The sequence below is a fragment of the Paenibacillus sp. NRS-1760 genome, assembly GCF_050467785.1.
Classification (GTDB): domain Bacteria; phylum Bacillota; class Bacilli; order Paenibacillales; family Paenibacillaceae; genus Pristimantibacillus.
On the sequence record NZ_JBITPK010000009.1, the window covers coordinates 230,687 to 288,357 of the forward strand.

Consider the following 57,671-nt stretch of genomic DNA (forward strand, 5'->3'; position numbering starts at 1 on the left):
TTATACCTTTGGCCATCTCCGTCAAAAATAGTAATTCTTGAGATATTGATTCCACTTGCATTCACTCTCCACTTTCTTAAAGCCTCATTGCCCACATGGTACTACGACTTACTCGAAAAATCAAACAAAAAATCTGTTAACCTAAAAAAAAGTGTGATAGGATGTTTTTAAACTTTTTATTGCTACGAGAAAAGGAGAGTGGGGATGAGAGATGCGCTGGATTAGTAGCTCATTAAAGCGTAAGTTATCCTTTTTGCTGCTGCTATCGGTTCTCATTCCGCTGCTCGCGCTGGGCTTATTTGCCTACAACATGGCAGCGACAGCTACGGAAGAGAAGGCAAAGCAATCGGGCAAGAGCCTATTGCGTCAGACGGGTACGAATCTCGAATTTATCGTTCAAGATATCGAGAATATGTCATTATTTTTGATTGGGCAAAAGGATGTACAGCAATATTTGAGCAGTACAGGAGAAAATGCGGTTAAACAAACGCAAATGATTGAGTTTCTATCTAATCTGGTGTTCTCCAAATCGTATATTTCGGACATCACGATTTATCCGCAAAGCCAGTCCCATCCCGTTTCAAATACAACGATTTTTGAGACGGAATTATCCGAGCTGACTGGAGAAGATATTGAGCATTATCAATCTAGTGCAAAATGGTGGACAAGCCGTTACGAGACGGATACAGCAGCCGGGGTGAAGCAGGTGATCTCACTCGTCAGGCCGATACGAAGTCTGAACAGCTTCAAACAAATTGGAACGTTGGTCATAAGCCTTAACGAAGAAGCTGTTTCCAAGCTGATGAATCAGGCGGGCATTTCAGCGGGGGGCTACGTCGTTCTGTCCAATGAGAAGGGACAAATCTTGTCCGGCAGTGATCAAAGCAGGTCAATGATGACAATGGAAGCTCTGCTGCCAGGCTTGACGATAAGAGGGAATTCGGGAACGCTCAACTACGGCCATGGTGAAAGTAAACAGACCATACTCTATGATACGGTTGCTGATGTAGGCTGGCGGCTGACGGGCGTCATGCCCTTCACGGAATACAAAGCTCAAAATAATTACGTCCTGCAGCTGATGGCGATTGTCATTATTTTTTCGATGCTGCTCGTGGCCGTACTCGTTCTATACTTCGTTCAACGAGTGACCAATCCGCTTATTATGCTGACGCAGTTTCTAAAGCACTCGAACCCGGAAGAGCCGATGCAAACGTATCCGGTGGAAACGATGGATGAGGTAGGACAGCTCGTGCGAAGCTACAATAAGCTAAGCGAGCGAATTGAAGGTTTGACGGAGCAGGTAAAGCTGGAGGAATCATCAAAAAAAGAAGCGGATATGCATGCGCTGCAAGCGCAAATCAATCCTCATTTCTTGTACAATACTCTATCCTCTATCCACTGGATGGCGCTCATGAATCAAGATGAGAAGACGGCCGATATGGTAGGCAGCTTAAGTGATTTTATGCGATTCAGCTTAAACAATGGCGAGGAGTTTTGCTCGGTTGAGCAGGAGGTGGCGCATGCCGGCCATTATGCCAATATTCAGTCGATCCGCTTCCCGGACAAGTTTGAGTTTATCGTTCAGGTCGATCAGGAGCTAATGGACTTAACGATGCTGAAGCTTCTGCTGCAGCCTTTAATTGAGAATGCACTTATTCATGGTATTCAGAAGAAAGCTGAAGCTGGTTTGATCAAAGTCACCGCACATATGCAAGGATTGTTTATGTCCTTTGCTGTAGAAGATACAGGCGTTGGCATCGACTCGGTTAAGCTGGCTGCTATATATAAAGAGCTCCACGGACCGGATGATCGCAAAAAAGAACGTGATCGCCTAGAACGCGGCAGCTATGGACTTCGCAACGTTCATAAGCGGCTGCAGCTGCATTACGGAGCAGAAGCAGGCTTGCGCATTGAAAGCTTGGACGGAATAGGGACACGCGTGTCCTTCTCGATCCCGATGTTACACGAAGGAGGCAAAGCCTAATGAAGCTGTTAATCGTAGATGATGAGGTCATTATTCGAACAGGTCTGAGCACCGTTATAAAATGGGCAGAACTTGGCTACGAGCTGCTGCAGCCGGCAGCATCAGCCGAGGAGGCGCTTGCTCGTCTGGAATTGGAGCAGCCAGAAATTGTATTGACGGATATTCAAATGACGGGACGCAGCGGATTAGAGCTTGCGGGAGATGTCAGGCGTCTGCTTCCTGATAGTGAGGTCATTATTTTGACAGGCTACGATCAATTTTCCTATGCCCAGCAGGCGATTCGAGAAGGAGCAGGAGATTATTTGCTCAAAACGAGCCGTCCGGATGAAATCATCCGAGCGGTAAATGGAGCGAAGATGCGAATTCTGCAAAAGTGGGAGGCACTAAAAAAAGACCAGCTACGCGACAGATTGCTTGAGAGGCTGATTGCTGATACGGAAATTGACAATCACTCCGCAGAGAAAGCGGCGAAGCTTCTGCCGAAGCTGCGATTGAACGAAACCTTTTTTTATCAAACGGTAATTGTCTCGGCTGAAGGCTGGGGAAATGAATCGGGACACGGCTATTTATTGCTGTTTGCCGTGCACAATATGATAAGCGAGCTGATAGATGGAGAAGCTCTTTTGCGTAAAGATAGTCTTGTTATTCTCCTTAGGCATGAAAGCATGCGAGCAGATCAATCACAGCTCGCTAGATTGATGGAGCGGGTAACAAGGAAGCTGAAATGCAAATTGTTCGGAGCATCAGGCACGGTTGTTTCAGACTGGCAAAAGCTTCAGGATTCGTACACGGAGGCTTCTTATGCTTTTTTGTTCAAAGGAATTATAGGCCAAGAAGGACTGCTCGCATACGAGGATATAAAGGGACGCCGAGGCGGACGTACCGTCTGCTCGCAGGAGGAGGAAGGACAGCTCACAGCGTTATTCCAGAACGGATCGGACGCGCAGCTTTACCAATGGGTTCAAGAGCTCATCGAACTCCAGCTCAAAGATGGAGATACGACGCCAGATTCCTTGCAGAAGTTTCTTCAATCCGTCCAAATTTCCGCTCACCGCTGGGTGGAGCGAGTCATTGCCTCTTTTGGGGAATCAGCTGTCCTCTCCAAAGAGAAATTTGCTAACAGCATTTCCTCCTCCCCAAGCACTGATAACGGAGTTGGATTGCTGTATGAGCAGCTTCACCAATTGATGATGCTGTACCGTGAGACGATCGGACAAGAAGGCATACCTTACATTAAGCGTGCGATTGCCTATATTCATGATCATTTGGACAAAGAGCTCACATTGCAGCAGGTTGCCAAGCATGTTCATTTGAATCCAAACCACTTCAGCGAGGTATTCAAGCGTGAGACGGGTCATACCTACATTGAATTTGTAACTCGCATGAGAGTGGAGCGCGCCAAGCGGCTTTTGGATGAATCACCGATAAAGGTGAGTGAGGTTGCAAGCCGCGTAGGCTATACGGATATGAAGTATTTTAGCCAATTGTTTAAACGGTTTACGGGTTTTACACCTTCGGAATACCGGACGAGAAGCTGAAGTTTATCTACCCTACTCCTGAGTTCTGTCCCCTGCCCATGTCGCCTATGATTCCCTATACTCGGAGGTAAGACAAATATCAAGGAGGAAACATGACATGAAGAAGACACTAACAATTGCAATTATGGTCACTCTAATGATTTCTATCTTGGCAGCGTGCGGCGGAACAAACAATAACGGCAAAAAAAATGAGGACGGCAGTGAGCCGGCAGCTGAGAAAGTGAAGCTAAGCCTATGGCATAACTTTACCGGTGACGATCTTAGAGCGCAAACGATGCGTTCGATTATTCAGCAGTTCCAGACCGATCATCCGAACATTACGCTCGATATTCAAGCGATCCCGCCAGACGGTTACAAGACGCGTCTAAAAACGGTCGCTGCGGCAGATGAAATGCCGGATGTATTCATTTTATCCAATGGCTCTATGACACAGGAATTTTCAGCAGGCAAACTTATTCAGCCGGTTAATGAGCTAATTGACAGCCACCAAGAATGGAAAGAAGGTTTCATGCCTAATTCCTTCGATGCTTTCACAGTAGATGGCAATATCTATAGCGCTCCGATGGGCTTGTCTCCAACATCGATTCTATACTACAACAAAACGATTCTTGAAGAAAACGGCCTTACTGTTCCAAAAACATGGGATGAGCTGTTGAATGCAATTAGTGTGCTGAAAGGCAAAAATATTACGCCAATCGCTCTAGGCAATAAAGCGGCTTGGCTCGCACAATCCAGTATTTTCAGCTCATTGGCTGACCGTGTAACAGGTACGGAGTGGTTCTTGAAAGCAGCAAGCCAAGATGGAGCGGCATTTACGGACCCTGAATTTGTACAGGCATTAACTTACATGCAGCAGCTAGGTACGGCAGGTGCATTCCAAGACGGATTTAACGCAATCGACAACACGCAAATGGAGCAAATGTTCGCGCAAGGCAAAGCTGCGATGATGATTGACGGCGGCTGGGCATTGTCGAATCTAGCTTCCAACGCTTCAGAAGATGCACTTAAAGCAATGGGCGCAACGGTTCTTCCATCCATTCCTGGTGGAAAAGGCGATCCTAATTCTCTATCTGGTGTCGTAGGTGTTGGCATGGGTCTAGGCAAGGATGCGATTGGTCCGAAAAAGGACGCAGCATTTGAACTTATCTATGCAATGTCAGGACCAGAAGCGCAAAAACGTACGCTTGAGAGCAATCAACTTGTCAGCTACAAAGTAGAGCTGGATAAGAGCAAAGTTTCTCCAATCTTTAGCGAAGTATATGAGCTTGTGAACAGTGTGAAGATGACGCCGGTGTATGATGGCAAGCTGACTTCTGCAGGAGCTGAAGCCGTGAACAATGGACTACAGGAGCTGTTGATGGGTGGCAAACCGGAAGACATCGCGAAAAAAATCCAAGAGGCGCAAGCGAAAGCGCTAGGAAAGTAACATAGCTGCTCGGTAGTTAGGTTATTGAGTACAGGGAATTTCCTGATCGCATGAAGATCGGCAAGCTGAAGTCCTTTACAGCAAGCACAACTGGAAGCTACTAAAAGGATCGCATGCCGAAGCTGTCAGGAAATCCCCGTTCTCTTTACTAGCATTACGAAGCAGGTTTGCTGCGCAAACCTTGGCTTATGCTTACGAAGCAGGTTTGCTGCGCAAACCTTGGCTTATGCTTACGAAGTAGGTTTGCTGCGCAAACCTTAGCTTATGCTTACGAAGTAGGTTTGCTGCGCAAACCTTTAGGAGGGACGATTATGTCATCATCTTTACGCATCAGAGGCTTTATCGCTATCGGACTTCTTCCGGCGCTTGCGCTTTTCATCTTTTTTGTTATCGTACCGATACTATGGTCATCTTATTATGGCTTTTTTGATTGGAAAGGCATTGGGGAGATGCGGTTTATCGGACTGGACAACTATAAAGAGGTTATTCAAGACCGGTTGTTCTGGCATTCGTTCAAAAACAATCTGCTCATTGTTGCTGCGTCTGTTTTCGGTCAGGTGCCGATTGCATTGGTCTTGTCCTTAGTACTGCTCAAAAACGGCTGGTTTCAAAAATTCATCCGAGCTTCCATCTTTATGCCAATGGTTCTTTCTTCCGTTGTAGTCGGTATCATCTGGGGATACATTTATCATCCGCAAATTGGTGTACTGAACTTTTTGCTCGACACTTTGGGATTAAGCAGTTGGAAACAGCAGTGGTTGTCTGACTCATCGATATCAATGTATGCCATCATGGTTCCAATCATTTGGCTGAATGTCGGTCCATATCTCATTATGTTTATTGCCGCTTTGCAAAATATTCCGAGTGAAATTGATGATGCCGCTCAGATTGACGGCGCAAAAGGCTCTCGCAAGCTTTTCTCGATCAAGCTTCCGATGATTTGGGATACGATTAAAGTAGCCGTGGTGCTCTGTATATCCGGCAGCCTTAAAGCATTCGATCTTATTTATGTCATGACAGGCGGCGGACCGGCGAATTCGACGGAGCTGCTCGCATCGTACATGTACAATAATACATTTTCGATCTATCGCTTCGGTTATGGCAGCGCAGTATCCACCATGATCATCATCATCAGCTTGGTTCTCGTAGCGGGAAGCCAATATTTAATGAAATCAAAAAAATAATGGAGGGGGACCCACAGTATGACTACGCCATCAATTAGCGCTTCACACTCAGCCTCCTCCGCAAGTTTAGGAACAGGGCTGCGCAAGCTGAGAGGAAGCTTGCAATCCATTGGTCTTACCGTATACGCCTTAGTCACGCTATATCCACTCATTTGGCTGTTTATTAGCGCTTTTAAAACAAATGAAGAATTTTACTCGCGTCCGTTCGGCCTGCCGGACATTTGGAATTGGAGCAACTTCACTCGTGCTTGGGAAGTTGCAGATATGGGCACTGCGTTCATGAACTCGGCCATTGTTACTTTAACAGCGCTTGTCATTACGCTTGTAATGGGTGCATTAAGCGCGTATGTGATCTCACGCTTTCAGTTTAGAGGCAAGCTGCTCGTAATGGGCATTTTTATGCTCGGCATGCTCATCCCTATTCACAGCACACTCGTTCCGCTGTTCATATTAATGAACAAGATCGATATTTTGAATACTTATGCGGCATTGATTTTGCCGTATACAGCGTTCGAGATGCCGATTGCCATCTTTGTCTGTGTGGCTTATATGAATACCTTTCCGAAAGAAATTGAAGAGGCTGCGATGATTGACGGGTCTGGCTACTGGGGAATTTTCCTGCGCATGATGCTTCCATTGTCCCTTCCGGCTCTAGCGACAGTTGGTATCCTAGCCTTCTTGAGATATTGGAATGATTTCTCCTTCGCGCTCGTCTTTATTAGTGACCCTGGCTTAAAGACGCTGCCGCTCAGTCTATCCATATTTGCAACAGGTTACTCCACAGACTATAAGCTTACGATGGCAGCGATGGCACTTGCTGTTATTCCAACGATCATTGCTTATCTGGCATTTCAGGAGCAGGTCATGAAAGGGATGACAGCTGGAGCAGTTAAAGGTTAGCTAGAGGATAGTAAACAAAAAAAACGGTATCATCCCGCTGGGGAGGATACCGTTTTTTCTGATTCTATCATTAGATTTAGCAGAGGCAGATGATCGTGAATACCTAATGGAGCTTCAAAAAAGTACGGCGCCATTCGTATGAGTTTATTGCTTATATGGGATAAATAGACTACGAATCGACGCCAAAATGCGCGTGGATACTGTCTTTTTCGACTTTATTTGCGCAAAACTAACTTTAGTTGGTGTTTTTTTGAAAGCCTAGCATTTATGCTAAAGCCCGTATGCAACTATAACTTATTCATGATTTGGGAGTGAACTATTCGTATGGCACAAGGATCAATACTAGTTGGGGAAAAGGTAAAAAGTATTCTAATACGAGTTATGTGTTTCGCATTAATTATTTCATTATTTGGGCCTTTGACGAATGCATCACAGGTATTTGCGGCGCCAGGCTTTAGCGGCGGAACTGGATCAGTTGATGATCCTTATATCGTTACGACACCTGAGCAGTTAGATAGCGTGCGAAATTATTATTCCGTAAATTTCAAGCTCGGCAGTAATATCGATTTAACGGATTATCTTTCTGAAGGTGGAGGAGGGTACAATAATGGACAATTTTGGAAGCCCTTCGGTAACTTTTACGGCACCTTCGATGGTGATGGTTATGTGATTAAGGGACTGAGAACGAATAGCAACGAAAATTATGCTGGTCTCTTCGGACAAGTAGCTGCAGGATCTTCTATAAAAAATATAGGGTTAGAAAATGTGGATATCATAGGTGGAATGTTTACTGGTGGTTTAGTGGGCGGTTTAAGGGGCTCTTCATCAACAGTGTCGAACAGTTATGTTACAGGCGATGTTAAAGGGATGAATTATACAGGCGGTCTAGTAGGGTACAAAGAAGAAGCAAAGATCATAAATAGCTATACGATAACCAATGTTTCAGGCACTTCTCAATTAGGCGGTTTAGTTGGACTTGAATATAAAGGTTCGATTACAAACAGTTTTGCTGCAGGTTATGTCGCAACTGCCTATCTTAGCGGGGGGCTAGTGGGCGGTACTTATGGAGGTGCTGACGCTAGCGTAGACGTAGATAGCTTCTATGATAGAGAGATTTCAAAACAATATGATAATTCAGGAAAAGGAATGCCTAAGTTAACGGCTGAGATGAAAACAGAATCCACTTTTACGAATTGGGACTTTGACTCAGAGTGGTTTATAAAAGAGGGGAACTATCCTCAACTGCAAGTTTTCTTGGCAGAAACTCCTACAGCGGATGTAGAAGAAGGAGCTGTTGAATGGAAGACAGAAGTGGAGCTTAGCAGTGGGACAATAGGCGCATCCATTTATTATACGACGAACGGCGATGTGCCGACGCTTAGCAGTACACGCTACAGCTCGCCTATCGTGGTGACAAATGATATGACGATTAAAGCAATTGCAGCTAAAGGAATGACCTATAATGAAGTTATGATTCAGAGCTATACGATATTAGGGGGAGCAGAAGCACCAACAACGGGGAAATTATCACCAGGAACAAATGTTGACACTACGCGTTTGGATGGTGTTACCGATGAAATGGAGCTCAAACTAAATAATGGGCTTTATGTGGCGATTGCAGCGGGCACTGCTTTTATTGACAACCTAAGCGTACAAGTTGGGGATGTGTTATCGCTTCGTACAAAAGCAACATCGGATAAAGCGGCATCTTTTGCACAAGTATTAACGGTAGGTCTTGCGGACATTAAGCCAAGAAGCACGGTGTCCACGCTGACCTCGACAATAGGAACAGTAAGTACTGGCACAACAGCAAATGAAAAGATAACAAACATTCCATATGGAACAACGTTAGCCGATTTTAAGGAAGCAATTACACCAGCAGCCGCTGCGTCGTTTGAAGTCTATGAGGCGAATGGAATAAACCAAGCGAACTCTTTAGCGACAGGCAACAAAGTCATCGTTACAGCGCAAGATAGAACAACGAAGACCACGTACACCATAACAGTGCAAGAAGGAGCACCAACAGGGATTTTATCACCTGGAACAATCGCAGCAACGACACGTTTGAATGGCGTAACAGATAAGATGGAGTACAAAATCAATAAAGGGAATTACGTTGCGGTTGCAACGGGTACAACTTCAGTTGATAACATAAGCGTGCAAACGGGAGACACAATCTCCGTTCGTACAGCAGCAACATCAGAAAACCTTGCATCTGTTGTACAAGTGTTGACGGTAAGTCTAGCGGACATTAAGCCAAATAGTACGGTGTCCACGTTGACCTCGACAATGGGAGATGTAAGCACTGACGGAACAGCAGATGAAACGATAACGAATATTCCATACGGAACAACGTTAGATGAGTTTATTGATGCGATCACTCCAGCAGTGCATGCCACGTTTGTTGTCTATGAGGTGGACGGAATAAAAGAAGCTGAAACATTGGTAACGGGCAACAAGGTCATTGTTACAGCGCAGGATACAACGACGAAGACCACATACATCGTAACGATGCAAGCAGCGCCGCCAGCAGGGAATTTGTCACCAGGAACAAACGTTGGAACAACGCGTTTGAATGGGGTTACAGATAAGATGGAGTACAAATACAATAGCGGAAATGATGTTGATTTTGTAACGGCAACTAATTTTGTAGCGATTGCAACGGGTCAGACCTCTGTAGATCACATTAATGTACAAGCAGGAGACACAATCTCCGTTCGTACAGCTGCAACACCAGAAAATCCTGCATCTGCTATACAAGTGCTGACGGTTGGATTAGCGGACATTAAGCAAAAAAGCACGGTGTCCACATTGACTTCGACAATAGGAACAGTAAGCACAGGTGGAACTGAAGATGAAACAATAACGAACATTCCATATGGAACAACGTTAGCCGCATTTAAGGCAGCGATCACGCCAGCAGCTTATGCGACTTTTGAAGTCTATGAGGCGGATGGAATAAACCCAGCAAAGACATTGGCAACAGGCAACAAGGTCATCGTTACAGCGCAGGATTCAACAACGAAGACCACTTATACTGTAACTGTGAATGCTGTGCCAGTTGTACCAACACCGACGCCAACAGCGCCAACAGGACCGAGTGTACCGACAGTACCAACACCGACACCGATAGCACCAACACCCACGCCTGTTTTCAACAAACCTGTTTACAACGACAAAGTGGATAAAGCATTTGTAGCTGAAATGAAAGCAAAGGCTGAAGCAGCATCTCCAACAACCTTTAAAGATGTAAAATCAACTTCTTGGAGTTTTGCTGACATTGATTTCGCTGCACGGGCAGGGATTGTAAAGGGTTATGCAGGCGATAAATTCCGTGGTGAAGCGAAAGTAACACGCGGTGAGTTTGCTCAAATGCTCGTAAATGCAATTGGATTCACATCTAACGCAGCGCAAGAGCTGACGGATGCTAAGGATCACTTTGCGGAGAAAGCAATTAGGGCCTTAATGGAAAACGGCATTATGACGGGATATGCAGATGGCAGCTTCGAACCCAATCGTGAAATTACAAGAGCAGAAATTGCAGCACTATTAGCAAGGCTGCTGGATATTTCTCTTTTGAGTACAGAAGCGAAATTCCAGGATATCACTGCGAATTGGGCAGAAGATCAAATCAACGCACTAGCTAACGCTGGGATCATTAATGGTAAGAATGGACAAAAATTCGAGCCTAAAGCAAGCGCAACTAGAGAAGAAGCCGTTGTGTTGATCGTCCGTCTTCTGAAGATGGTACCCACTAATTAAGCGAGTATAGTTAATTTAATAGTAGTCTCTAATCCAAGGGCTGTCCCTAAAGTAAATTCCGAATCATTCAGCCCCCCACTTTTCATGTAATATTCTTGCAAAAAGAACCTTCAGATTCACTCTCGTAGTGGTTTTGAAGGTTCTTTTGCACACACTTTGGGATTTTCTCGCACCGATTTAACCTTTTGGGATATCCCCTTTTCTAATTCGGCAAATATGCACTTCTACATCGTTCTTAATTATTTTCTATCTTGCACATTCGCAGGGTAGAAGCATCTTTCTCACACTTGCGTTGATCTATACTGTATTTCCTACAATATAAGCGACTCAAAAGTGCTAAAATCGCAGACCATATAGCAAGTTATTGCAAAAATACAACATAAATATCCAACACAGCTTAAGATGGGAGAAGTTCCTGCAATTGTGCAGGATAGCTGGACGTTGATCGCGGAGTTTGGTGTTGGAGACTTCTCAAAATAGCATCAAAACAAAAGACTTGCTGCCTCGTCTTCAAAAATATGAAAACCAGCAAACCGTGCTTGGAGATCGAAATAGTTATAGTCAATATTTGCTTGATTGCAGTCCTGCTTACGAAAAGATGAATGAACGTAACAATTACGATATAATAGAATTATTCAAATGCTTTTAAAATTTGTTACATACAGGAGAACTTACAATGACTAATAGAGAAAAACACATACCGGTTCATTTGCTGTCTGGTTTTCTTGGAAGCGGGAAGACGACGCTGCTGAGAAGATTGTTGGATTATTACACCGCGCAGGGATTGAAGCCGGCGGTCATTATGAACGAGCTTGGCGATATTAACCTTGATGGTCAGCTTGTAGGGGATGAAGTGCCGATGGCTGAGATGCTAAGCGGCTGTATCTGCTGCACGATGCGGGGCGATTTGGGGATGGAGATCAGTATGCTCATTGACGAGCATAAACCTGACGTCATTTTTATTGAATCGACTGGTGCTGCCAATCCGATGGAGACGCTGGATGGGATAACCGAGGCAGCGATGTATAAGGAAATCGATCTACGCAGTGTGATCACGATTGTTGATGGCCCTGAGCTGCTCGCGCGGAGCCGCGACGGGAAGGGTCGCACGTTCAAGCTGATGCTGGAGCAAATAAAATGTGCTACGATTTTGCTGTTGAATAAGGCGGACAAGCTGGAGCCGGATCAGCTAGTTGAAGCGCAGCAGCAGCTGCGGGAATTAAATGCCCATGCTCAAATTATAGCAACCGTGCGCTGCGCAATTGACGATTGGAGCTGGCTTGAAACAGCTGAAAATACGGATCACCATGCACCTGTGCATGCTAGTGAAGATGAGTTAAACATGCAAGAGCACGCATCAGCCGCGCATGGTCATAGCCATGACAGCCAAGAATGCTCAGTTGCTGGCTGCACTCATGACCACGGCGATGGCGTTCACTCCCATGATGATGACCTTAGCAGCCACAACCACAGCAGCCATCATCATTCGCATGACCATGTTATGGTTGTGACGCATTATTGGCGCGGTCCTGTGAGCAGTGAAGCCTTCGAATCTCTGCTGCAAAAGCTTCCAGCTAACATTTACCGCGCAAAAGGGATTGTGACGTTCACGGATGCGCCTAGCCGGTTCCTGTTCCAATATGCGTATAAGGAATCTGATTTTATGAGAATCGAGCCGCAAGGACATGTAAACGATGTTGCGGTATTTATTGGAGAGCATTTTTCCAAAGAATGGCTGCAAAATGAGCTGGAGCTACTTGAGCAGCACTTGAACATAGAGACGCAGGGGTAATCAACTTGCTGTAGGGATATGTCGAAAATTGCCATTATCATGTCTATTCCTGTGATTGCTTGGGCAAAATAATGCTGACGAGGCATGACCATCGTCTCTGCATCACGAATGTAATAGAAAGGTGTGGCAACAAATGATTAGAAAATGGTTTATTCCTATGGTAGCGCTGCTTGTACTGTTTTCAGTCGCTCCCGTATGGGCAGCGAAGTCGGTTACTGCTTTGCCTGATGCTTCACTAGTGGTTCTTCACCCTAAAGAGTCTGATATAGACAAAGAGCATAAGCATTACAAAGGGAAAATGACTCGCAAAGATTTTGAGGCTTATCGGCTGGAGAAGCTGAAGGAAATAGCGACCTATTTTGGTATTCAAGCCGATGGCAAGTCAGCGGAGCAGCTGAAGAAGGAAGTTGAGGCTGCGAAGCTTGCCAATAAAGATAAATGGGAAGCATTTAAAGCAGAGCATCAAGCGAAGCGGCTGGAGCATTTGCGTGAGATTGCGAAGGAACATGGCATTAAAACAGAAGGCAAGACGTCGGAGCAGCTGCGCGAAGAGCTATATAAGCTGCATGGCGGAAAAGGCAAACGTCCCCATCGCTTAGAGGATCATGACCGCAGCAACGAGGATAATGATGTTAAAGAGAAGAACAAACAAAATCAAGTGTAAGTGAACGATTCCATCGCCTCCCCTGTCATAGACAGAGGGGGCTTTTCTTCGTGTAGATATAATGGATTTAAATGAAAAGTGCTGGACTTTATTACTAGATATCATACAAATGAGAATAGATGCTATCGACCCTTGTCGTTTCAAAAAATAAAGAAATAAAGTGGTTTTTTGTCGAAATATATAGTGTTATTATCCTATTTTTATCATTGTGTTTGGGTCAAAATGTCAAGTATACTAGAACCGTATCATAATTTGACATATTACGTCGTTTTCTGCTTTCTCCGACAACAAGGGGCTGATAGATCGGATGAGAAAGATTAGGCTAAGCATCGCTCAAAAATTAATATTTTCCATAGGCCTGCTCGTTATTCTTTCATTTGGTCTATTGGTAACCGCTCACCTCATCAAGCTTTATCATTCCAACCTGCGCGAAAGCGAGCTTCTTGCACAGACGGAATCCATGGCCTACATAAATCCTTTCACTAAAACGATGGATCAAACGATGATGATGCTGGAAACGCTTGAAGTAACCATGACTCAAATGGGCAAAAACCAGATGCAAAATCGTGAATACATAGTCGAGCTGCTTAAGCAAATGCTTATCAAACATCCTGATCTATTAGGCGTTTATACGTTGTGGGAGCCTAATGCCTATGACGGGAAAGATGCATTTTACAAAAATAAAAACAGCTATGACGATGCTACGGGGCGCTTCATTCCTTATGTCGTTCGCGAGGATCAGTCCATTCAACTGCTGGCCATTGCAAATTACGAGGATAAGGAGAAAGGCAGCTTCTATCAAACGCCTAAACTTACGAAATCTTTTTCACTTATAGAGCCATATTCCTATGATATAGATGGTAAATCAATAATGATGATTTCGCTTGTGCTGCCTCTATTGAATGAGCAAAATGAGTTTTTAGGTATAGTAGGAGCAGATATTTCACTTGAATCGATGCAGAAACAGATCGAAGCTTTCCGGCCGCTAGGAGGATACTCCACGATTATTACGACGGATAACCAATATTTGGCTAACGGCAAGTACCCTGAGCTTGTGAACACACCGTATCGGTTATGGTCTAATAAGGATGAGCTTGAGGCGATGAAAGGGACGGATTCAAGAATTGCCTATACACGAGACTCGCAGGACAAAGAGACCGTGCTGCGTTTGCTTCATCCGATTCTTGTTCACAATGTGCTTTGGCATATTGAAACGATCATCCCCAAAAAGAACATGTTATCCAATTACTACAAAAGCCTTTGGGAATCGATACTCATCACGGGTATTGCTTTATTTTTGATGGCGATTGCTATGGTGTCGCTTGTAAGGAAAATCATTTTAGTTAATATTTATAAAGTTGTACAAGCCACCTCGGCTGTCGCAATTGGAGGCGAAGAACAGCAGCTAGCCATTCATACGAATGATGAGTTTGAATACATGGCTAATCATTTTAATCATATGCTTATCCAGCGCAAGGAAGCGGAGAAATTAATTGAATATCAATCGACACATGATCTAATGACGGGACTTCCTAATCGCTATGCTTATCATCGCCATATGGAAGGGAAATTAGCAGAGCAAGACAAGAAACAAGGCCATATCGCTTTGCTTTTCATAGACCTTGATCGGTTCAAAATGATAAATGATATGCTCGATCATACGATGAGTGACCAATTGCTCCAGAAAATGGCGCATCGAATTATGATTACCGTCGGCAACTCGGGGAAAGTATTCCGCTTCGGGGGGGACGAGTATATCGTGCTGCTAGAGCAAGTTACTTTTCTCCATGCGGCGATGCATAAAGCAGAAGAAATTTTATCAGCTATTTCCCAGCCCATTGGGCTTGAGGATCGGATGTTTTATATTACAGCAAGCATTGGAATGAGCATTCATCATGAATGGACGTCTGCGACTGCAGACCAGCTGGTGAAAGAAGCGGATATTGCGATGTATGTGGCGAAGAAAGAGCGAAATACTTGCAAACTATATTCTCCTACGATTAATGATGTAACCAAGAAGGAGCTTATACTTGAGAGCAGCATGTCCAAAGCGCTGGAGCTGGGCCAATTTATGCTTTATTACCAGCCCAAGGTTGATTTAGCTACTGGCTCTATATATGGGGCGGAAGCATTAATTAGATGGAATCACCCGGAGCTTGGTATGGTGTCACCGCTTGATTTTATTCCGATTGCGGAGAAAACCGGCTTTATTATTTCGCTTGGTGAATGGGTGCTGTTTACTGCCTGCCAGCAAATTAAAGAATGGGAGCGCATGGGGCTGCAGCAGATCTCAATCAGTGTAAATATGTCGATGATCCAATTCCAGCAGAAACAAATCGTCCATACGATTGAAAGAATCATTTCGGATGCAGGGATTCGGCCTCATCAAATAGAGCTGGAAATTACAGAGTCGATTTTTATGGATAATGCGGCTCATACGCTTAACATACTGCATGAGCTTCAGCAGCTCGGCGTCAAGCTGTCGCTTGATGATTTTGGAACGGGGTATTCGTCGCTCAGCTACTTGCAAAATATTCCGCTGCACACGTTAAAGATCGACAAATCCTTTATAAGCGGCATCGTAAACGATTATAAGAAACAAATGATTTTTAAATCGGTCGTCGTCATCGCTCACAATTTAAATTTAAAGGTTGTGACCGAAGGAGTAGAGACAGAGGAAGAGCTGCGGATTATTAACGACCACCACTGTGATGCTGCTCAAGGATATATTTATAGCCCTCCTGTTGCGGCACCGAGATTTGTACAGCTGTATATGGAACATAATAAGGAAGCCTGATGGACATTCCGTCTCCCGTCAAACGTGGAGGCGTTTTTTTTATTAGACCAGTTTTATTTTTGTATAACCGTTACGTTTTGGGCTTGTCGATAAATATGACATTCGTTTGGTAAAATATTGTTGAGCGATAGGTGTTACAAAATGATCGAAGGCATCGTCTTCTTTATAGCTTGAGCAAAAAAACGTAAGGAGGTAAACGGAATGGAACATTCGGCGCCGGATTTGTTTCGTCAACAGTTTAATACACATTATCCTTCGGTTAGACGAAAGCTTGTCGCACTTATACGCGATGAAGCAGCTGCGGAGGATCTTGCCCAGGAAACATTTCTAAGGCTTTACCGGAATCCACCGGATCAGCCTGAAGCAATAGGAGGCTGGCTTCATCGCGTATTAACGAGGCTAGCTTATGATTATATGGATAAAAAAGCACGAGAGCGTGCTCTAACACAAAAGCAGGAACAAAGCATACTCGCACAGCCGCAAGCGGTTCAGTCGAATGAACAGCAGTTGATTGATAAGGACGAGCAGGAACGGGTTAGAGGCTGGTTAGATACGCTACCCGAACGGGACAAAAAAATGCTTCTGCTCCGATATGAAGGATACAGCTATGCGGAAATCGCAGAGCAGCTCCAGCTGCGGCAGCCGCAGGTCGGGACGATGCTGCGCAGAGCCGGGGCTAGGCTGAAGCGCCATGCGCATAAGGCAGAAGGAGCTTTGTCTCATGAATGATGTGCGATGGCCAGCGCCTGCTGCACTTAGCATGAAAGGTCAAAACCTTTTAGGAGGAGTCCAAGATGACAAAAAATGATGAAATAAACAAAAAAGAAGCAGAGCAAATGTCGGCTGCATGGGCGCGTCTAGAGAAACAGCTTCAAGCCTCAGAGCAATCGCCGCTTTGGGAGCAATGGGAAGAACAAGGCAAGCATGCTGCTGAGCTCAATAAGGAGTCAACAGCTGCTGCTAGCGCTGCGCAAACAAAAGCTGCTGCCGTTCAAACGTATCCTGAACAAATGCAAGCAAATGTGGTTCCGTTAGGACGAGCTCGTACTTCATCCAGTCCAGCTGCTAATAAACCGAATAAAAGTGGGGCGGCAGGCCGCTGGTTCAAAAAGAACGTTGGCAAAACAATAGCAGCATGCGCAGCAGCTATCATTACGGTAGTTATTGCGACGCCCTCAACAAATGAAGCATTGGCGGCATGGCTTAATACGTTCCGAATGGATAACGTAATGATTGTGCAGCAAAATGATTTGGAGTCGCTCATGAACAGCTTCATGAAGGATGGCGAAACGCGTGAAACCGTTAACCGTTTCGGCACCTTCGAGCAGACGACTGTCGGAAGCTGGTCAAAGATGACCGTAGATCAAGCTTCTAAGGAGCTGGGTTTTGCTGTTCCAACATTGACGGTTCCAGAGATTCAGTTAGGTGCCATATCATCGATGTCAGCTCAGACGATTGCCTTCCGCCTAAATGTGGATGAAATCAATAGTGCAATGCGTAAGCTGGGCGCGGATAAGCTGCTGCCGAAATCAGTAGACGGCAAAGCAATTGAATTCAACACAGGCCAAGGTGTAACGATCACGTATGAACCTAAGGAAGGAAGTACTTCTAAGCAAAGCCTTTGGGTTGAATATATCAAGCAGCCTAGCATCAAAATTGATCCTTCTGTGGATGCAAAGGATGCCTATGAGGCTGTCATTCGCTTCCCAGCGCTTCCTGATCATTTGCGCAAATCGCTTATGCAAGCATCAAACATGGAAAACGGAGAAATTCCATTTCCGCTCATTACAAATGAAAAGCCGGAGAAAATCGTTATTGAAGGGGTTGATGTATATTTGAATCAATCCGCTGACCATAGTTATGCAAATGCGATGTGGCTTAAAGATGGCGTTGTAGCAAGCGCACACTTTAATGATTTTGAGGACAAACAAAAAGTACAGTCGCTTATTGCGGAGCTGATTCATCCATGAGTGCTGTTGCTATTGAAACCATCGGATTATGCAAGGATTACGGCGAAGGACGCGGCTGCCACGATGTTACACTGACGATTAGAGAAGGGGAAGCCTTTGGCTTCCTCGGTCCTAATGGAGCGGGAAAAAGCACGATAGTGAAAATGCTCACAGGCCTTATTAAACCAACCTCAGGTAAAGCTCAAATCTTCGGACAGCCTTCAGGATCAATCGAGGCTAGACGGAGATTTGGCTATTTGCCTGAGTTGTTTCGTTATCCGGATTGGTTGACGGGCGAAGAGGTTTTGGCTTTTCATGCAAAGTTGTGTGAGCTCGACCGCTCTATGGCCAAACGACGCATTCATCAGCTTCTCGACGATGTGGGCATTGGCAGCCGGGGAAGCGACAGGCTCAAAGGGTATTCGAAGGGGATGCAGCAGCGGCTTGGACTCGCATGCGCTTTACTAACAAATCCGGATATCGTTTTTCTTGACGAGCCGGCTTCAGCGCTTGATCCCGTTGGCAGACATGAGGTGCGGGAATTGCTTGCTAGGCTGAGAAGCCAAGGGAAAACGATCTTTCTTAATTCGCATTTGCTTGAGGATGTGGAACAGTTGTGCGACAAGGTCGCTCTACTGAATAACGGAAAAGTGCTGGCGGAGGGAAAGGTATCCGATGTGCTGAGCTCGCAGTCGAGCTGGCGTTTGCGTGTAAGCGGTTATACCCCTTTAGCAGCTGAACGTATCCAGCAGCTGATAGGCGTGAATGTGATCGTGTCGAACGCTGAGCAGTATGATGCATCTGTTTGGCTGGAGATTGAACTGGAAAATGACGAGCAAATAGGATTGGTCAATTATATTCTTATTGAGCTGGGATTGACGCTTTATGAGGTTGGGAAATTGCAATCACGGCTCGATGAGTGGTTTATGCAGGCCGTAACGGGCCTTGAGCATAGGGGGGAGCGCAGATGATCGCGGTTTGGGGCCTAACTTGGAAGGAGCTCGTTCGTAAAAGAGTAACGCTTATGACGATCATCATGACGGTTCTCTTCTGGATTGCTTACTGGTTTATTGCTGATGCTATCGCCGGCGGCGAAGTGAATGTTGCGACTTCTATGAACTTATTCGAAAATTTTGCCCGCAGTGCAATGATTATGACATTAGGTTTCTTCTTTGGCGCTTTTGCGGTTTCCTTCCTTTCTATATTCAGCTCCGTTGCGGCTGTGACAGGGGAAGCAGAGCAAGGCGTTCTTCAATCCGTACTCGCAAGGCCCATTACGCGCTGGAAGTGGTTTTTGGGCAGATGGCTCGGCTTTGTCAGTTATGTTGCGTTATATGCATTCCTGTTATTCAGCTCAATTATTCTTATCAGCTGGGCAGAAACTGGCGTCTTATTCAACATGATGGTGTACTTCAAATCACTTTTGTTTTTTATGTCTGTTATTCCGCTATTAGTATCCTTAACGATGCTCGGCTCCTGTTATTTAAGTCCTTTAGGAAACGGCATATGGATGACGATGCTCTTCGGTATGGGCTGGCTTGGCAGTACGATTGGCCGGTTTATGAGCACAGGTAGGATTCAAATGAAAGGGATGCAAACACTTGAGACCATAACAGGCTTAATTAAGCTGGCTATGCCGGCGGATACTTTGCAGCAACGCATGCTTAACGAATTATTTTCAATCTCTGAGCTTAGAGGCTTATATAACATTAACGCAGAGCTAAGTATTTTCTCTATTAACGGAGCGGCATCAAATTCCTTTTTAATTTATTGCGGTATTTACACGGCTGCTCTGCTCGGCATAGGTATACTAATTATGAGGCGAAAAGATTTTTAAGCGGGGCTGCCCCTTTTTGGAGGAGGCAGTCGACTGCTTTTTTTTATGTCTTTATGGAAGATTGGATGCCATTAAAGTGGGGAAGCCTGCATAAATAGTATGATTTTTGTTGAAAATAAAAGCTTCTCTTTCTTTGGCAAAGCCAATTTTCTCGGCAACACGAATGGACGCTAAATTATTGGGGTCTATAATACTGATTAATTTTTGCAAGCCTAAGTGATGAAAACCATATTGCTTGCAAGCCATCGCTGCTTCAGAGGCGAATCCTTTGGACCAATATTTTTTATTTATATGGTAGCCGATTTCTACCTCAATTGTTCCATTTATCGTTTGTTTAACAAGGCCACAATCACCGATTAGTTCATCCGTTGCCCTTAAGCAGACTCCCCATAAACCAAATCCATCGTTTTTGTAGCGTGCTTCATTTCTTTTTATCCAATTTTGAGTTTCTTGGACAGTAAACGGTGCTGGATAATTAGCCATCGTTTCGGGGTCAGAAAAAATAGCATGTAAACCATCAAAATCATCCTCTTTGTAGCATCTCAAATCTAATCTATCCGTTTCAATAACAACCATATATTTACCCCTCCTGCGATGAGAATCAAATAATTCCACTAAATTATAACAGTAGTTATTCATAAATTCACCGATAATGCTTCTTCTTCATTAGGTATGAAAAGTGATTTCAATAAAAATGCAATAGGGTGCTTGTGGACTTTACGAGCGTCTGCTAAACTAAAGTTGTTATTCAGTAAATTTATTAACTAAATTCGGAGTGTGGCATGGCAACGATAAAAGATATTGCGCAGGAGGCAGGCGTTTCAGCTGCTACCGTATCCAGGGTTTTGAACAATGATGTCACCTTGGCAGTAAGTGAGGAAACGCGTACTCGAATATTCAGCATTGCCGAGCAGCTGCAATATAAGCCGTCCAGGCTGCGAAGAATGAAGAAGGAAGAGCAGCTCTCGCGTCAGCAAATCGGTTTGCTCATGTGGTCGACACTGGAAGATGAGCATGATGATCCTTATTTCTCCTCCATTCGCAAAGGCATTGAAACGCGCTGCGAGGAACTTGGAATCAACATTGTGAAAGTGCTTCGCGGCAACAGTCGAGTGGAGATGCAGTCGTTCAACGAGCTGGATGGTGTGATTGTTGTAGGCTCCATTCATGATGAGGATGTTAATCAGTTGTATAGCAACGGAAATCGGCTTGTATTTGTGAACCATTCAGGCGAGCTGTATGAGTATGACACCGTAAAGCTGCATTTTGAGCAAGCAACCCGAGCAGTAATCAAACATCTTAGAGAACTAGGACACCAAAAAATAGGCTATATCGGCGGGAATGATTATATCCATCGTCTGAATCGTCAATTTGAGAGTACAGAGACGGATGAGCTTCGCCGTGTTTTTTTCGAGAAGGAGATGCGTGAGCGAGGTCTTTATGATGAAAACTTCGTCATTAAGGCATATTGGTCTTCTAACAGCGGATATGAGGCGATGAATCAGATGCTTCAGCAAAGCTCGCGGCCAACCGCTTGTTTTATTGGAAGTGACCCTATGGCTGTAGGTGCTTTGCGCGCGCTGCATGAGCATGGTCTTCGAGTGCCTGAGGATATGGCGATTGTAGGTTTTGATGACATTGAAATCTCTGCATTTTTGAATCCGCCGCTAACGACGGTTCGCGCGCATACCGAGCATATGGGCAGAACGGCGGTACAACTGCTGCTTGAGCGGATCGAAGGCCGTGAGGCAGCTGTTCATATGACCGTTAATACGACACTCATCGTGCGGGAAAGCTGCGGCAGCTCTGTGAAATCGTAAGTATTCATTTATATAAACTTTTAGGAGGTTATTATTTTGTCTATTCAATATGATCAACAGCTATCGGTATTCCACCTGCAAGCGAAGGATACAAGCTATGTTATCCATATTACGAAATCAGGATATCCTGCACATGTCTATTGGGGCAAAAAAATTCGCGGCGTGCAGCTGGAGCGTTTATTTGAGCTTAAGGAGCGGGCTTCATTCACGCCTAGCACAGAGCTGGACCAATTGGAACTGTCGCTGGATACGCTTCCGCATGAGTATCCTGCATACGGGAACTCTGATTTCCGCATGCCTGCTTTCCAGGTCAAGCTTCCAAATGGAACAACAGTAACGGATCTGCGCTTTGATTCGCACCGTATTGTGGATGGTAAGCCTGCGCTTGCTGGATTGCCTGCAACGTATATTGAGAACGACTCCGAAGCGCAAACGCTTGAAATCACGCTGAAAGATGATCTGACAGGCTTGTCCGTCATTTTGTCTTATACCGTATTTGAAAACTACGATGCGATTGCCCGTTCCGCTAGAATCGTCAACAACGGTACAGCTACTTTGGATTTACAGCGCGCGTTCAGCATGAGCTTGGACTTTGCGCATGACAACTTTGAGATGCTTCAGCTCTCTGGTGCTTGGATTCGTGAGCGCCATATTCATAAGCGCAAGCTTGAGCCGGGTTTGCAATCGATCGAGAGCCGCCGAGGTTCAAGCAGCCATATGCAAAATCCGTTTGTCGCTTTGCTCTCTGAGGGTTCTACCGAGGATCACGGAGATGTATACGGTGTAAACCTTGTGTACAGCGGTAATTTTACGGCTGGCGTCGAGGTGGATCAATTCCATGCAGCAAGGCTATTCATTGGCATTAACCCATTCGACTTTAATTGGCGATTGGAGCCGGGCGAGGAGTTCCAAACGCCAGAGGCGGTAATGGTTCACTCTGAGCATGGCCTCGGCGGCATGTCACGCAGCTTCCATGATTTGTACCGTGCTCGCTTAATTCGCGGCACGTTCCGTGATCAAACACGTCCGATACTCGTCAACAACTGGGAAGCGACGTATTTTAACTTTAATGCAGATAAAATCGAAGATATTGCGCGTGCCGGAAAGGAGCTTGGCATCGAGCTGTTCGTACTGGATGATGGTTGGTTCGGCAAACGCGACAACGACACAACTTCGCTCGGGGATTGGTTTGTTGACCCGAAAAAGCTACCAAACGGCTTAGAGGATTTGGTTAGCCGCGTGAAGCGTCTAGATATGCAATTCGGCCTATGGTTCGAGCCGGAAATGATTTCGCCTGAGAGTGAGCTGTACAAAGCTCATCCGGATTGGTGCCTGCATATCGATGGACGTAGACGGACACAAGCGAGAAATCAACTCATTTTAGATTTGTCACGCGCGGACGTTCAACAATATATCGTTAAGTCGATATCGGATATTCTTTCAAGTGCGCCGATTACGTACGTGAAATGGGATATGAATCGCAATATGACAGAGATCGGTTCAGCACTTCTGCCTGCAGAGCGTCAACGCGAGACCGCTCATCGCTATATGCTGGGTCTTTATTCTGTGCTTGAGCAAATTACGTCTGCTTTCCCTGATGTGTTGTTCGAGAGCTGCTCTGGCGGCGGCGGCCGCTTCGATGCGGGCATGCTGTATTACATGCCGCAAACATGGACAAGCGACAACTCCGATGCGGTATCTCGCCTGAAAATTCAATACGGAACAAGCATCGTTTACCCAGTAAGCGCGATGGGCGCTCACGTATCAGCCGTGCCTAACCATCAAGTGAACCGGATAACTTCCCTAGAAACAAGAGGAAATGTTGCGCTATCTGGAAATTTTGGTTATGAACTTGATCTGACTCAATTTACGGAGGAAGAGAAGACGACCGTTAAGGAACAGGTTGCTCTTTATAAGGATGTAAGGCATCTTGTGCAATTCGGAGATTTCTATCGTCTGCTTAGCCCGTTCGAAGGCAATGAAACGGCATGGATGTTCGTTTCCAAGGATAAAAAAGAAGCATTTGTAGTGTTTGTTACTGTTCTGCAAGAGCCAAATCTGAAGCTTAATCGCTTCTGCCTCAAAGGCCTTGATCCGAACCGCGATTACAAGCTGCTTGGTGAAGAAACGGTATATGGCGGCGATCAGCTGCTATATGCTGGACTTGCAACTCCGCAATTTTATGGCGATTATGCAAGCAAGGTATACCGATTCCTCGCGGTGGAGTAAACGATCTAAAATAAAGGGGTTATCTCAAAAGTGGATTTAATTACTTTTGAGGTAACCCCTGTTTTGTTTTAGCTTAGGTGTGAATAAAAAAATAGCGATGCAGGGGTCGTCCCTGTACCGCTATTTATTCCTTGTTCAAAAACGAGCAGACTGCTGCTCGGATTTTCACTTCTATTTTGTATTATTGTACTAGCTGCTCATAGAAGATGAAGCTGCTGCAGCAATAAAAATAACGAAAATGATGATGTAAATTACGAGAATGATTGCCGCCCAAATTAAGGATGCTTTAAAATAGTTTTTCTTCGTTGGGTTGCCTTCACCAAACGCCCATACAAACATCATAATAACATTAACGATCGGAATGATTAAAATGAGTGTAGTGAGCATCCACTCTTTAATTGTAATGACAGGCGACATTTCCTGATTTTGTTGATGCCCGTATCCTGGTACACCGGGATTTACGGGGGGCTGCTGATAGTTATCCATTCTTTCTCTCCTCTGAGTTCATAGTGCTGTAACAATTTGGTCACAAATTGATTATATATAAATTCCCATAATTTACAACCCTTGAATTGAAGAAAATTGTTTTTTATTTATAAAATTTAGGGCTTGTATTCAATTATAGCGACAAAATAATAGATTAATTGATAGAAAATAAATGATATTATCGAGTATCAAATTGTATTTTTACGAGCGGAAAGGTTAAGATAAACTCCTTATAAGAAGACATATTCTAGACAATATTTCCATAAAATTATAAATTTCATCCTGTAAGCCACTTGCCCTTGACGTTACGTCAAGGGTTATACTCTGTTCAAGAGGGGGAATGAACAGATGAATAATAGTTCTTCTTATGCGATTGGCGCATTCGCGAAGCTGACAAAAGTTACTGAGCGAACGCTCCGTTATTACGATCGACAGGGACTGCTTAAGCCGTCCAGCCGAAACGCGCATGGGCATCGCTTTTATACGGATCAGGATTTAATTCAACTGCAAAAGATTTTGACGTTAAAATATTTGGATTTCTCCTTAGAGGACATTTCTGCTTATTTGCAGCGGCCGGAGGAGGACTTGCAGCACTCATTAGCTTCGCAATATGAGATGCTTAAAAAAAAGCAGGCGCATTTGGAGCGTGTAATAGACACCATTGGACGGATGCAGAAAATTTTGGAGGGAGCGGGCAAGGTCGACAGCGATTCATTGCTCGTGTTTATTCAACATATTCAGCATGAGCAGCAGCAGAAGGAATGGCTGTCAACGCAAATGCCGCCTTCTTTAGTAGATGCGATATTTATGGAGGGGATAGACTCGGAAATCAGATCGGCATTTGAAAGTAAAATAACGGTGTTCGCCATGGAGCTAAAGGAACTTTATAAGCAAGGAAAACAGCCTCTGGACGAAGAGGTGCTTGCTTGCGGACTGAGTCTTGTTGCGCTCTTAGAGGAGCTGCTGTCACCTGTCTTAGAGAGATTTAGTGAAGAGGAGCTTGCGCAATTAGAGGTGCTGAACGATCCAGCTCATTCCTTTGATCCTGTTTTATTCCCAAATTTGTTTACGAAGGATGAAGAAGCCTTCTTAGCCGTTACTTTCGATCATCTTGAGGCATTGAAAATGTTGAAAGCAGGGATAACCGATGAAAAATAGTGTTGAAGCAGATAGGCCGAAGGCAACCATTGGCGTTTCACAATTTTTCAAGCTGATCGCGAAGCATAGACCCGCTAAGTTTTTAATTATCGTTGCCGTTGTACTAGGACTCGGAGAGACGCTGCTCTCGCTGCTCATTCCATTATTGACGAAAAATTTAGTCGAGGAGTTATCGCAATCGACCATCCAAACGATGACGTTTGTTGTGCTGGGAGCAGTATTTCTAGTTCAGACCATTATGTCTGGTTTCTCGGTCTATACGATGTCCTATGTAGGTCAGTTTGTTATTGCAGGCTTGCGACGTGAAGTATGGAACCGAGTGATAAAGCTGCCAGTACCGTTTTTTGATCGCAACAATTCCGGCGAGACGATGAGCCGTGTTACGAATGATACAAATGTGATCAAAGATTTTATCATCGGGCATGTAATATCGTTTTTTGGAGGAATTGTATCTATTATAGGCGGCGTCATTCTCCTGCTGCTGATTGATTGGAAGCTCACGCTGCTTATGCTGATTGCCGTTCCGGCAGCACTTCTTGTTTTATGGCCGCTAGGCACCAAAATGTTCACAGTATCCAAATCCATGCAGGATGAAACTGCATTATTTCAAGGCGATCTTGGCCGTGTGCTCTCCGATATTCGGCTTGTGAAGGCGTCGCTTGCTGAGCCGGTAGAAAATCGTCAAGGCGACAAGCGAATCTCGCATTTGTTTACATTTGGTTTGCAGGAAGCACGAATCATGTCAATCGTAACCCCTTTAATGATGACGGTGATGCTGCTCATTCTTGTTATATTAATCGGTTATGGCGGTGTAAGGGTCGCACAGGGCACTTTAACGGGCGGAGAGCTGGTTGCTGTCATCTTGTATATGTTCCAAATTGTTATGCCGTTTACGCAGATGGCTTCGTTCTTCACGCAATTCCAGAAGGCGATGGGCGCTTCAGAACGTATTTTGGAGCTGCTGAATGAGAAGGAGGAGCAGTCCAGCCATGAGATTTCGGCAGCAGTCCTTCACGAGAAAGATCATCATTCCTTTATTGAATTTGAACAGGTAAGCTTCGGATATTCGGAGGATCGGCCGCTGCTTCATTCGCTCTCGTTTCAAGTGAAGCAGGGACAAGTAACGGCGTTTGTAGGCCCGAGCGGCACAGGCAAGACAACGCTGTTCTCGCTGCTGGAACGGTTCTATAATCCAACCGAGGGCGTCATAATGTATGGCGGGGAACCGATCGCGTCCATGGCGCTGGATGATTGGCGAAAGCGGATTGCTTATGTTTCACAAGATAGCCCGATGATGCAAGGCTCGATTCGACACAATCTGACTTATGGGCTGGAGGATGTGAGCGAGGCGAAAATCAGGGAAGCTGTCGATCAAGCGAATTTGACAGCCTTTATCGATTCGCTGCCTGAAGGTTATGAGACGGAGGTTGGAGAAAGAGGCGTTAAGCTTTCGGGAGGCCAGCGTCAACGGCTGGCAATTGCCCGGGCTATTTTGCGAAATCCTGATATTCTGCTGCTGGATGAAGCGACGGCTCACCTCGACAGCGATTCGGAAATGCAAGTACAAGAAGCTCTTCAGGGCCTGATGACGGCAAGAACGACATTAGTCATTGCCCATCGACTTTCAACTATTCGAGGAGCCGACCAAATCATTGTACTTGAGAAAGGTGAAATTTCGGGTCAGGGCACCCATGCGGAGTTGCTGGAGACCCATGAATTATATGCTAAGCTCGTACAGCAGCAGTTTAGTATTGAGTAGTTAGGTTAGTCGCGACAATATAGCATGCTTTAGCGTTAATGCGATTCCAACGGGTATCCAAGCCGTTTTTGTCCAAATAAGCTATACTCAATACAACATGTTATTGTATACCATTCCTAGGAATTGAGGTGGCTTAAGGATGGCTAATGTAGCAGAAGTAAGCAATCGACCTATTGCATTGATTACGGGAGCATCCAGTGGGTTTGGGCTTTTGACTTCGATTCGCTTAGCGCAAGAGGGCTACTTTGTAATCGCAACAATGAGGGACATCCGGAAGAAGGAAGACGTGCTTGCAAAAGTAAAAGAGAATGGCGTATTAGATCATATTGCAATAATGAGGCTTGATATAACCGACTCTGACAACATAGTGGAAATCATTGAGCAAGTCATAGATCGCTGGGGCAGAATCGACGTGCTCGTAAATAATGCGGGTTATGCCGTAATGGGCGTCGTTGAGGAAATACCGATGGTGGATTGGCGTGCTCAATTTGATACGAATTTCTTTGGTACCGTTGCTGTTACGAAAGCGGTTCTGCCACATATGCGAGTCCGCAGCCAAGGCAAAATTATTAATGTCAGCAGCGGAGCAGGCATTATTGGTTTTTCCAACACGGGTGCGTATTCGGCCTCGAAATTTGCATTAGAGGGCTTTAGTGAAGCGCTGCGGCTAGAGCTGCTGCCTTTTTCTATCCCGGTCGTACTCGTAGAACCCGGTACTTACGATACTGGCATTGCAGCAAAGCATGTGTTTCGTGCGGAACAAAACTCCCCTTACAGCAAAATGATTGAGCGCTTTAATCAATTCAATAAAAAGTCGGAGAAAAATGCGCCTAATCCGATTCAGGTTGCGAACACGATCGTGAAAATTTGCCAATCCCGCAATCCGAAGCTTCGTTATGTGTGCGGAAATGATGCGAAGATGATTTTTGTTATGAAAAAGCTGTTCCCTTGGCGACTCATCGAATTTGTACTTCGCAAAGCACTGCACTAAATTCAAATAGCTGAGAGCGCTGTTTTCTGCGCTGCTCGGCTTTATTTTTATGAAGCCAAGACAGATAAGACCCTGAGACCATTGACGCATCGAAAAAGTCCATGTTACTCTAACTTCACATGGAAACTATTGGAGGGATCATCTTGATTGAAATTCGCTTATCGGTAGGTTATGACGAGTATGAAGAAGGCGTAAGGATGTCTGAACTGATTGAGAAATTGGCATCTAGCGCAGATGGCGAGAAGCTGTCTATACTAACGATTGGCGATTGGGGTCAGGCGTATGAGAATTCTCCGGACAGCTTCTTGGAATCATTGATCAGCCATAAAGATTCTTTTCCTAATTTAACGAAATTATTTATTGGAGATATGGGTTTTGAGGAATGTGAGGTTTCCTGGATTAATCAGACGAACCTTTCACCGCTGCTTGCGGCATTCCCGAATTTGCAGTCATTGTCGATCAAGGGCAGTCAAGAGTTAAGCTTGCAGCCTCTTGTACACGAGAAGCTGCAAGAGCTCGTTATTATTTGCGGAGGGCTTCCAAAGTCTGTGCTAGAGGAAATAACGAGTGCAAAGCTGCCTGAGCTAAGGAAGCTTGAGCTTTATCTGGGCGTAGATGATTACGGTTTTGACGGCGGAATAGAGGATGTCATGCCGCTGCTGCAACGTGATCTGTTTCCAAAGCTTACATACTTAGGTTTGAAGGATAGTGAAATTCAGGATGAAATCGCAATTGCGATCGCGGATGCGCCGATTTTGGACCAGTTGGAAATACTTGATCTCTCTTACGGCACGTTATCCGATGAAGGCGGCAAGGCACTGCTTGCTAGCGAGCGTGTGAAGAAGCTGAAGCACCTTAACCTGAGCTACCACTATATGTCGGATGAGCTGCTGCTTCGCTGGAAGCAAGCAGGCCTATCAGTTGATGTGACGGACCAGCAGGAAACGGATGAAGATGATTGGCGTTATCCGTTCCTAACCGAATAATGGATCATTTTAAAAATGACGGCGTTGCCGAAGCTCCTTATTTGCTCATCGGAAATCCGTCAAACAAACGAACATTCGGCTTGCAGGCAGCAAGAAGGAAGCAGGGGCTTGCTCCTGCTGTTGTGCTCTCCTATGAGCAGCTGCTCAAGCGAACAGAGTTTATTCAAGATATTTTGCGAGAATATGCAGGAGCGGATAAGGTCATTATTCGGCTTGATGCGCCAGGCGAGGATCAAGCCGTTGAACGACAGTTAATCGCATGGGGGGCGGCTGACCGTAGCGGCGATGACTTATTCTGGTCAGCTGGCTCTCTGCCGCACAATATTTCGATATCCGCGGAGGAAGCGCAGCAGCTGCCGCTGGAGCATGGACGAATCTATTATCCAGCACAGTGGTACCGCGGGTACTGCCGATTTCTTGCTGCTATGCATACAGAGGTTAAAGCATCAGGCGTTTCCGCAAGCTGGGTAAACTCGCCGGGAAGCGTAGCTAATATGTTCGACAAAAGAAGCTGCTGGCAGCTGCTCACGCGCCATGGACTCATCATGCCGGCTCTTCCTGCTCCTGCAGGAAGCATAAAAAATTACGATGAGCTGCAAGCTGCGATTGCTGCAAGCGGCATGAGGCGGCTGTTTATTAAGCTTGCTTGCGGATCGGGCGCTTCTGGTGTTATTGCCTATCAAATCAATCCTCGTACAGGCGACGAACTAGCTATCACGACCATCGGCATAGAAGAACGGGCCCACGGCATTTGCTATTTCAACGAAGGCAAGCTGAGGCGTTACCGGGAACGCTCTGACATTCGGCGCATGGTGGATTGGGTATGCCGGGAAGGGGCGCATATTGAACGATGGATTGAGAAGGAAAGCTTCGAGAGCAAGTCGTTTGATGTACGGCAGCTTGTTGTGGACGGTAAGGCTTGTCATACGGTGCTCCGCTTAAGCAGCACTCCAATTACGAATCTTCATCTGCGCAACGAACGGAGGATGGATGTCGACCAGCTGCTATCCGCAGAAGTAAAGGCAGCGGTGCAGCGGACAGCCGAATCCGCGCTTCGTGCTTTTCCCGGCTGCTCAGCGGCAGGTGTTGATGTGCTCGTTCAAAGAGGAAGCGGCATGACTTATCCGATTGACATCAATCCTTTTGGTGATTTGCTGTATGGCGCCGAGTATGAAGGAATGAACACCTATGAATGGCAAATGCAGCAGCTGCTTAGAAAGGAATAATTACGAATGCTTGATATGAACCAAATTGTAGGTTCTCACGATATACTCATGATTACGCTCGATACGCTGCGTTATGACGCTGCGAAGCTTGAGGAAAAGAATTGCCCGAACCTTTGCGGAAGTGGAGGCTGGGAGAAGAGGCATTCGCCGGGCAGCTTTACTTATGCTGCCCATCATGCTTTTTTTGGCGGTTTTTTGCCTACTCCTGCAAATACGGACAAAGCTTCTCATATTAGATTGTTTCATACAAAAAATACGGGGCTCAAGACGCACCCTCATACATGGTTATTTGACGCTCCGGATCTTGTATCCGGCTTGCAGGAGGCGGGCTACCGAACAATCTGCATCGGAGGCGTCATTTTTTTTACGAAAAAGAATAAGCTTGCGAAGGTTCTGCCTAGCTATTTTCAAGAAAGCTATTGGCGGATGACATTCGGGGTAACGAATCCGCGTTCGACGGAGCATCAAGTGAATCACGCGCTTAAGCTGCTGGAGAAATCGGATCCCGCCGAGAAGCTGTTTCTGTTCATGAATATATCTGCCATGCATGGACCTAATCATTATTTTGTAGATGGCGCCAAACGGGATTCCGTGGAAACACAGCGTGCCGCGCTTCGTTATGTTGATAGTCAGCTTGCCCCATTGTTTGAAGCCATGCGGCGCAGAGGAAAAACATTATGTCTCGCGTTTTCCGATCATGGGACAGCTTACGGCGAGGATGGCTATGAAGGGCATCGGCTTGCCCATGAGGTTGTCTGGAACGTGCCGTATCGCGAATTTATTTTGGAATAAGGAGGAGAAGCAGCTTGCAAAAATCATCTTCGCTACCATCTTTTCCGGAGCTTAAGGAGCAGGAGCAGCGCTGGATGGGGGCTCCTTACCGTTCCTATTTGTATTCCTATCCCCATAAGACAGCTTACCGAGATTTGCATCCCGCGCAGTCGCTGAAGGAGATGTGGGAGCGGGATCAAACCGATTATTATTTTTTGTATATGCATATTCCCTTTTGCGGTGCTCGCTGCGGCTTCTGCAATTTGTTCACGCTGCCGGATCGTCGTTTAGACGTACATGAGCAGTATATTGATGCTATGCAGCGGCAGGCGGAGCAGTGGGCGCCTTGGTTTAAAGACAAAACATTTTCGCGATTTGCGATTGGCGGAGGGACGCCAACCTTGCTTGCGGCTCCCCAGTTGAACCGTCTATTCGATATAGCAGAGAATACAATGGGCCTTGATCCGATGAAAGCATCGATATCGGTCGAGACGTCGCCGGAAACGGTAACGGCTGACCGCATGCGCGTTCTTAAGGATCGGCATGTTGATCGGATCAGCATGGGTGTTCAAAGCTTCGTTGAAGAGGAAGCAGCAGCAATCTATCGTCCGCAGAAGCCGCGGCTTGCGGAAGAGGCGCTGGAGATGTTGATGTCCTATTCGTTTCCACTCGTGAATGTCGATCTTATTTACGGATTGCCTAAGCAAACCGTTGAAACATGGATTTATTCACTGGAGAAGGCGATCAGCTATGCGCCTGGCGAAATATTTATATATCCACTTTATACGCGTGAGAACACCATTATTAAGCCAGAACAGATGCGCAGCGCAGGAGAGGATATTCGACTGGAGCTGTACCATATCGCCCGGCAGCGTCTGGAAGCGGCAGGCTATAAGCAGTTTTCGATGAGGCGTTTCGCTAGAGATACATCGTTTGATCATAAAACGGTGCTGCCCTTCAGCTGTCAGGAGGAAGGCATGGCAGGGCTTGGCTGCGGAGCACGCTCTTACACCCGCGATGTACATTATGCATCGCGTTACGGCGTGAGCGCAGCGGCAACGCGCAGCATTATTGAACAATATGTTGCTGCAGAGCGTTATGATACAGCTGATTACGGTTTTATTCTGAATGAAGCAGAGCAGAAGCGCAGGTTTATATTGAAAGCTTTGCTGCACCGCGAGGGGCTAAGCTTACACACGTACGAGGAGCGATTCAAGAGTAATGCGCTAGCCGATCATCCTGATTTGCAGACACTGATCGGTTTGGAGCTGGCGGAGCTTCAGGAGGGTACTCTCCGCCTGACGACACAAGGCATGGCTTATTCGGATGCGATTGGCGACGAGTTTATTTCGGGCGATGTAAGGGAGCTTATGAACGGGTACGTCATCCGATGAAGGCGGTGCTCTATTACCGCGGCGCGTTGTCATCATGCAATTATGACTGTCCTTATTGCCCATTCAGCAAAACAAAGGACAGCAAAGCGACGCTTGCGAAGGACAAGGAGCAGCTTCATGCCTTTATTGACTGGGTTCGGGAGCAAAGCGGCTCCGGACATCAGCTTTCGATTTTTTTTAATCCTTATGGCGAAGCGCTCGTACATCGGTGGTATCGTGAGGCGATGATCGAGCTGTCCCATATGCCGCATATCGAGAAGGTAGCTGTCCAGACCAACTTATCCGTCAAGCTTGATTGGACGAACGACATCGACCGGAGCAAGGCAGCCTTTTGGGTTACCTATCATCCTGGACAAACGAGCCATGCTGCTTTCCTAAGCCAGTGCATGAAGCTGTATGAGCAGGGAATTCCTTTTAGTGTCGGGTCTGTTGGGATACGCTCGGCTTTCGGCGCGATTAAGCAGCTGCGGCAGCTGCTGCCAGAGGACGTATACCTGTGGGTCAACGCCTTCAAGGATCAGAAAAATTATTATTCAGAGAATGATATTGTTTATTTAACCGAAATTGATCCGCATTTCCAGCTGAACGTTCCCGATTACGATAGTTTAGGCAAACCATGCGGCGCGGGCTCACATGTGTTTTATGTGCAGGGGGCTGGCATTGTCAAACGCTGCTATAGCGATCGCAAGGTTATCGGTCATCTCTATCGTGACGGACTTGAGGGTCTAACATCTGAGCGTCCTTGCACGATGAAGAAATGCGGGTGCTACATTGGCTATATTCATATGCCCGAACTGAAGCTTGGCGAGGTTTACGGTGATCGTCTGCTAGAACGTATTCCGTCAGGTTATACGCAGCAGCTTGCTTCAAATTCATCGAAATAGGGTAAAGTAAATCATGGCTTGAATCATGAGAGGAGTGTGCAACATATGACACCACTAAAAAAGGTAGCATTTCTGCTAGCTGATGACTTCGAAGATTCCGAAATGAAAAATCCCTATGATGAAATGGCAAAGAACGGTCACGACGCCGTTATTATTAGCTTGAAGAGCAACGACGAATTAAAAGGAAAACAGGGGACCATTGCGTATACCTCGCATTTGTCCATTGAAGAAGCTGATGCAGATGACTACGCTGCAATCATTATTCCGGGCGGAAAATCACCGTCTCATCTTATGGACAATGCGGATGTGCAGGCGTTCGTTCAAAAGGCAGATAAAGCTGGCACAACTATTGCGGCAATATGCCACGGTCCGCAAATTTTGGAGGCAGCTGGCCTGCTGAAGGGACGCACGTTAACGGCCTATCCTGCTTTATCCGCAGAAATTGAAGCAGCCGGCGGGACTTTTGTCGATAAAGAAGTTGTCGTTGATCGCAACTTTGTTACGTCACGAACGCCAGAGGACGAGCCTGCTTTCATTCGGGAGACACTTGTAAAGCTTGGCGTAAACGCTTGGTAGTTTGAAATTGCTTTCGCTTTTATAGCGAAAGCGCAAGCAGGCAGGACTGTCTCACTAGATCCAAGCGGATCTGGGACAGTCCTTTTTTGTATCACATTGCATATTTTGCTGGAGCGAACTTGGTCATCGCAATGCAAGTAGGGTATACTTTTTAGTATATATACGTTTAGTAAGGAAGGAGAGCATGCTTGAATGCCACACATGAAGCAGGGTGAACATACAGATCAAGCAAACCGCCCCCTTATTCAACGGCCTTCTACAGTGAGCAGGACAAGCCTTATTGATAACGGCATGACCGTTTTGCAGCAATGGGGAGCAGATCATATTTGCAAAGTTTGTATAGCAAACAGCGGATCATGCTGCCGCGATTGCCTCCATTTGCTCGATGGGGTAGGCTGCCAATTGCGAAATACAAGCTGTACAGCATGGTTATGCGGTTTTCATAAATATTTATTGTTTGAGGTTGAACAGTTGGAAGAGTGGAACCTGTTTTGGGATGATGTTCCCGGTCAGGCATTTCGTGAGGACTCTACACCTGAGCAGGTCATAATTGATAAATCATTAACGATTCAACAGCAAACAATGGAGCATCTTGGCGAAGCGCTTGCTGCAGATTTACAGGAGATGGAACGCTCGCATATTGCGATCGGCATTATCCTTACGCTTCGGGAGAAGCTGGATAAAAATATTGATCAGTTTATGCTGGAAGACAAGGATCATAAGCGGAAGCTGAGGATCAAACGGAAAATAAAAGTTCTTTCAAGCGATTTCCAGCGCTTTCACCATTTATTGAATAAGTACAAGATAGAGCTAGCTGAGCTCCATAACATGTAGAAAAAGGAGCCGATTAATACGGCTCCTTTTCAGCTTTTTATTTCAAAAATTCGAGCAGCTCCTCATTGAATCTAGTTGGTTCGTCGAAGAGCATGCCATGGCCGCTTTGCTCGAACGTAACGAGCGTAGAGCCGTCAATGCCGCTAAGCAGCTGCTTGGCGAATTCTGGTGGACATATTTGATCCAGATTGCCTTGGAAAATCGTCGTCGCAGCTTTGATTTGCAGCACATCCTTCCGCAAGTCCTCATCGCGCAGCGACTCGAACGTATGGATTGACCCCCACGCGGATGCCTCTAAGCCGAGCAGCTGCAGCCAATCTTTGAATGGCTGGCTGATGGCGTTTGGTTCTTGATCGGCTAGAAATTTCTCGCCGAAATCTCGGAGCAGCTGCGGACGGTCTTTTTTGATTGCAGCGATTTGATCATTCGCTTCCTCTTGTGTCATGCCATGCGGGTAATTTTCACGCTGCGTGAATGAGGGAGCTGCTGCGCCTAGAAGTGCGAGCTTGCGAATGCCGTAACCGCCATGGCGCGCCATATAGCGGACGGCAATTGCTCCTCCTACCGAGAAACCAACGAGATAGGCTTGATCCAGTTTCAAATAATCAATAACAGCCTTTACGTCATCTGCTAGCCGATCGTAGCTATAGCCAGCTGCGGGAGCACTGGATTTGCCAAAGCCGCGTTGATCGATCCCAATACAGCGATAACCTTGCTCAGATAGCAGGGTGAACTGAGCTTCAAACATTTTGTGGTTCAGCGGCCAACCATGCAAGAAGATAACGGGGCTGCCGGAGCCTATATCCTCAACATAAAGTTTAACTTTTTTCTCAACCTCAATATAATGTCCCATCATATCTCTCCTCTCGCGTCTATACTTTTACTTACCCGTATTAGCATCTTTTGAAAAATAAATCTTTTTCATACGTAAGAAGAGTTAGAATAGCGGTATATGACTTGGAGGCTAAAGCATGTTTTCTTGGTTGCGAATGACGGCTATTATTATCGTTACTGCTTTTTTAACTAGGTTCATTCCGTTCTCGGCTTTTTTTCAAAATGTGAATACATTAGTCCACGAGCTTGCCCATGCGCTTGCAGCTTTGCTGCTTAAGGGAAGCGTCTTGCATATTTATTTGTACGCTGACCAAAGCGGAGTGACTTATACCTCGTACACGGACAGCTGGATGCTAATCCCGATTGCGCTTGCCGGCTATACGGGCTCAGCTTTGTTCTCGCTGCTGCTTTTCTTTCTATATGCAAAAGGAAAAGCACGTTTTGGACTCGCGATCGTTGCGATAGCAGCTGGAGTGGCGCTCGCGCTTTTTGTTCGAAATGATTACGGCATGGCTTGGAGCGCGGGTTTCCTAGCATTGACGGTACTTATTTATTTTGCTGCTCCTCGCTGGCTCAGACACTTTTATTACTTGCTGATCGCTTTTATTTGTTTAGTGGAATCCATTATTAGTCCATTTGTGTTGCTCTATCTTGCGATTACGGAGCCCGCATCAGCTGGGGATGCGGCTGGTTTAAGCGACGTAACCGGTATACCTGCCTTTGTGTGGTCCGCTTTGTTCTGCTTCTTCTCGCTCTGGTGTGCCAAAATAGCGACCAGCTGCTTGTTTAGGAGAGGCGCTGGTGGGATACTAATAAGTAAATAAACACTGGAGAGGCTGTGAGCAAATGTCCAAAAGCTACAAACTGCCAGAGAAGAAAAAGGTGGATCTGAAGGACATCGATCCGAAGGATACGGGGCGCTTTTCGAATAAAGAAGAGGTCGTTCAGGCAGTGAAGGAGCTTGAGCTTGAGCTGCAGCAGCTGCAAGAAAAACTTGCCGCGAGCAAAGAGCATGCCGTGCTGTTTGTGTTTCAAGGCATGGATTGCAGCGGCAAGGATGGTGTAATCAAAAAAGTATTTGCCGGACTTCATCCGCAGGGCATTTCTGCCCATAGCTTTAAGACGCCAACAGAGGAGGAAGCGCGGCATGATTTTTTATGGAGAACACATGTTGCCGTGCCTGCCCTTGGCCAGATAGCTGTATTTAACCGTTCATACTATGAGGAAGTTTTGATCACGCGAATCCATGGTACGGTAAAGAGCGAGGAAGCGAAGGAGCGGTTTAAGCATATCAATCATTTTGAGGCTCTTTTAGCGGGCAGCAGGGTGAAAGTGGTCAAAATCTTTTTGCACATATCGAAGCAGTTCCAACTGGAGAAGCTAATAAGCCGTATTGAAGATCCGAAAAAAAATTGGAAGTTCGACCCGTCCGACTTAAAGGAGCGCAAGTCTTGGAAGCAGTACAGCGAGCTTTACGAGGAGCTGTTTGAAAAATGCAGCAAAGCGGCGCCATGGTATGTCGTCCCCTCTGATAATCGCTGGTATCGCAATTATGCGGTGCTTCGAATCGCGGTGGATGCGCTGCGGAGCCTTGATTTGAAAGATCCGGCAGCAAGGCCTGAACTCCAGCCCTTTTTGGAGGAGCTTAAGAAAGAAGAAGCATAGCTTGCAGATGATTGATAAAGAATGGCAGTCCAACACATGGCTTCATGTGCGGGGCTGCCTTTTTTGTGTTTATAAGATGTAGGCTGCCTTTTGATCCTCAAGGAAGCTTTCCTATTTATCTTGTTATCCAGAGCGAGAATCATGTCGAAATATGTTTAGAACATGTCCAGAGCCAACTACTATAATGGTATTTATTGCTATATCAACGATGATAGAAGACTCAGGAGGGATTTTTTTATGATACATAAACCATTTGTCAGAGTAGTCAGCATGCTGCTCGCAGTGGTGCTGCTTACATCGATTTATCCTGTATATCCAAGCAGATCGGGGCAGCAAATTTTCGCTCAGGAATCAGCTGACACAGAGGTGGAAGATCCTACAGTAACAAGCTCCTCCTACGATCTGGAGTCTTTGGCTGTTGCCGGAGCTGCTGATAAGTTCTCCGATTATGGATGGGAGAAAATAGAATCGAACATTAAGCCTAGCCCGCGTATGGGGGCTGCTATGGCATTTGATGAAAAGAACGGAAAGGTCATTATGTTCGGGGGAGAAGGCACTTCCGGGCTGGTGAAGGATAACTTCCTGTGGGACGGCGAAACCAAGCAATGGCAAAAGCTCGCTGACTCGAGTGTGCCAAGTGGCCTTGTTGCCCGCAAAGGAGCGGCGATAACCTATGATCCTAACCTAGAGCGCGTCGTGATGTTCGGAGGCGAGGGGGCTTCAGGCGTCTTGAACGATATTTGGGTGTGGCATGGTGAGGTATTGCAGTGGAAACCATTGCTAATCCCAGCTCCATCGGCACGTGCTGGCGCTCAGTTTGCCTATGATGGACAAAACTTGGTGCTGTTCGGCGGTTATACGCTGTCTGGTTCTACTAAGAATAGATTAGCGGATACTTGGATTTTTAACGGAACGAGCTGGGAACAGCGGACACCTGCCCAAAACCCTCCGGCCACTTATTCGGGCTCGATGGTTTATGACGGGCAGCATGCCGTGCTTTATGGCGGTAATATTGGTGATGAAATTCGCGGAACAGCCTATCAAATCAGTTCGAATACGTTATGGGCATGGGACGGAACGACTTGGAATGACAGCGCTCCAAAGGTTGAAGCGCAGGACTGGGGCCGCTGGGGGCAAGCGATGGCCTACGATGGACGGAGAGTCGTCTTCTATGGTGGAGAGTTCGATTGGATCAACCCGAGCAATAGTGCGGTTACGCCAAACAAAAAACGGCCTATCGCAAATTCGCAGGATGATCAAGGGAAGAAGGCTGCTTTCGGCTGGGACGGGAGCGCTTGGTCGGTATGGTCTGGTAAGAGCAAAGGGCCGGGCGGCGGCATAGAAGGCGGTCCAGGCTCAGGAAGCTATATGAGCATGGCGTATGATGGCTATAACTTTGTCGTATTCGGCGGAAACCATGAATGGGGAGGACTAACGAATGAGACGTTTACATTCGGCAATCCTTTGCCTACCTTGCCGCTCGTGAGCATAACGGGTTCACCAACGATATTGATGGACAAGAACAACAAAGCGAATGATCTAGCAAGGTTCTCTGCTAATGTGAAAGGCAAAGCGCTCAGCGAAATTGGGATAGAATACCGTGAAGCGGGTCAAACCACATGGCAGAAGAAGGCTCATTTGTCGGCTGAGGCTGGTGCAGTCACCATTGATCTTAACGGCTTGAAGTGGCAGGTCGACTACGAAGCACGCGTGTATGCGACAAATGTTGTGGGGACGGCATACAGCGCAGTTTCTACGTTCAAGTTTTTTGAGGACCCGGCTATGGTGGTTCCAGACCTGCGTTATGACCGTGCTTCGCCATCGGTGCTGCATACGAAAGATAAGAAGAGGCTGGTCGTCGTCGGAGAGGGCATCACCAATTTGTGGAGAAAGCCAGCTTCTAATATTCATTATTCACTCAAAAGCCAAGGCGGGCAGTTGTATCCGTTGACGCCAAACGTTCGCAATAATCAGGAGCTAGAGCTGACTTGGACGGATGAATTGCCGGATGGCAAATATGATTTGGAGCTTAATCACGATTTTTACGATGATTTTGTTCTCTCAGGCGCTTTGCTTATTACTTCAACCGGCGTATATGAGCCGCGCGATTATAATGAAATTATCATTCCTAGTACAGACTCGGACAATGAAGATATTAGTCAAATGGCTATTAGAGGGCCGTTCACGGAAAATCCCTCGGAGCTTGGTATATTTAAGCTAAACAACATAAATCAAGTGGTCATGCTGAATGAATATATTAAATTTAAAGGAACGAGCCTGACGATTAATAAGACGGGTGTAGATACGTATGTAACGGGTGTCGGACGGCTTTATGTTGAAAAAGCTGGCATTATGTATACGTTGTTCCTTGGCTCCTTTGAGTTTAATTCAGCCGAGTTCGTTATCGAGCTTGCTGGTGATATGCAATCTGATTATTTGAGCTTGAATTTGCCGATTACATTGAAGAAAATTACTTTTATAGCAGGCGGGGTAAGGCTCGGCGGGGATGTTAAAGTAGATTTCAGTGCAGGAACGACCAAAATTAAAGGCGAATCGGAGATTGAAGCGTTAGAGTTCAAGCGCGAACGGTTCGATTTTGCTGGTAAATTCAGTATTGCAGGCGAGTTTGAGGCAGGTCCGCTCGAGGGTGCTGAGCTGAGCTTCCGGCTTGATACACGCATTCCGCTCTATGGTGCGGGAGGATCCTTCGATTTGCGCAAGCAGAAGGTTGGATTTGAAGCGGATATTCAGTTCAAACGCGGGAAGCTTGATGCGCTTAGCTTTGGCGTTCGCCGCAAAATCAAGCTTGGCTCGACGGGGGCACAGCTCACTCGTCTTGGCGGCGGGTTTTCAAATCTAGCGAGCCAGAGCGAAGTACCGTTTACGTTGAAAGCGTTTGGCGGTGCATCAGATGTCATTGCGCCTGAGATCAAAGGCTACAATATGGTGAACGGCAACAATTTGAGCGTAGGATTATCGCGTTATCATTTTGAAGCGTCCGGAGAGCTGGCTGTTTACTGGGTTCCGGTTGCGAATTTGGATTTTCTGACCATTTGGAACGCAGCGGGCTTTAAAGAGTACAGCAGTGCAGGCTTCCGATTGGATGCGAACTTGAATCTGGTAGACGTTGTGGTCGGTCAGCTGTTCGCACAATATTTTGCGAAAAGCGGCTATGCAGGTTTTGTTAGTGCACGCATAAAAATACCGAACTGGGTGTCGGTTATCGGCGGCAAAAGCTTTGGCGGCATTGATGTCGGCGTAAACAATCGTGAGATTTTTGGATCGGTTGGTTCAGGCTGGTTCGGTGGTTCTGCCAAGTATATGTTTGCTCCGAACAGCTTCGACTTCAGCCTTGGCGCGAGCAAGGATATGAAGAGAGAAATTGAGAGAATGAAAAAAAATATGGTTAAGCCGCCGAGCGCTCGCTCGATGCCATTGCTAAGCAGCAGTGCTTTGCTGTTCACAAGCGCATTCGCGGATACTTCTTTTACACCACTTACGAATCCTTTACTCACAGAGGATAAAGGTTACTTGCTGAAGCTTCAGAAGGATGTGCTGCAGCAGGGTGAGATAGGCGTAGATACGGCTGCAAGCGGTCGTATTTTATTGGGTCAGTTTACGGCTGCATTGCGTGAGAATTCACCGCAAGCCAGCTTTACGAAGCAGGAGCAGATTCAATACACATTGCAGGCAGACCATAGTTTCAAAGCGCTGCTTGTGCTGGATGGCAATCAGGAAGATCTTTCAATCATTCGTTCGGATGAAAGCGTGGCATCGCTCAAGTTCCCTGACACGGAGAAGGCTGGTAATGGTGCTATTTCTGCCGTATATCGTGAAGATGAGGATAAAACGTATATCCGTTTACAACTAACAGCGAATGAAGATTGGAAGCTGGCTGCATCGCACTCTTTGCAAGTGGAATTGTACGAGCTTACATTCCTAAATGAATCGCTCAGTCTTACTGAGCTAGCAGCACGTTGGGCTGCTGCACCTGAATTGAAGCTAACAGCAATAGATATGATGGAGCGCGGCTTGAAGCTGGTAGAGCTTGACCAGCCTAAAGGCGCTGTGAAATTGTACAAGCCAGATGGCCGTGAATATGGTCTGGAGTCGGATTCACTTAAATCAGGCTGGAATCATTTTGTCGATCCAGTTAGCGGTAAGCTTTATCTGTTGATCGATGTAGCTCAGCCGGGCGAATGGCTGCTTGAAGCAGGACAGAAAACGCCGGCTAAGGTATTTGCTCTTGGAGAGCATACCGCGATTGGGGAGCTGAAAGACTGGATAACAAGCGGTGAGCTTCGTACTGAAGTCAACCTGAAAAGCGGTCAGACCTTGCTTGAAATCGATCAGGCGGATGAGTCTGCGGTACTGTATCGCCCAGATGGCTCGGTATATCCGCTGCAAGCGGATCGCAGCGAATCAAACTGGAATGCATATTATGAGGCTGATAAACAAAAATGGACGATTTTGGTGCAAGCGGAGGAAGAGGAAGCGGGTCTTTGGACCGTTCGCGGCAAACAATTCGTGACCATACGTGCCTTCCGCAGTGATGAGCAATACGACAGCTTAATTCCGTTTTTCTCAAATGGAACAGCAGAGTATACGACGAGTTTGCAAATCGATAAGCCAGGTCGATATATGTTTATGTTAACAGGTGGTTCTCGCGATACCCAAATTATTGCACCTGATAACAAAGCCATTCCGGTTGTTTTTGAGGACGAGAATGCCAAAAACTACAATGCGGTGCTGCAAGCAGCAGTTGCAGAGGAAGATGAGGAAGCGGATAAATACGGCGATATGACATTTACATCGAATCTGCCTTTTGTTGCAGATGCGGATATGCTTTATGTCGCTGTTGATATCGAACAAACAGGAAAATGGGAAATTCGCTCCTCACTGCCTATTCAAGCAAGCATGTATGAGCTCGATCCTGTAACTGAAATTAGCGAATTTAGTGCAGTACCGGAGACAGAAGGCGCGAATCGCTTCAAAGTAAAATGGAACGTGGACCATGCTAAGCAGGGAACCAAAGTAAGCTTAATGGTAACCGACCAGTCCAATAAGGCAATCGGGCCGGTTATTTTGAAGGATCTTCCTGCATCAGGCATTCAAACGATTGACATTCCGGATGAATTTATGCCGGGTCAATACTGGTTGTCTATGGTGGCGGAAGGTGATGAAATTGCACCGCTGTTTGCGGTAACGTCTGAGCCTGTACAGTTGACTGCTGAAGTCATGCTGCCTCAGCCGAAGCAACTTGCGATTACTTCAACTGGAAACGGCGAGCTTACACTGCGTTTTCCTTCCATTAAGGCCGAAGGACTAGAATATTACCAGTTGACGGTCAGCTATAAGGATGATGAAGGAAAAACTGTAACGGATACATTCGGATCAGATCCTATGGTCGGAGATTGGCAGGACGTCATTATATCCGGGTACAAGCCGGAGCACAGCTACACCATCAATGCGATGGCGGTTGGCGAGCAAAATGGCAAAGTTGTTGTTAGTCCAGTGTCAGCTAATGTGGAGGCGTTTTTGCCTAATCCGAAACGGGCAAAGCTTAACGTTGCTTTTAATACTTTTGGTGCTAAGCAGAAAACAAGCACTTACAAAAGTTATGATGAGCAAGAGGAGATTATGGTTAACACAGCTGCGGAAAAGGTTAGTGTAGAGCTGACTAGTGATCAAGCAGCAAAGCTTAATCTTTACGTAAACGGGGAATTGTTGCAGTCCAAGGATACCGAAGCCAATACGATCGCATCGTTCAATCTGAATGAATTGCTACTAGGCAAAGAAACGAATGAGCCGCTAGAGCAGCTTGATTATACGATTGAAATTGAAGCGGTTAACGTGCGCGGCGATTACAGCTCTGATTATAGGAAATTGTACGTAGACCGTACGGAGCCATTCTTGTATGTAGCAGGCAAGCAGAATGAGGATCTTGTTCGTGAGCCTCTCAATGGGCAGGTCGTATATGGCAGCCGTATACCTATGGTTGGTCAAACGGAAATAGGAGCTTTGCTGACCGTTGACGGACGAGCTGTTCCAGTCAACGCAGAAGGGAAATTTAATTATTTTGCTCCGATTGTGTGGGATGAAGCTGGCCTTCATACTGTAATCGTCGAAGTGGAAGATGAAGTCGGCAATCGAGTCGAATATCGATTTGATGTGGTGCAGGGAACAGAGACCGAGGAGCAGTCCAAGGTGAAGCCTTCTGATCTTGCAGCGCTAGAGCTGGACAAGGGTGTTCTATCCCAGCCTTTCCATCCAGATATGACGGGCAAATATGAGACGGTAATAGAAGAAGGCAAGGTTCGATTATATGCTGTAGCTGCTGCAATAGATTCTATTGTAACAGTGAACAATGTACCGTTGAACGCGGAGGGTTACGCAGAGCTTGATGCTCCGATTGGCAATGGCGTAACTACAGCGCAGGTGAAGGTATCAGGAGCAGATACAAGTGAAAAGACATACGTCATTGAAGTGAGAAGCAAGGCGTCGGATGTCGCTGTTCTGAAGAGCCTCACGATGCGGGCAGGGACAGAGGAGCTGCTGACAGAACCAGCATTCAATGGTGCTGATACCGATTATAGCGTGTATGTCGAAAATAATACGAATGCGGTAAGCGTTGCGGCTGAAGCTTATAAGCAAGGATCTACGATTCGTGTAAATGGCGAGCAGATTGGCGAAGCTGGGATTTCTGTGCCAGTACAGGTGGGAGAGACCCATGTAGCCATACAGGTTATCGCTCCAAATGGACAAGAGAATAAAACCTATAACGTTAAGGTTATTCGTGCGAAGGACAGCAATGCACAATTAAAGGAGCTAACGGTAAGCGGAGGAGTGCTAACGAGTGCTTTTGCAGGGAATGAGATGAATTACCAGATCATAGCGCCTTCCGATTCTGCGGCTCTTAGCATTGCTATGGAAGCAGCTAGTCCGAGTGCAGTCATTCGTATAGCAGATGGCGAAGTTGACCTCGGCAGCGGAGGAACGCATGTGCTTCCTTTGCGCAGCGGAATTCAACCTGTTCGACTGGATGTAACAGCAGAGGATGGTACTGTTGCGACTTACAAGTTTGCTGTTATCAAGCAGTCTGCTTCTGCAGCACCAGCGCCGTCGTTAACTGAGCTTTCTATCTCTGGATTAGAATTGCTGCCGGCATTCTCTGCGAGCAAGCTCAGCTATAAGCTGAAGTCAGAGATAGAAGACGCGAATGTGACTGTGCTTGCCAACACCTCAAATTCTGATGCTATACTGACCATAAATGGTAGGCCAGTTGAGAAAGGCGTGCATCAGACTGTAAGTTTAAAGGTTGGTACAAATCTAATTGTGATTGGAGTCGAGTCTGCTGACCGCAGCAGCTCAAGGCAATATTCGATTGAAATCGTTCGGAAACCAACGTATGCAACGCCGGATCGATTAGCGACTGTCGCATCAGGGGATTCAAATGCTGCAATAGCAAATGTAACCATTACTAGAACGGTTGCTAGAGATGGCAGCAAAATAGATACGGTTAATATTCCGCTTGCTAAGGCGGAGGAAATTGTTGCACAGATGAAATTGCAGAAGCAGAATGCGGCTCGCATCGTTATTACGAATTTGCTTAATAATCCGAGCGATGAGATCAAGCTGAATGTTCCGTCAAAAGCAGTTGCCGCTTTAGCCGAGAGCGGAATTAGTCTTGTCATCTCAACGCCAACAGCAGAATTGACGTTATCGCCAGAGACGATTCGTCATATCAAGGAAGCGGGTATTGAGCTTTATCTCCGCTTTGTACCGATTCGCGAACAAGCGAAGCAAAAGCAAATTTATGACAGGCTGCTTGGCGAAGAGAAGCTTAAGAAGCAGTTGGGTGGCAGGGATGCTGAACTGCTAGGCCAACCTACTGCAATTGAAACGAACTATAAGGATAGTGTTACTCGCATCGTACTGCCGATAGCTGGTCTTGAGATTGCAAAGGACAGTGCAGCTGCGAAGGAGCTTGAGGCTCAATTAGCTGTTTACATTGAGCATAGCGATAGAGAAAAGGTGCTCCAGCCAGGAACACTGCAATATGACACAAAAGGAATCGTGAAAGGTATGGCATTTGATGTTGCTAAATTCAGCAATTTTGCTGTCGTTCGGCTTACGAAGGACAAACTTTATGAGCCTTACGTAACGGGGTATCCGGATGGAACCTTCCGTCCAAGTAAAACGATTACTCGTGCAGAGCTTGCAGTCATACTTGCCAAAGAGCTTAAGAAAAACGCCAGCCTGCTGGAAGAAACGGCGCCTAATCCTAATGAAACAGAGCTGCCAGAGTTTAGCGATGTCGTCTCCGATCACTGGGCAAAAGAAGCGATTACGCTGTTGAAAAATCATGGTATTATGAATGGTGACGAGCAAGGCAAGTTTAGACCGGGCGACGGAGTCTCTCGTTCAGAGATAGCGGTTATCGCGGCTCGTTGGAACAAGCTGTCTCTAAGCGGTACTGCCAAGGCGGATTTTACAGACTTAACGGGACACTGGGCATCAAATGAAGTTGCTGCTGTTGCAGAGGCAGGGTTTATGAAGGGATATCCGGATCATACCTTCCGTCCGAATGGTTTGCTGCTTCGCGGAGAAGCGGTTCGTGTACTCAACGCAATCTTCAACCGTCCAGTGCCGCAGGAAACTGTCAGCTCTAGCTGGCCGGATGTCGCGCCAAAACACTGGGCTATGTTAGATATTGAAGCTGCTTCTAGATATGTGCAGAAGCTGCCAGATGGACAAGTTCGAGTCGTAAAAACGAAATAAAACTAGGTCATACCGATAGCAGAAGGCTCACTGAAAAATAACAATGGAAGGAGGAGGGCATGGATCAATGCTAAAGGTAATATTAGTGGATGATGAGGAGCCGGCATTGATACATTTGGAACGATTGCTGAGGGCAGATGGCCGGGTTCAAGTTGTGGGCAAGTATACCTCTGCTATGGAGGGACTTGATCACCTAGCTCGCAGTTATGCCGATATCGCGTTTCTTGATATCGGCATGCCCGAGATGAACGGCCTTGAAGCAGCTGAACGTATACAGGAGTTGTACCCTGCAATACGTATCGTTTATGTAACCGCCTATTCAGCGTATGCTGTTGAAGCATTTGAGCTGCATGCGCTGGATTATTTATTGAAGCCGGTCGATTCTGCGAGAATTGGAAAAACGATAGATCGTATTGAGGAATATGCGAAGCTTTTGAACAATCAAGCACAAAGCTTCGAAGCTCTAGTGGAACGAAATGAGCTTTCAGTGCGATGCTTTAAACGGCTTGAGCTTGTAGGCGGGGCTGCTTTAAACGGCAAGGTGAAGTGGCGAACGAAAAAGGCGCAGGAGCTCTTTGCTTATTTTCTTCATTTGGAGGGTGCTTGGGTTACGAGAGAGCGGCTTATTGAAACGCTTTGGCGAGAGTATGAGCTGGACAAGGCGGTTACCTACCTTCACCATTCCGTTTCACGCATTAGATGGCTACTGCGTGAGTGGGGAGTTTCTTTCACAGTTGAGTATCAAGGTGAGAGCTACCGACTTCCGTATGCTGCCATTCGTACCGATGTAGCTGAGTTTGAGGAGACAGTAGCTGAGCTCCCGTATCAGTTTCAGGATAATTGGAGTCGGTATGAGCATGCGATTTCTCTTTATAAAGGCGATTATTTGGAGGATCATAATTATGCGTGGGCAGAGACCAAAAGAATAAATTTGCAGCATCGTTATTTTAGGCTGGTTAGCAGTATGGCAAGATATGAATTGGAGGAAGGCCGCGCTCATTCGGCTATCCAGAGACTGACGACTGCTCAGATCAACTTCCCATACTCAGATGAAATTTGCAGATTGCTTCTTGCAGGTTATGCTCAGATAGGGGATACGGAATCGCTTAACCGCTGCTACGAAACCTATGCGCAATTATTATTGCAGGAGCTAGGCGTCATTCCTGAGAGGCAAACGACGGATTTATATCATCAATTATCCCAGTAAGACGTGAATTTAGGCAAGGAGGCAACGATGGGATGAGAAAGCAATGGTGGACGATAGTTGTATTTTTCCTTATTGTTGTAGCTTTTCCGGTAAACGAGTTTTTTTATAATCAATCCATTGAGAAGAGTGCACCCCATTCAAGCGCTGGCACGTTGGATTTGCGGGAATGGAATTTCGAATCAGAAGGACTTGTCGCGCTGAATGGTCAATGGGAATTTTATCGTGGACAGCTGCTGCTGCCAGAGCAATTCGCAGATCCAGCTATTTCTCCTTATAAGAGGCCTGAACTAACAGGCCTCTTTCCTGTGCCAGCGGAGTGGAACAGCTATATAGCGGAGGACGGCAACCCGCAGGGAGCAGGATTCGGTACTTATAGGCTGAGAGTGGAGTTAAACAACACAGCAAAAACGCATTACGGAATACGAACGACAAATATCCGCATGGCTAACCGGATATTTATAAATGGACAGGAAGTGGGAGCAAGCGGAGTACCGGGAGTCTCAGATAAAGAAGATATCGCATCGAATATCCCTTATGTTGGATTTGTATCCGTAGATAGATCCTATGTTGAAATTATCGTACAAGTATCCAATTTCAACTATGCTTCGGGCGGCATCATCTATCCGATTTGGTTTGGCTATGAGGCTGATATTCGCAAGAGCCGCGACATCGCGTTGTTTGGTGAATTTATGAACATCAGCGGGTTTGCATTGTTTTCTATGTTTTTCCTTCTTTTGTTCTACATGCGCAAAAAAGAGCGCTCGTTGCTTTACTTGGCTTTATTTTGCTTAGCTCTGCTGCTCTATGTATGTACTCATGGCGAGAAGATGATTGCACTGGTCTTGCCTCAGCTTAGCTACGATTGGATCATGAAGCTGCAGAACATTTCTTCAGCATTCGGTTATTATTTTTTATTGCAATATGTGAACGTGTCGGTACCAAGAGCTGTCAACAAGCTTGTGTGGCGGGCAAGCAATATTGCAACGATTATCGTCATTATTGCAGCATTCATGCTGCCGACGATGCTTTATTCACAGTGGTTTTTGAAGGGAATAGGCCTTTCAGTATTTACTTTTGGAGTAGTGCTTTACACCCTTGTCAAAGGTGTTATGCGCCGATCGAGGGATGCCTATTTTTTGCTTTTGAGTGCGATAACCATTTTGGTATTTATAATCGTCAGTGTCATGCAAGTATTTGGTCTATTGGAAAATCATTTTTTTATCTCGTTTGAGCTGCTTATCTTGGTCATTGTTCAAGTAATCATGCTAGCTCGACGTTTCTCTCACACCTTTAATGAGGTGGAAGAGCTCTCTCGCAAGCTGTTGACCTTGGATGAATTAAAGGATGAATTTATGGCGAATACGTCGCATGAGCTTCGAACGCCGCTGCATGGTATTGTAAATATCGCAGAATCCTTGCTTGAGGGTGTAGCGGGGACGCCAAACACCGATCAGGCAAGACAGCTTTCTATGATTGTATCAACGGGTAGACGATTGAATTATCTGATTCATGATATTTTAGATTTTTCCACCTTGCGAAACGGACAGCTTACACTGAATCGGCAAGCTGTTGATTTATCAGCAGCAGCGCAATCGGTAGTCGAGGTCATTGGGCATTTAGCCGATAAAAAAGGGGTAAGCCTGACGCAGGATTGGCCGCAGCAGATGCCGCTGCTCGATACTGATGAGGAGCGTCTGCGTCAAATTTTATTTAATTTGCTTGGCAATGCGGTGAAATTTACGCATCAGGGTGAAATTCGGATCTATGCGGAAGTCGTGGATTCATGGGTGAAAATTAGCATTACGGATACTGGAATTGGCATCGCGGCGGATCGTTTAGATGACATTTTCAAGGCGTTTAATAGCGTTTCCACTGTGGATCTACAATCGGGCTATAGTGGCACCGGTATCGGGTTGAACATTACGAAGAGACTCGTGGAACTTAATGGCGGGTATATTGAAGCAAATTCACAGCTAGGTATAGGTTCAACGTTTTCATTTACACTTCCTTCAGCTGCGCTGTCTGCTATTTCTGAGGTTGCTGCTGGTAAAAGCGGCAGAGCAGCGATTCAACCAGCATTAGCGCTTAATAAAACATTTCAAGCAGCGATGAATCGGAATGAAGTGATAGAAGATACACATCCATTCACTGTGTTAGTAGTAGATGATGATCCCGTAAACCTGCAAGTATTAATAAATGTATTGTCTATGGAAAATTATACAGTCATTGCGGTTGACAGCGGCGCTGAAGCGCTGGAGGTACTATCCAGCGAGCGACGGATTGATCTCGTTATAACAGACTGGATGATGCCAGCGATGTCTGGACTAGAGCTTTGCCGTAGGATAAGGGAACGATACTCGTTGTCTGAACTGCCTGTACTTATGCTGACCGCAAGAAAACTGGCAGGTGATATTCAAACGGGGTTTAGTGCTGGGATCAATGATTTTTTAACAAAACCAGTTGACGGTATTGTGCTGCGTGCTCGCGTACGAACTTTGCTTGAGCTTAGACAGTCTGTTCAAGCGGCTATTCGATCGGAACTGGCTTTTCTGCAGGCACAAATTAAACCTCATTTTTTGTACAACGCACTCAATACAATTATTTCAATATGTCCTGATGATCCGGATAAGGCTACAGAATTGTTATTGAATTTAAGCCGATATTTACGCAGCAGCTTCGATTTTCAGAATCGTCAGCAGATCGTCAGCTTGGAGAAGGAGCTTGAGCTTGTTCAGTCTTATGTCAAATTAGAGCAAGCGCGGTTCGGCAAACGATTGAATGTTGTATATGAGGTGGATAAACAGCTGCGAGGATTTATACCGCCGCTCAGCATTCAGCCGATTGTAGAAAATGCAGTTAGGCATGGTGTCATGCAAAAGGCCGCTGGGGGCAAGATCGTATTACGTATTCAAGAGGCAGAGGAGAAGCTAATTATTTCAGTTTCGGATAATGGCGTTGGCATTAAGCAAAGTGATCTCAGTACGCTATTGCTTGGGCAACGGCAGTTGTCAGGCGTTGGCTTAACCAATATTCACCGCAGACTGCTCTCTTTGTACGGAAATGGCCTTGGTATTTCAAGCGAAGCAGGAGAAGGAACGACGGTGACCTTTGAGGTTCCGCAGATACAAATAGATATGAGCAAGACTTCGTAAAGTTTGATTGAATCGATGAAGAGAGAAGCGCTTAGGTGAGTTAGAGTTTGAACCTAAGTGCTTTTTTTTTTCTTGAAAAAACGGCTTGGAGAAAACATCAGTTTATGGATTGATTCTGCATGAAATAAAACGACATTTTATGTCGAAAAAAAAGAGGATTTTATTCTATATTGTCGAATATCAAATTAGTTATAGTACTGACATTTTTTGGTGAAAGGAAGGTTGGGAGGAAATTTCAACTGGATAGCATTTCATAGAAACGAATCGGAAATTCAGTTCATTTACTAGAAAGGAGATTGCTAGACATTTTCTTAGTTGAGTCGGAGCTATATCAAAAGACACATCTTGTAAAAATCTAATTTGGAGTTGAATTTATGTATAAGCGTATTCGTTTTTTTCGCGCTCCCTTACTCATGATTCTTAGTTTTCTCGTCGTTTTTTCTCAAATCATATGGTTCTCATCAACAACATATGGAGCCGGATCAAGCTGGGATACATTAAATAATCCTATTCATAATACGAGCAACCAGTTTTTGGGAATGGGCTATGGTAACGGCGTTTATGTTGCAGTAGGAAGTAACGGTCTGATTGCTACATCTTCGGATGCTGCAAAGTGGACAACAAGAAGTACGAATAGTACTCAAAACTTAAATGAAGTGGATTATGGAAACAACGTCTATGTTGCAGCTGGTGCAGGTGGTACGATTTTATATTCTGCTGATGCTGTTACATGGAATGCAGCAACATCCAACACGTCGAATCAGTTATTTTCTGTGAAGTTTTTAAATGGTTCATTTTGGGCAGTTGGAGCATCCGGCATTATTTTGAAATCAAGCGATGGGCAGTCGTGGACATACATTGCATCTGGAATTTCCAACGATTTGTACAACATATCCTATGGAAACAGTAAGTATGTCTTAGGCGATGCAAACGGAAAAATTTATTATTCGGCCACTGGAAACCCATCAACATGGGGCGGAGGACAGCAGCTTAACAGTACATATTATAGTTCAATAAACTTTATAGGATTTTTAAATAATCATTTTTACGCTTTTGATTCCAGTCCAATACTTGCAAGCTACAGATCTTCAGATGCCATTACCTGGACAAGTACTCCTTTAGCTTGGCAGGCTTTTGCAGGTGCATATGGCAATGGCGTGTATGTTTTGTATAGCAATGCTAATACAGCATTCACTTCTATGGATGGGGTGAGCTGGACTGAACGGACAACAAACTATGGAAACACGATGCAGGCTATTACATTTGGCAATGGAAAATTTGTCGCTGCAGGCAATAGCGGCTCTATCATGTATTCGCTTGATGGTATCGAATGGACAACAGTAACACCAAACATCACAGATACGGTCTATAACAATGGTCTTTATGTTGCTGTAGGCTATAACAATTCGGCTACGATTGGCGGCACCATTTTTACTTCCACTGATCGAGTGAATTGGACAAGCCGGATAACGCCAACTGCAAATGGATTTTCAAGTATTGCATACGGCAACGGCACTTATGTAGCAGTTGGTTCGGGCGGTACGATCTATGTATCAAGTAATGCAACCAATTGGAATTTGGCAGCTTCTAATACGACAAGCAACTTACAAGGTGTCCAATTTGTAAATAATCGGTTTATTGCTGTAGGAAACAGCGGAACGATTTTAACATCTAGCGACGGAACGGCATGGACATCAGCTGCAATTACTGGAGGTCCGGCTATCACGACTGTTCTTTACTCTGTTGCTTATGGGAATGGAACATATGTTGCTGTAGGTCAAGGATCAAGAATGGCATATTCATCAGATGGATTGAATTGGACTGCTTCCTCTTTAACAGGTTCATCCTTCATTTTCAGAAACGTTGTTTATGCAAATAATCTATTTGTTGCTGTGGGAGCCAGTGGTAAAATATTTACCTCGTCAGATGGCACCAGCTCGAACTGGACTAGTCAAGATAGTACAGCTACTGGTCTCTTAACAGGGATCGCATACGGAGCGGGACAGTTTATGGTTTCAGGTATTGGAGGGAAAATTGTATCTTCTCCGGATGGAGCAAGCTGGACTTCAGAAGCAACTAATGTAGCAGCTTTTCTTACAAATGTGGTTTATGACGGCAGCCGGTTTCTTTCACTTGGATATAATTTCACGACTATAGAGGCTGCTGCCGTAGTTTCTTCACCACCTTTGATTATTGGAAATCCTAGCAATGCAACGATTAATGAAGGCGAGAACGCTACCTTCACGGTTGCTGCGTCTAATACGAACTCTTATCAATGGCAGGTAAATACGGGTGCTGGATTTTCAAATATTGTTAATAGTTCAACGTATAGTGGAGCGACTGCCTCAACGTTAACTATAACGGGTGCGACAACGGGAATGGATGGATACCAATATCGAGTCATTGCTATGGGAAGCACAGCGCCTGCGGCAACCTCGAATAGTGCGACGTTAACGGTAACAGCACCTTCGATTGCTTCGACTATTATGTTTAAATCGAATGCTGGTATTGCTGGCAACGCAACCGTTGTGTCAGATGGGCAGGGAGGATCAGATGATATACCGGGCTTTTCGCTTGATTTTTCGGCTAAGGCTGCTGCAAATCCAAATGAAAATTTAGTTCTAACTTATGAAATTCCTTATCCGGATACAATTGGTGCAAGTGGACTATCCGCTGGTTATGCAGATAGTGAATCCCAAAGTATATGGACGATTAAAAGTCGAAATTCATCTCAAAACTTCTCTTTAGATTCGATTACGTTAATCGATTCGGGCAATAAAGATGTCAAAATTGGTGCTTTTAATGATGGTGTTCAGGTTGGAGAATGGGTCGATCTAACGATTAGTGTTGATCCATGGATGTTTACGTTCGATCACTCAAATGGATTAAACTTTTCATTTGACAATATTGATGAAATTCGAATAATTCCTCAAGATTCAGAAATGTGGATTTCAATTAATAACGTTCAGATTGGTGATCCTGTGACAAGGCCAGCTCCTTCGATTACAAGCAATCCAAGCAATGCGACGATCAATGAGGGTGACAACGCGACCTTCACGGTTGCTACATCTAATGCGAGCTCGTATCAATGGCAGGTGGACACTGGTGCGGGATTTACAAATATTAGTGATAATACAGATTACGCTGGAGCAACAACAGCAACTTTAGTTATAAAAGGCGCAACAGCGGCAATGAGCGGATACCAGTATCGCGCAGTCGCTTCGGGTAGTACTTCGCCTGCGGCAACCTCGAATAGTGCAACGTTGACAGTAATTCCTATGAATGTACCTTTGGCAGACTTTGCAAATACGAGCAAGACTGGAACATCGGCGACATTTGCATGGAGCGCAGCAACGGGCGCAACCAGCTTGAAGATTGAACAATCGCCAACTGGCGCAAACACATGGACAACAGCGGCAACTGGCGCACTTGCGACCAATGCAACAACAGCAACGGTAACAGGTTTGTCCGCCGCAACGGGATATGATTTCCGCCTTGTTGTAACTGGCGGAGCAAATGCTGGCAACTCGAATGTGGTGAATGTGACTACTAATTCAGTTGCGTTGATAGACTTTGCTAATTCGAGCAAGACTGGAACATCGGCGACCTTTACATGGAGCGCAGCAACGGGAGCAACCGGCTTGAAAATTGAGCAATCCCCGGCAGGAGCAAATACATGGACAACAGCGTCAACAGGCGCGCTTGCGATCAATGCAACAACAGCAACGGTAACAGGGTTGTCCGCCGCAACGGGATATGATTTCCGCCTTGCTGTAACTGGCGGAGCAAATGCAGGCGACTCGAACGTAGTAACGTTGACGACAAATCCAATCGCACTTACAAACTTCGCGAGTGCAAGCAAAACGGGAACAAGCGCAACGTTCACATGGAGCGCAGCAACAGGAGCAACAAACATTAAAGTGGAGCAATCACCAACAGGTGCTAACACGTGGACAACAGCGACAACAGGTGCTCTTTCCACGAATGCAACAACAGCAACGGTAACAGGCTTGTCAGCAGCGACAGGTTATGAATTCCGTCTAGTTGTAACAGGCGGAGCAAATGCAGGCGACTCGAACGTAGTAACGGTGACGACAAATCCGATTGCACTAACAGACTTCGCAAGTGCAAGCCAAACGGGAACAAGTGCAACGTTCACTTGGAGCGCAGCAACGGGCGCAACAAACATTAAAGTTGAGCAATCACCAACAGGTGCAAACACATGGACAACAGCGACAACAGGCGTGATTGCGACCAATGCAACAACAGCAACGGTAACAGGTTTGTCCGCTGCAACGGGATATGACTTCCGTCTAGTAGTTACAGGCGGAGCAAATGCAGGCGACTCAAACGTAGTAACGGTGACGACAAACCCGGTTGCACTGACAGACTTCGCTAGTGCAAGCAAAACAGGAACAAGCGCAACCTTCACATGGAGTGCAGCAACGAATGCAATAAGCATTAAAGTGGAACAAACACCAACAGGTGCAAACACATGGACAACAGCGACAACAGGTGCTCTTTCCACGAATGCAACAACAGCTACAGTAACAGGCTTGTCAGCAGCGACAGGTTATGACTTCCGTCTAGTAGTTACAGGCGGAGCGAATGCTGGGGACTCGAATATCGTGACGGCAACGACAAACCCGATCGCACTAACAGACTTCGCTAGTGCAAGCAAAACGGGAACAAGCGCAACGTTCACTTGGAGCGCAGCAACAGGTGCAACAAACATTAAAGTGGAGCAATCACCAACAGGTGCAAACACATGGACAACATCGACAACAGGAGCTCTTTCCACGAATGCAACAACAGCAACAGTAACAGGCTTGTCTGCAGCGACAGGCTATGACTTCCGCCTAGTTGTAACAGGTGGAGCAAATGCCGGCGACTCGAATATCGTGACGGTAACGACAAACCCGATCGCACTAACAGACTTCGCGAGTGCAAGCAAAACGGGAACAAGCGCAACGTTCACATGGAGCGCAGCAACGGGTGCAACAAACATTAAAGTGGAGCAATCGCCAACAGGTGCAAACACATGGACAACAGCGACAACTGGTGCTCTTTCCACGAATGCAACAACAGCAACGGTAACAGGCTTGTCTGCAGCGACAGGTTATGACTTCCGCTTAGTTGTAACAGGCGGAGCGAATGCAGGCGACTCGAACGTAGTAACGGTAACAACTTATTCAATTGAACCTTCACAGCCCAACCCGCCAAAAACGGAAGAAACCGATGTTGAAGTGCTGGTGAACGGTAAAATTGAATACGCAGGTAAAGCGACTACAGCAATTGTGAATAATCAAAAGGTGACAACGATTATCGTGGATCCTAATAAGCTTAAGAACAGATTGGAGTCTGAGGGTCAGCATGCTGTCATTACGGTTCCGTTAAAAGGCAGCTCAGATGTTTATGCTTCACAGATAAATGGGCAGATCATTTCTGATTTGGAACTAAAACAAGCTATCTTAGTCCTTCAACATGATCAATTTACGTATTCGATACCTGCTTCACAGATCAGTATCGATGCACTCACTAAGCTTTTTGGAAAAAAATTAAATCTTCAAGATCTCAAGCTCGAGATAGAGATTGCCGAGCCATTAGCAGATACCATAAAAATGGTGGAAAGTGCAGCAGTTAAAGGCCAGTTTGAGATGGTTGTTCCACCGCTTAATTTTACAGTGCGAGCTTCGTATGATGGAAAAACGATTGAAGTTTCTAAATTCGATGCGTATGTAGAAAGAATGATAGCTATCCCAGCTGATGTTGATCCTAAACGAATAACGACAGGGATTGTGGTTGAACCAAATGGATCTGTTCGTCATGTTCCAACTAGACTTATCGTTAAGAACGAAAAGTATTATGCCGTAGTGAACAGCTTAACGAACAGCACGTATACCATTGTCTGGCATCCACTTGCGTTTAAGGATGTAGAGCGGCATTGGGCAAAAGAAGCTGTGAATGATATGGGTTCACGAATGGTAATAACGGGTGTTGGCAATGAAATGTTTAATCCGAATAAATCGATTACTCGTGCGGAGTTTGCTGCTATTATCGTTCGGGGATTAGGTTTGAAATTGGAGACAAGTTCATCGTCATTCTCGGATGTGAACAAAAATGAATGGTATAGCAGTTATATTCAAACCGCATTTGCAAATGGTCTTATTAACGGATATGAAGATGGATCCTTCCGTCCTATGGACAAAATAACGAGAGAGCAAGCCATGGCGATCATTGCAAAAGCAATGAAAATCACCGGCTTGAAACCGAGTCTTGCAGCAAGTGAAGCTGGAGAATTGCTGCTTCCTTATAAAGATGCGAATGCCGCATCCGAATGGGCGAAGAGCAGCATCCTCGATTGCTTGCAAGTGGAGATCTTCTCAGGCAGAAGCAGTACTGTGCTTGCTCCTAAAAATGAAATCACGAGAGCAGAAGTGGCTGTGATCATCCAAAGACTTCTCAAAAAATCTAATTTGATTTAAAAGACTAAATACTAAAGGGTTATCTTACAAAGGTGAATACACCAATGTGAGATAACCCTTTTTTCTGTTTGAGCAATAGGATCTAAGTGAGCCTGTATGCTCGATCATCGCAATTAAATTATTTTCATATAGCTAAATCCATAAACAGAGCCGAGCGCCATTACAATGGTCCATACGGCAAGGCTGACTGCCATCCATTGAATGACGCGTTTTCGCGAGGATCCTAATGACAAAGCTAATAAAGCCGCGATGTCGGTGCCCACAATAAGGGGAGCCAGCAGGGCAAGTCCGGGAAGGCCGTAACGCTCCCAAATTCGCCTTGCTCGAGTCTCCTTTTTTGATGTTGTGGTAATGCCCTTCTTCAATTTCCGATTCGTATTCCACTTCGAAAATTGTTTGAAAAACAGGCCCAGGAGCAGTACCAAAAGAAAGTTGCCTGCAAAGCCGATAATGGCTACAGCTACTGGCGACAATCCTGCTACGATGCCAAGAGGTACGACTAGAAATACATCCAACCACGGCGCTGCTGCGAGTAAAAATAAAACAATATATGGCCATATCCCATCCGTTTGCTGAATCCATTCAATCATATTGTTCCTC

Annotated in this window: 36 protein-coding genes (1 of these 36 cut by a window edge); 31 read left to right on the forward strand and 5 right to left on the reverse strand. The window is 45.8% G+C overall.

What is annotated here, in order from left to right:
- On the reverse strand, window positions 1-55 hold the 5' portion of the coding sequence (locus tag ACIFSR_RS10795; protein ID WP_076269800.1) for a helix-turn-helix transcriptional regulator. Its footprint begins 605 nt before the window's first position; 55 of the gene's 660 nt are visible here — the first part of the coding sequence; it begins with the start codon at window positions 53-55; the stop codon falls past the left edge of the window.
- 156 nt (window positions 56-211) lie between these two features.
- Here ACIFSR_RS10795 and ACIFSR_RS10800 point away from each other — a divergent pair, with 156 nt between their 5' ends.
- From ACIFSR_RS10800 to ACIFSR_RS10860, 13 genes are all read left to right on the forward strand, one after another.
- Entirely contained in the window at window positions 212-1,984 is a 1,773-nt protein-coding gene (locus ACIFSR_RS10800; protein ID WP_339207376.1) for a cache domain-containing sensor histidine kinase, read from the forward strand.
- Entirely contained in the window at window positions 1,984-3,522 is a 1,539-nt protein-coding gene (locus ACIFSR_RS10805) for a helix-turn-helix domain-containing protein (protein ID WP_430057327.1), read from the forward strand. The genes ACIFSR_RS10800 and ACIFSR_RS10805 overlap by 1 nt, the downstream gene beginning before the upstream one ends.
- 97 nt (window positions 3,523-3,619) lie before the next feature.
- Entirely contained in the window at window positions 3,620-4,948 is a 1,329-nt protein-coding gene (locus ACIFSR_RS10810) for an extracellular solute-binding protein (protein WP_339207380.1), read from the forward strand.
- 311 nt (window positions 4,949-5,259) lie between these two features.
- The gene (locus ACIFSR_RS10815; RefSeq protein ID WP_430057328.1) at window positions 5,260-6,132 is read left to right on the forward strand and encodes a carbohydrate ABC transporter permease; all 873 of its coding nucleotides are present in this window, start codon (window positions 5,260-5,262) and stop codon (window positions 6,130-6,132) included.
- Between the two features lie 18 nt (window positions 6,133-6,150).
- Entirely contained in the window at window positions 6,151-7,032 is an 882-nt protein-coding gene (locus ACIFSR_RS10820) for a carbohydrate ABC transporter permease (protein WP_083682329.1), read from the forward strand.
- Between the two features lie 324 nt (window positions 7,033-7,356).
- Window positions 7,357-10,794 carry an S-layer homology domain-containing protein gene (locus ACIFSR_RS10825; RefSeq protein ID WP_430057329.1) on the forward strand — a complete coding sequence of 1,146 codons (3,438 nt, stop codon included), beginning with the start codon at window positions 7,357-7,359 and terminating at the stop codon, window positions 10,792-10,794.
- A gap of 676 nt (window positions 10,795-11,470) precedes the next feature.
- Window positions 11,471-12,586 (forward strand): CobW family GTP-binding protein, encoded by a 1,116-nt coding sequence (locus ACIFSR_RS10830; protein ID WP_430057331.1) that lies wholly within the window; start codon window positions 11,471-11,473, stop codon window positions 12,584-12,586.
- Between the two features lie 133 nt (window positions 12,587-12,719).
- Window positions 12,720-13,250: a hypothetical protein gene (locus tag ACIFSR_RS10835; RefSeq protein WP_339207387.1), complete on the forward strand. Its 531-nt coding sequence runs from the start codon at window positions 12,720-12,722 to the stop codon at window positions 13,248-13,250.
- A 307-nt stretch (window positions 13,251-13,557) separates the two neighbouring features.
- Complete coding sequence (locus tag ACIFSR_RS10840) at window positions 13,558-16,047, forward strand: EAL domain-containing protein (protein ID WP_430057332.1); 2,490 nt, start codon at window positions 13,558-13,560, stop codon at window positions 16,045-16,047.
- A 201-nt stretch (window positions 16,048-16,248) separates the two neighbouring features.
- A complete protein-coding gene (locus tag ACIFSR_RS10845; RefSeq protein WP_076269762.1) occupies window positions 16,249-16,776 on the forward strand; it encodes a sigma-70 family RNA polymerase sigma factor in 528 nt (175 codons plus the stop codon).
- A 65-nt stretch (window positions 16,777-16,841) separates the two neighbouring features.
- Window positions 16,842-18,017, forward strand: a complete 1,176-nt coding sequence (locus ACIFSR_RS10850; RefSeq protein ID WP_339207391.1) for a hypothetical protein — start codon at window positions 16,842-16,844, stop codon at window positions 18,015-18,017.
- A complete protein-coding gene (locus ACIFSR_RS10855) occupies window positions 18,014-18,967 on the forward strand; it encodes an ABC transporter ATP-binding protein (protein ID WP_430057334.1) in 954 nt (317 codons plus the stop codon). The genes ACIFSR_RS10850 and ACIFSR_RS10855 overlap by 4 nt, the downstream gene beginning before the upstream one ends.
- On the forward strand, window positions 18,964-19,833 hold the full coding sequence (locus tag ACIFSR_RS10860) for an ABC transporter permease (protein WP_339207393.1): 870 nt from the start codon (window positions 18,964-18,966) through the stop codon (window positions 19,831-19,833). Before ACIFSR_RS10855 ends, ACIFSR_RS10860 begins: the two co-directional genes overlap by 4 nt.
- Before the next feature lie 51 nt (window positions 19,834-19,884).
- Here ACIFSR_RS10860 and ACIFSR_RS10865 read toward each other — a convergent pair whose 3' ends face one another.
- Window positions 19,885-20,409 carry a GNAT family N-acetyltransferase gene (locus tag ACIFSR_RS10865; protein WP_430057336.1) on the reverse strand — a complete coding sequence of 175 codons (525 nt, stop codon included), beginning with the start codon at window positions 20,407-20,409 and terminating at the stop codon, window positions 19,885-19,887.
- A gap of 206 nt (window positions 20,410-20,615) precedes the next feature.
- On the opposite strand from ACIFSR_RS10865, the gene ACIFSR_RS10870 reads away from it, so the two are divergent.
- Window positions 20,616-21,653 carry a LacI family DNA-binding transcriptional regulator gene (locus ACIFSR_RS10870; RefSeq protein ID WP_430057338.1) on the forward strand — a complete coding sequence of 346 codons (1,038 nt, stop codon included), beginning with the start codon at window positions 20,616-20,618 and terminating at the stop codon, window positions 21,651-21,653.
- A gap of 36 nt (window positions 21,654-21,689) precedes the next feature.
- Entirely contained in the window at window positions 21,690-23,882 is a 2,193-nt protein-coding gene (locus ACIFSR_RS10875; RefSeq protein WP_430057340.1) for an alpha-galactosidase, read from the forward strand.
- 189 nt (window positions 23,883-24,071) lie between these two features.
- Here ACIFSR_RS10875 and ACIFSR_RS10880 read toward each other — a convergent pair whose 3' ends face one another.
- Complete coding sequence (locus tag ACIFSR_RS10880; RefSeq protein ID WP_339207397.1) at window positions 24,072-24,368, reverse strand: hypothetical protein; 297 nt, start codon at window positions 24,366-24,368, stop codon at window positions 24,072-24,074.
- A 348-nt stretch (window positions 24,369-24,716) separates the two neighbouring features.
- On the opposite strand from ACIFSR_RS10880, the gene ACIFSR_RS10885 reads away from it, so the two are divergent.
- The 10 genes from ACIFSR_RS10885 to ACIFSR_RS10930 all read left to right on the forward strand — a co-directional run bounded on the left by ACIFSR_RS10885 (window position 24,717) and on the right by ACIFSR_RS10930 (window position 34,947).
- Window positions 24,717-25,526, forward strand: a complete 810-nt coding sequence (locus ACIFSR_RS10885; protein ID WP_430057342.1) for a MerR family transcriptional regulator — start codon at window positions 24,717-24,719, stop codon at window positions 25,524-25,526.
- Window positions 25,516-27,285, forward strand: a complete 1,770-nt coding sequence (locus tag ACIFSR_RS10890; RefSeq protein WP_430057344.1) for an ABC transporter ATP-binding protein — start codon at window positions 25,516-25,518, stop codon at window positions 27,283-27,285. Before ACIFSR_RS10885 ends, ACIFSR_RS10890 begins: the two co-directional genes overlap by 11 nt.
- Window positions 27,286-27,424: 139 nt before the next feature.
- Window positions 27,425-28,276, forward strand: a complete 852-nt coding sequence (locus ACIFSR_RS10895) for an SDR family oxidoreductase (protein ID WP_430057346.1) — start codon at window positions 27,425-27,427, stop codon at window positions 28,274-28,276.
- Between the two features lie 146 nt (window positions 28,277-28,422).
- Window positions 28,423-29,262, forward strand: a complete 840-nt coding sequence (locus ACIFSR_RS10900) for an STM4015 family protein (RefSeq protein ID WP_430057385.1) — start codon at window positions 28,423-28,425, stop codon at window positions 29,260-29,262.
- A complete protein-coding gene (locus tag ACIFSR_RS10905; protein WP_430057347.1) occupies window positions 29,235-30,488 on the forward strand; it encodes an STM4014 family protein in 1,254 nt (417 codons plus the stop codon). The genes ACIFSR_RS10900 and ACIFSR_RS10905 overlap by 28 nt, the downstream gene beginning before the upstream one ends.
- Before the next feature lie 6 nt (window positions 30,489-30,494).
- On the forward strand, window positions 30,495-31,280 hold the full coding sequence (locus tag ACIFSR_RS10910) for an STM4013/SEN3800 family hydrolase (RefSeq protein WP_339207402.1): 786 nt from the start codon (window positions 30,495-30,497) through the stop codon (window positions 31,278-31,280).
- 74 nt (window positions 31,281-31,354) lie between these two features.
- Entirely contained in the window at window positions 31,355-32,653 is a 1,299-nt protein-coding gene (locus ACIFSR_RS10915; protein WP_430057386.1) for an STM4012 family radical SAM protein, read from the forward strand.
- Window positions 32,650-33,537 (forward strand): STM4011 family radical SAM protein, encoded by an 888-nt coding sequence (locus ACIFSR_RS10920; protein ID WP_430057349.1) that lies wholly within the window; start codon window positions 32,650-32,652, stop codon window positions 33,535-33,537. Before ACIFSR_RS10915 ends, ACIFSR_RS10920 begins: the two co-directional genes overlap by 4 nt.
- A 45-nt stretch (window positions 33,538-33,582) precedes the next feature.
- Window positions 33,583-34,113, forward strand: a complete 531-nt coding sequence (locus ACIFSR_RS10925) for a type 1 glutamine amidotransferase domain-containing protein (RefSeq protein WP_339207405.1) — start codon at window positions 33,583-33,585, stop codon at window positions 34,111-34,113.
- A gap of 192 nt (window positions 34,114-34,305) precedes the next feature.
- Window positions 34,306-34,947: a hypothetical protein gene (locus tag ACIFSR_RS10930; RefSeq protein WP_430057350.1), complete on the forward strand. Its 642-nt coding sequence runs from the start codon at window positions 34,306-34,308 to the stop codon at window positions 34,945-34,947.
- A gap of 37 nt (window positions 34,948-34,984) precedes the next feature.
- Here ACIFSR_RS10930 and ACIFSR_RS10935 read toward each other — a convergent pair whose 3' ends face one another.
- Window positions 34,985-35,800 (reverse strand): alpha/beta fold hydrolase, encoded by an 816-nt coding sequence (locus ACIFSR_RS10935; RefSeq protein ID WP_430057388.1) that lies wholly within the window; start codon window positions 35,798-35,800, stop codon window positions 34,985-34,987.
- A 118-nt stretch (window positions 35,801-35,918) separates the two neighbouring features.
- Between ACIFSR_RS10935 and ACIFSR_RS10940 the strand changes: the two genes are divergently transcribed.
- The 6 genes from ACIFSR_RS10940 to ACIFSR_RS10965 all read left to right on the forward strand — a co-directional run bounded on the left by ACIFSR_RS10940 (window position 35,919) and on the right by ACIFSR_RS10965 (window position 57,071).
- Window positions 35,919-36,605, forward strand: a complete 687-nt coding sequence (locus ACIFSR_RS10940) for a M50 family metallopeptidase (protein WP_430057351.1) — start codon at window positions 35,919-35,921, stop codon at window positions 36,603-36,605.
- A 22-nt stretch (window positions 36,606-36,627) separates the two neighbouring features.
- Window positions 36,628-37,446, forward strand: a complete 819-nt coding sequence (locus tag ACIFSR_RS10945) for a PPK2 family polyphosphate kinase (protein ID WP_430057353.1) — start codon at window positions 36,628-36,630, stop codon at window positions 37,444-37,446.
- Window positions 37,447-37,683: 237 nt separating this feature from the next.
- Window positions 37,684-46,227: a cadherin-like beta sandwich domain-containing protein gene (locus tag ACIFSR_RS10950; protein ID WP_430057354.1), complete on the forward strand. Its 8,544-nt coding sequence runs from the start codon at window positions 37,684-37,686 to the stop codon at window positions 46,225-46,227.
- A gap of 67 nt (window positions 46,228-46,294) precedes the next feature.
- Window positions 46,295-47,434: a response regulator gene (locus ACIFSR_RS10955; protein ID WP_430057355.1), complete on the forward strand. Its 1,140-nt coding sequence runs from the start codon at window positions 46,295-46,297 to the stop codon at window positions 47,432-47,434.
- A gap of 32 nt (window positions 47,435-47,466) precedes the next feature.
- Complete coding sequence (locus ACIFSR_RS10960; RefSeq protein ID WP_430057357.1) at window positions 47,467-50,586, forward strand: ATP-binding protein; 3,120 nt, start codon at window positions 47,467-47,469, stop codon at window positions 50,584-50,586.
- Between the two features lie 374 nt (window positions 50,587-50,960).
- On the forward strand, window positions 50,961-57,071 hold the full coding sequence (locus ACIFSR_RS10965) for an S-layer homology domain-containing protein (protein ID WP_430057359.1): 6,111 nt from the start codon (window positions 50,961-50,963) through the stop codon (window positions 57,069-57,071).
- Window positions 57,072-57,184: 113 nt separating this feature from the next.
- Here ACIFSR_RS10965 and ACIFSR_RS10970 read toward each other — a convergent pair whose 3' ends face one another.
- The gene (locus tag ACIFSR_RS10970; RefSeq protein ID WP_339207415.1) at window positions 57,185-57,661 is read right to left on the reverse strand and encodes a small multi-drug export protein; all 477 of its coding nucleotides are present in this window, start codon (window positions 57,659-57,661) and stop codon (window positions 57,185-57,187) included.
- Window positions 57,662-57,671: the final 10 nt, after the last annotated feature.

What these genes read in the sequence shown, in the direction of transcription:
- ACIFSR_RS10970 (WP_339207415.1), bottom strand. Translation starts at nt 57,661, where the DNA reads ATGATTGAATGGATTCAGCAAACGGATGGGATATGGCCATATATTGTT.
- ACIFSR_RS10965 (WP_430057359.1), top strand. Translation starts at nt 50,961, where the DNA reads ATGTATAAGCGTATTCGTTTTTTTCGCGCTCCCTTACTCATGATTCTT.
- ACIFSR_RS10960 (WP_430057357.1), top strand. Translation starts at nt 47,467, where the DNA reads ATGAGAAAGCAATGGTGGACGATAGTTGTATTTTTCCTTATTGTTGTA.
- ACIFSR_RS10870 (WP_430057338.1), top strand. Translation starts at nt 20,616, where the DNA reads ATGGCAACGATAAAAGATATTGCGCAGGAGGCAGGCGTTTCAGCTGCT.
- ACIFSR_RS10915 (WP_430057386.1), top strand. Translation starts at nt 31,355, where the DNA reads ATGGGGGCTCCTTACCGTTCCTATTTGTATTCCTATCCCCATAAGACA.
- ACIFSR_RS10815 (WP_430057328.1), top strand. Translation starts at nt 5,260, where the DNA reads ATGTCATCATCTTTACGCATCAGAGGCTTTATCGCTATCGGACTTCTT.
- ACIFSR_RS10850 (WP_339207391.1), top strand. Translation starts at nt 16,842, where the DNA reads ATGACAAAAAATGATGAAATAAACAAAAAAGAAGCAGAGCAAATGTCG.
- ACIFSR_RS10945 (WP_430057353.1), top strand. Translation starts at nt 36,628, where the DNA reads ATGTCCAAAAGCTACAAACTGCCAGAGAAGAAAAAGGTGGATCTGAAG.
- ACIFSR_RS10860 (WP_339207393.1), top strand. Translation starts at nt 18,964, where the DNA reads ATGATCGCGGTTTGGGGCCTAACTTGGAAGGAGCTCGTTCGTAAAAGA.
- ACIFSR_RS10885 (WP_430057342.1), top strand. Translation starts at nt 24,717, where the DNA reads ATGAATAATAGTTCTTCTTATGCGATTGGCGCATTCGCGAAGCTGACA.
- ACIFSR_RS10890 (WP_430057344.1), top strand. Translation starts at nt 25,516, where the DNA reads ATGAAAAATAGTGTTGAAGCAGATAGGCCGAAGGCAACCATTGGCGTT.
- ACIFSR_RS10865 (WP_430057336.1), bottom strand. Translation starts at nt 20,409, where the DNA reads ATGGTTGTTATTGAAACGGATAGATTAGATTTGAGATGCTACAAAGAG.
- ACIFSR_RS10835 (WP_339207387.1), top strand. Translation starts at nt 12,720, where the DNA reads ATGATTAGAAAATGGTTTATTCCTATGGTAGCGCTGCTTGTACTGTTT.
- ACIFSR_RS10910 (WP_339207402.1), top strand. Translation starts at nt 30,495, where the DNA reads ATGCTTGATATGAACCAAATTGTAGGTTCTCACGATATACTCATGATT.
- ACIFSR_RS10800 (WP_339207376.1), top strand. Translation starts at nt 212, where the DNA reads ATGCGCTGGATTAGTAGCTCATTAAAGCGTAAGTTATCCTTTTTGCTG.
- ACIFSR_RS10895 (WP_430057346.1), top strand. Translation starts at nt 27,425, where the DNA reads ATGGCTAATGTAGCAGAAGTAAGCAATCGACCTATTGCATTGATTACG.
- ACIFSR_RS10825 (WP_430057329.1), top strand. Translation starts at nt 7,357, where the DNA reads ATGGCACAAGGATCAATACTAGTTGGGGAAAAGGTAAAAAGTATTCTA.
- ACIFSR_RS10950 (WP_430057354.1), top strand. Translation starts at nt 37,684, where the DNA reads ATGATACATAAACCATTTGTCAGAGTAGTCAGCATGCTGCTCGCAGTG.
- ACIFSR_RS10930 (WP_430057350.1), top strand. Translation starts at nt 34,306, where the DNA reads ATGCCACACATGAAGCAGGGTGAACATACAGATCAAGCAAACCGCCCC.
- ACIFSR_RS10845 (WP_076269762.1), top strand. Translation starts at nt 16,249, where the DNA reads ATGGAACATTCGGCGCCGGATTTGTTTCGTCAACAGTTTAATACACAT.
- ACIFSR_RS10830 (WP_430057331.1), top strand. Translation starts at nt 11,471, where the DNA reads ATGACTAATAGAGAAAAACACATACCGGTTCATTTGCTGTCTGGTTTT.
- ACIFSR_RS10820 (WP_083682329.1), top strand. Translation starts at nt 6,151, where the DNA reads ATGACTACGCCATCAATTAGCGCTTCACACTCAGCCTCCTCCGCAAGT.
- ACIFSR_RS10805 (WP_430057327.1), top strand. Translation starts at nt 1,984, where the DNA reads ATGAAGCTGTTAATCGTAGATGATGAGGTCATTATTCGAACAGGTCTG.
- ACIFSR_RS10935 (WP_430057388.1), bottom strand. Translation starts at nt 35,800, where the DNA reads ATGGGACATTATATTGAGGTTGAGAAAAAAGTTAAACTTTATGTTGAG.
- ACIFSR_RS10925 (WP_339207405.1), top strand. Translation starts at nt 33,583, where the DNA reads ATGACACCACTAAAAAAGGTAGCATTTCTGCTAGCTGATGACTTCGAA.
- ACIFSR_RS10955 (WP_430057355.1), top strand. Translation starts at nt 46,295, where the DNA reads ATGCTAAAGGTAATATTAGTGGATGATGAGGAGCCGGCATTGATACAT.
- ACIFSR_RS10920 (WP_430057349.1), top strand. Translation starts at nt 32,650, where the DNA reads ATGAAGGCGGTGCTCTATTACCGCGGCGCGTTGTCATCATGCAATTAT.
- ACIFSR_RS10810 (WP_339207380.1), top strand. Translation starts at nt 3,620, where the DNA reads ATGAAGAAGACACTAACAATTGCAATTATGGTCACTCTAATGATTTCT.
- ACIFSR_RS10855 (WP_430057334.1), top strand. Translation starts at nt 18,014, where the DNA reads ATGAGTGCTGTTGCTATTGAAACCATCGGATTATGCAAGGATTACGGC.
- ACIFSR_RS10840 (WP_430057332.1), top strand. Translation starts at nt 13,558, where the DNA reads ATGAGAAAGATTAGGCTAAGCATCGCTCAAAAATTAATATTTTCCATA.
- ACIFSR_RS10880 (WP_339207397.1), bottom strand. Translation starts at nt 24,368, where the DNA reads ATGGATAACTATCAGCAGCCCCCCGTAAATCCCGGTGTACCAGGATAC.
- ACIFSR_RS10940 (WP_430057351.1), top strand. Translation starts at nt 35,919, where the DNA reads ATGTTTTCTTGGTTGCGAATGACGGCTATTATTATCGTTACTGCTTTT.